The organism is Mesorhizobium sp. WSM4307 (assembly GCF_007003945.1).
GTDB lineage: Bacteria > Pseudomonadota > Alphaproteobacteria > Rhizobiales > Rhizobiaceae > Mesorhizobium.
Genome location: NZ_VFTB01000015.1, coordinates 1 through 56,059 on the forward strand (window position 1 = coordinate 1; position 56,059 = coordinate 56,059).

Annotated in this window: 55 protein-coding genes and 1 pseudogene (1 of these 56 cut by a window edge); 28 read left to right on the top strand and 28 right to left on the bottom strand. The window is 62.1% G+C overall.

Translation table 11 applies throughout. The features are described from left to right. Positions 1–933 precede the first annotated feature (933 nt). Positions 934–1,974 (bottom strand): EscU/YscU/HrcU family type III secretion system export apparatus switch protein, encoded by a 1,041-nt coding sequence (locus tag FJV83_RS30335; RefSeq protein ID WP_095774376.1) that lies wholly within the window; start codon positions 1,972–1,974, stop codon positions 934–936. 85 nt (positions 1,975–2,059) lie between these two features. On the opposite strand from FJV83_RS30335, the gene FJV83_RS30340 reads away from it, so the two are divergent. Continuing rightward, positions 2,060–2,863, top strand: a complete 804-nt coding sequence (locus FJV83_RS30340) for a tetratricopeptide repeat protein (protein WP_142887064.1) — start codon at positions 2,060–2,062, stop codon at positions 2,861–2,863. Positions 2,864–3,048: 185 nt separating this feature from the next. Here the strand turns inward: FJV83_RS30340 and FJV83_RS30345 are convergent, their stop codons facing one another. The 6 genes from FJV83_RS30345 to FJV83_RS30375 form a co-directional block, all read right to left on the bottom strand. Then, positions 3,049–3,444 carry a hypothetical protein gene (locus tag FJV83_RS30345; RefSeq protein ID WP_245318210.1) on the bottom strand — a complete coding sequence of 132 codons (396 nt, stop codon included), beginning with the start codon at positions 3,442–3,444 and terminating at the stop codon, positions 3,049–3,051. Between the two features lie 69 nt (positions 3,445–3,513). Continuing rightward, entirely contained in the window at positions 3,514–4,815 is a 1,302-nt protein-coding gene (locus FJV83_RS30350; protein WP_246691935.1) for a type II and III secretion system protein family protein, read from the bottom strand. 102 nt (positions 4,816–4,917) lie between these two features. Next, entirely contained in the window at positions 4,918–7,080 is a 2,163-nt protein-coding gene (gene sctV, locus FJV83_RS30355) for a type III secretion system export apparatus subunit SctV (RefSeq protein ID WP_142887067.1), read from the bottom strand. A gap of 325 nt (positions 7,081–7,405) precedes the next feature. Beyond that, a complete protein-coding gene (locus tag FJV83_RS30365; RefSeq protein ID WP_246691936.1) occupies positions 7,406–7,783 on the bottom strand; it encodes a hypothetical protein in 378 nt (125 codons plus the stop codon). A gap of 59 nt (positions 7,784–7,842) precedes the next feature. Next, positions 7,843–8,835 (bottom strand): EscD/YscD/HrpQ family type III secretion system periplasmic domain-containing protein, encoded by a 993-nt coding sequence (locus FJV83_RS30370; RefSeq protein WP_142887068.1) that lies wholly within the window; start codon positions 8,833–8,835, stop codon positions 7,843–7,845. A 114-nt stretch (positions 8,836–8,949) separates the two neighbouring features. After that, a complete protein-coding gene (locus FJV83_RS30375) occupies positions 8,950–9,135 on the bottom strand; it encodes a hypothetical protein (protein WP_140541216.1) in 186 nt (61 codons plus the stop codon). Between the two features lie 221 nt (positions 9,136–9,356). On the opposite strand from FJV83_RS30375, the gene FJV83_RS30380 reads away from it, so the two are divergent. Together FJV83_RS30380 and FJV83_RS30385 are read left to right on the top strand one after the other, a co-directional pair. Next, positions 9,357–10,205, top strand: a complete 849-nt coding sequence (locus FJV83_RS30380) for a MurR/RpiR family transcriptional regulator (protein WP_246688916.1) — start codon at positions 9,357–9,359, stop codon at positions 10,203–10,205. A 76-nt stretch (positions 10,206–10,281) separates the two neighbouring features. Next, a complete protein-coding gene (locus FJV83_RS30385) occupies positions 10,282–20,853 on the top strand; it encodes a LysM peptidoglycan-binding domain-containing protein (protein WP_142887070.1) in 10,572 nt (3,523 codons plus the stop codon). Positions 20,854–20,866: 13 nt separating this feature from the next. On the opposite strand, the gene FJV83_RS30390 is transcribed toward FJV83_RS30385, so the two are convergent. Continuing rightward, on the bottom strand, positions 20,867–21,793 hold the full coding sequence (locus FJV83_RS30390) for a LysR family transcriptional regulator (RefSeq protein ID WP_095774384.1): 927 nt from the start codon (positions 21,791–21,793) through the stop codon (positions 20,867–20,869). A 3-nt stretch (positions 21,794–21,796) separates the two neighbouring features. Next, positions 21,797–22,519, bottom strand: coding sequence for a L,D-transpeptidase (locus FJV83_RS30395; protein ID WP_246691937.1), 723 nt, complete (start codon positions 22,517–22,519; stop codon positions 21,797–21,799). Positions 22,520–22,810: 291 nt separating this feature from the next. Here FJV83_RS30395 and FJV83_RS30400 point away from each other — a divergent pair, with 291 nt between their 5' ends. The 12 genes from FJV83_RS30400 (at position 22,811) to FJV83_RS30455 (ending at position 31,817) form a co-directional block, all read left to right on the top strand. Beyond that, positions 22,811–23,392: a type III secretion protein gene (locus FJV83_RS30400; RefSeq protein ID WP_246688915.1), complete on the top strand. Its 582-nt coding sequence runs from the start codon at positions 22,811–22,813 to the stop codon at positions 23,390–23,392. Then, complete coding sequence (locus tag FJV83_RS30405) at positions 23,367–24,032, top strand: hypothetical protein (RefSeq protein ID WP_185976826.1); 666 nt, start codon at positions 23,367–23,369, stop codon at positions 24,030–24,032. The genes FJV83_RS30400 and FJV83_RS30405 overlap by 26 nt, the downstream gene beginning before the upstream one ends. A gap of 79 nt (positions 24,033–24,111) precedes the next feature. Then, positions 24,112–24,879, top strand: coding sequence for a type III secretion inner membrane ring lipoprotein SctJ (gene sctJ, locus FJV83_RS30410; RefSeq protein ID WP_246691938.1), 768 nt, complete (start codon positions 24,112–24,114; stop codon positions 24,877–24,879). Then, positions 24,876–25,493: a SctK family type III secretion system sorting platform protein gene (locus FJV83_RS30415; RefSeq protein WP_142887073.1), complete on the top strand. Its 618-nt coding sequence runs from the start codon at positions 24,876–24,878 to the stop codon at positions 25,491–25,493. The genes sctJ and FJV83_RS30415 overlap by 4 nt, the downstream gene beginning before the upstream one ends. 4 nt (positions 25,494–25,497) lie before the next feature. Next, the gene (sctL, locus tag FJV83_RS30420) at positions 25,498–26,118 is read left to right on the top strand and encodes a type III secretion system stator protein SctL (protein WP_095774388.1); all 621 of its coding nucleotides are present in this window, start codon (positions 25,498–25,500) and stop codon (positions 26,116–26,118) included. Then, complete coding sequence (locus FJV83_RS30425; RefSeq protein ID WP_142887075.1) at positions 26,115–27,473, top strand: FliI/YscN family ATPase; 1,359 nt, start codon at positions 26,115–26,117, stop codon at positions 27,471–27,473. The genes sctL and FJV83_RS30425 overlap by 4 nt, the downstream gene beginning before the upstream one ends. Beyond that, positions 27,460–27,948, top strand: coding sequence for a hypothetical protein (locus FJV83_RS30430; RefSeq protein ID WP_095793050.1), 489 nt, complete (start codon positions 27,460–27,462; stop codon positions 27,946–27,948). Before FJV83_RS30425 ends, FJV83_RS30430 begins: the two co-directional genes overlap by 14 nt. Before the next feature lie 152 nt (positions 27,949–28,100). Continuing rightward, positions 28,101–29,075 carry a type III secretion system cytoplasmic ring protein SctQ gene (gene sctQ / locus FJV83_RS30435; RefSeq protein ID WP_185973467.1) on the top strand — a complete coding sequence of 325 codons (975 nt, stop codon included), beginning with the start codon at positions 28,101–28,103 and terminating at the stop codon, positions 29,073–29,075. Next, the gene (gene sctR, locus FJV83_RS30440; protein ID WP_142887078.1) at positions 29,068–29,721 is read left to right on the top strand and encodes a type III secretion system export apparatus subunit SctR; all 654 of its coding nucleotides are present in this window, start codon (positions 29,068–29,070) and stop codon (positions 29,719–29,721) included. Before sctQ ends, sctR begins: the two co-directional genes overlap by 8 nt. 19 nt (positions 29,722–29,740) lie before the next feature. Then, positions 29,741–30,010 (top strand): flagellar biosynthetic protein FliQ, encoded by a 270-nt coding sequence (locus FJV83_RS30445; RefSeq protein WP_095774393.1) that lies wholly within the window; start codon positions 29,741–29,743, stop codon positions 30,008–30,010. Positions 30,011–30,019: 9 nt separating this feature from the next. Continuing rightward, positions 30,020–30,835, top strand: coding sequence for a type III secretion system export apparatus subunit SctT (gene sctT / locus FJV83_RS30450; protein ID WP_142887080.1), 816 nt, complete (start codon positions 30,020–30,022; stop codon positions 30,833–30,835). Positions 30,836–30,992: 157 nt separating this feature from the next. Next, positions 30,993–31,817 carry a DUF1445 domain-containing protein gene (locus FJV83_RS30455; protein ID WP_095788778.1) on the top strand — a complete coding sequence of 275 codons (825 nt, stop codon included), beginning with the start codon at positions 30,993–30,995 and terminating at the stop codon, positions 31,815–31,817. A 467-nt stretch (positions 31,818–32,284) separates the two neighbouring features. On the opposite strand, the gene FJV83_RS30460 is transcribed toward FJV83_RS30455, so the two are convergent. The 4 genes from FJV83_RS30460 to FJV83_RS30475 form a co-directional block, all read right to left on the bottom strand. Further along, a complete protein-coding gene (locus FJV83_RS30460) occupies positions 32,285–32,740 on the bottom strand; it encodes a MucR family transcriptional regulator (protein ID WP_142887082.1) in 456 nt (151 codons plus the stop codon). Positions 32,741–33,102: 362 nt separating this feature from the next. Next, on the bottom strand, positions 33,103–33,552 hold the full coding sequence (locus FJV83_RS30465; protein WP_142887083.1) for a VOC family protein: 450 nt from the start codon (positions 33,550–33,552) through the stop codon (positions 33,103–33,105). Between the two features lie 42 nt (positions 33,553–33,594). Then, positions 33,595–34,017 carry a BA14K family protein gene (locus tag FJV83_RS30470; RefSeq protein ID WP_095774398.1) on the bottom strand — a complete coding sequence of 141 codons (423 nt, stop codon included), beginning with the start codon at positions 34,015–34,017 and terminating at the stop codon, positions 33,595–33,597. 32 nt (positions 34,018–34,049) lie between these two features. Then, positions 34,050–34,472 carry an EF-hand domain-containing protein gene (locus FJV83_RS30475; RefSeq protein WP_095774399.1) on the bottom strand — a complete coding sequence of 141 codons (423 nt, stop codon included), beginning with the start codon at positions 34,470–34,472 and terminating at the stop codon, positions 34,050–34,052. Positions 34,473–34,705: 233 nt separating this feature from the next. Between FJV83_RS30475 and FJV83_RS30480 the strand changes: the two genes are divergently transcribed. The 5 genes from FJV83_RS30480 to FJV83_RS30500 all read left to right on the top strand — a co-directional run bounded on the left by FJV83_RS30480 (position 34,706) and on the right by FJV83_RS30500 (position 37,078). Continuing rightward, positions 34,706–35,140, top strand: a complete 435-nt coding sequence (locus FJV83_RS30480; protein WP_095793054.1) for an EF-hand domain-containing protein — start codon at positions 34,706–34,708, stop codon at positions 35,138–35,140. A gap of 28 nt (positions 35,141–35,168) precedes the next feature. Beyond that, positions 35,169–35,552, top strand: a complete 384-nt coding sequence (locus FJV83_RS30485) for a hypothetical protein (protein ID WP_095788775.1) — start codon at positions 35,169–35,171, stop codon at positions 35,550–35,552. 91 nt (positions 35,553–35,643) lie between these two features. Further along, entirely contained in the window at positions 35,644–36,240 is a 597-nt protein-coding gene (locus tag FJV83_RS30490) for a sigma-70 family RNA polymerase sigma factor (RefSeq protein ID WP_095774402.1), read from the top strand. Further along, positions 36,237–36,677 carry a hypothetical protein gene (locus tag FJV83_RS30495; RefSeq protein WP_142887085.1) on the top strand — a complete coding sequence of 147 codons (441 nt, stop codon included), beginning with the start codon at positions 36,237–36,239 and terminating at the stop codon, positions 36,675–36,677. Before FJV83_RS30490 ends, FJV83_RS30495 begins: the two co-directional genes overlap by 4 nt. Beyond that, positions 36,674–37,078, top strand: a complete 405-nt coding sequence (locus FJV83_RS30500; protein ID WP_142887087.1) for a periplasmic heavy metal sensor — start codon at positions 36,674–36,676, stop codon at positions 37,076–37,078. Before FJV83_RS30495 ends, FJV83_RS30500 begins: the two co-directional genes overlap by 4 nt. Before the next feature lie 679 nt (positions 37,079–37,757). On the opposite strand, the gene FJV83_RS30505 is transcribed toward FJV83_RS30500, so the two are convergent. Then, entirely contained in the window at positions 37,758–38,723 is a 966-nt protein-coding gene (locus tag FJV83_RS30505; RefSeq protein ID WP_095793056.1) for an MBL fold metallo-hydrolase, read from the bottom strand. 119 nt (positions 38,724–38,842) lie between these two features. Between FJV83_RS30505 and FJV83_RS30510 the strand changes: the two genes are divergently transcribed. Next, the gene (locus FJV83_RS30510) at positions 38,843–39,565 is read left to right on the top strand and encodes a LysR family transcriptional regulator (RefSeq protein WP_142887089.1); all 723 of its coding nucleotides are present in this window, start codon (positions 38,843–38,845) and stop codon (positions 39,563–39,565) included. A gap of 510 nt (positions 39,566–40,075) precedes the next feature. Next, positions 40,076–40,421: pseudogene (locus tag FJV83_RS30520) on the top strand (FAD-binding protein); the annotation flags it as partial. 467 nt (positions 40,422–40,888) lie between these two features. On the opposite strand, the gene FJV83_RS30525 reads toward FJV83_RS30520, so the two are convergent. Further along, positions 40,889–41,950, bottom strand: a complete 1,062-nt coding sequence (locus tag FJV83_RS30525) for a site-specific integrase (protein WP_142887092.1) — start codon at positions 41,948–41,950, stop codon at positions 40,889–40,891. A gap of 115 nt (positions 41,951–42,065) precedes the next feature. Here FJV83_RS30525 and dusA point away from each other — a divergent pair, with 115 nt between their 5' ends. Beyond that, on the top strand, positions 42,066–43,064 hold the full coding sequence (dusA, locus tag FJV83_RS30530) for a tRNA dihydrouridine(20/20a) synthase DusA (protein WP_095774408.1): 999 nt from the start codon (positions 42,066–42,068) through the stop codon (positions 43,062–43,064). Between the two features lie 2 nt (positions 43,065–43,066). Here dusA and FJV83_RS30535 read toward each other — a convergent pair whose 3' ends face one another. Both FJV83_RS30535 and FJV83_RS30540 read right to left on the bottom strand, forming a co-directional pair. Further along, positions 43,067–43,774, bottom strand: a complete 708-nt coding sequence (locus FJV83_RS30535; RefSeq protein WP_142887094.1) for a TIGR02281 family clan AA aspartic protease — start codon at positions 43,772–43,774, stop codon at positions 43,067–43,069. 111 nt (positions 43,775–43,885) lie between these two features. Next, complete coding sequence (locus tag FJV83_RS30540; protein WP_064988667.1) at positions 43,886–44,116, bottom strand: DUF1289 domain-containing protein; 231 nt, start codon at positions 44,114–44,116, stop codon at positions 43,886–43,888. Between the two features lie 197 nt (positions 44,117–44,313). On the opposite strand from FJV83_RS30540, the gene FJV83_RS30545 reads away from it, so the two are divergent. Then, positions 44,314–45,312, top strand: coding sequence for a nicotinate-nucleotide--dimethylbenzimidazole phosphoribosyltransferase (locus FJV83_RS30545; protein ID WP_095774410.1), 999 nt, complete (start codon positions 44,314–44,316; stop codon positions 45,310–45,312). Between the two features lie 19 nt (positions 45,313–45,331). Here the strand turns inward: FJV83_RS30545 and FJV83_RS30550 are convergent, their stop codons facing one another. Next, a complete protein-coding gene (locus tag FJV83_RS30550; protein WP_095774411.1) occupies positions 45,332–45,859 on the bottom strand; it encodes a GNAT family N-acetyltransferase in 528 nt (175 codons plus the stop codon). A 32-nt stretch (positions 45,860–45,891) separates the two neighbouring features. Then, a complete protein-coding gene (locus tag FJV83_RS30555) occupies positions 45,892–47,412 on the bottom strand; it encodes a HAMP domain-containing sensor histidine kinase (RefSeq protein ID WP_142887095.1) in 1,521 nt (506 codons plus the stop codon). 76 nt (positions 47,413–47,488) lie between these two features. Between FJV83_RS30555 and FJV83_RS30560 the strand changes: the two genes are divergently transcribed. The 4 genes from FJV83_RS30560 (at position 47,489) to FJV83_RS30575 (ending at position 49,971) form a co-directional block, all read left to right on the top strand. Further along, positions 47,489–48,112: a thermonuclease family protein gene (locus tag FJV83_RS30560; RefSeq protein ID WP_142887097.1), complete on the top strand. Its 624-nt coding sequence runs from the start codon at positions 47,489–47,491 to the stop codon at positions 48,110–48,112. A gap of 34 nt (positions 48,113–48,146) precedes the next feature. Further along, positions 48,147–48,758: a glutathione S-transferase gene (locus FJV83_RS30565; RefSeq protein ID WP_095774414.1), complete on the top strand. Its 612-nt coding sequence runs from the start codon at positions 48,147–48,149 to the stop codon at positions 48,756–48,758. Beyond that, entirely contained in the window at positions 48,698–49,372 is a 675-nt protein-coding gene (locus tag FJV83_RS30570; protein ID WP_095774415.1) for a uracil-DNA glycosylase family protein, read from the top strand. Before FJV83_RS30565 ends, FJV83_RS30570 begins: the two co-directional genes overlap by 61 nt. A gap of 107 nt (positions 49,373–49,479) precedes the next feature. Next, entirely contained in the window at positions 49,480–49,971 is a 492-nt protein-coding gene (locus FJV83_RS30575) for an Lrp/AsnC family transcriptional regulator (protein WP_006205209.1), read from the top strand. Positions 49,972–49,983: 12 nt separating this feature from the next. Here the strand turns inward: FJV83_RS30575 and FJV83_RS30580 are convergent, their stop codons facing one another. The 9 genes from FJV83_RS30580 to mobA form a co-directional block, all read right to left on the bottom strand. Then, a complete protein-coding gene (locus FJV83_RS30580) occupies positions 49,984–50,550 on the bottom strand; it encodes a DUF3299 domain-containing protein (protein ID WP_142887099.1) in 567 nt (188 codons plus the stop codon). A gap of 44 nt (positions 50,551–50,594) precedes the next feature. Continuing rightward, a complete protein-coding gene (locus FJV83_RS30585; protein ID WP_142887101.1) occupies positions 50,595–51,173 on the bottom strand; it encodes a GNAT family N-acetyltransferase in 579 nt (192 codons plus the stop codon). Beyond that, entirely contained in the window at positions 51,133–51,837 is a 705-nt protein-coding gene (locus tag FJV83_RS30590; protein ID WP_142887102.1) for a DNA alkylation repair protein, read from the bottom strand. The genes FJV83_RS30585 and FJV83_RS30590 overlap by 41 nt, the downstream gene beginning before the upstream one ends. Positions 51,838–51,843: 6 nt before the next feature. Beyond that, positions 51,844–52,713 carry an NAD(P)-dependent oxidoreductase gene (locus tag FJV83_RS30595; RefSeq protein WP_095774419.1) on the bottom strand — a complete coding sequence of 290 codons (870 nt, stop codon included), beginning with the start codon at positions 52,711–52,713 and terminating at the stop codon, positions 51,844–51,846. A gap of 213 nt (positions 52,714–52,926) precedes the next feature. Beyond that, positions 52,927–53,748 (bottom strand): ABC transporter permease, encoded by an 822-nt coding sequence (locus tag FJV83_RS30600; RefSeq protein WP_095788761.1) that lies wholly within the window; start codon positions 53,746–53,748, stop codon positions 52,927–52,929. Beyond that, the gene (locus FJV83_RS30605; protein WP_095774421.1) at positions 53,745–54,464 is read right to left on the bottom strand and encodes an ABC transporter permease; all 720 of its coding nucleotides are present in this window, start codon (positions 54,462–54,464) and stop codon (positions 53,745–53,747) included. Before FJV83_RS30605 ends, FJV83_RS30600 begins: the two co-directional genes overlap by 4 nt. Before the next feature lie 80 nt (positions 54,465–54,544). After that, positions 54,545–55,330, bottom strand: a complete 786-nt coding sequence (locus FJV83_RS30610) for an ABC transporter substrate-binding protein (protein WP_095774422.1) — start codon at positions 55,328–55,330, stop codon at positions 54,545–54,547. Between the two features lie 146 nt (positions 55,331–55,476). Continuing rightward, positions 55,477–55,992: a molybdopterin-guanine dinucleotide biosynthesis protein B gene (gene mobB, locus FJV83_RS30615; protein WP_095774423.1), complete on the bottom strand. Its 516-nt coding sequence runs from the start codon at positions 55,990–55,992 to the stop codon at positions 55,477–55,479. Further along, a protein-coding gene (gene mobA / locus FJV83_RS30620; protein WP_142887104.1) for a molybdenum cofactor guanylyltransferase MobA crosses the window boundary here: on the bottom strand, positions 55,989–56,059 show its final stretch. Its footprint extends 562 nt past the window's final position; 71 of the gene's 633 nt are visible here — the last part of the coding sequence; the start codon falls outside the window, past its right edge; it ends in the stop codon at positions 55,989–55,991. The genes mobB and mobA overlap by 4 nt, the downstream gene beginning before the upstream one ends.

Consider the following 56,059-nt stretch of genomic DNA (forward strand, 5'->3'; position numbering starts at 1 on the left):
TTGAACGCTTCATTCGTCCGTCTCCTCGATCAGACGGACTCTACCAAAAACTGGAGGAGATTCAGGGTCTCAGGTCATTGTTTCTATTCGCATGAGCGGCAGGGCGATGTCGCCTGAACCGAGCTTGCGGAGAAATTTCGGGAGCGTCAGGTGGCAAAGAAATCGCGCCGAACCTCATCGAGCGGAATTATAGCCTTACCGTTGTATTGCGCCATGAACAGAAAAGCGGTGTTGAGTGACATTGGTGGTTACGCTTTGAAAAATAGAATGAAACGAGCCACATATCATAGAGGCCGGCAATGTCAGTCTGCCCAACCTAAATGCAGTTTAAATAATGCTGATAAATGATTGACAAGTATATGAAATTTGCCATTGCGCCTATGATGGACTGGACATATAGATAAATGAAATCAGACGTTCACGGGGCAGCGTGTGCAAAAATCGCACACGAAAGTTCTGCTTCTCTTCTTTTTTCGTTCCCACGACGGGAGCCGCCGGTAGCCCTTTTCTGACGTTCTTCTGCCGACGATATTGATCGCTCCAACGCGAATGTTCGCCGGGATATCCGTGAACATCATTGTCCGCCCCGGCGTTCACTTGGCCTGGGGTTCCTGGAAGCTTTTCGAACTTTCTGGGTCGCGCCTCAGCACGAATTGCGGGTACTCATGGACAAAGCGGGACACTAAATTCGGTTTTTTGGGGCGAGTTTGGCCGGCATCGACTTCCTGGCGCGTTTGCCCTACTGATAACGCCGTCAACAGGAATCCAAATGTGAGTGGCAGCTTTGCGCCTCACGCACGAATCCGTTTCGCGGGAGTGCCGCCTAATATCGATGAGGTCGATGATCGAGTCGATAAAGGCCGTGTGGATCGAGCGCTGCCGGTAGTCAGGTCAAGACTGAGTCGACGTTGAGTTTTGCCGGCGAACCCCGCCTCAAGTGAGGCCATGCCGAACGAGATGGCGAACAACCGGCGGAAACATCTGCTGGCCGATATATGATCCCATGTTCGTGTTCTCGAAGAGTGCTTCGGCAAGGGCGTTATCCTCGACCGCCGGAATACCGGCCTGGCGCGCTTGAGCTGTTATCTCGTTAGCAACGCGCCCCTGACCCTTGGCGACAACCGTCGGCACCGGCGTTTCGCCCCTGATGTAACGCAACGCCACGGCCCGGTCGCCGGATACGAAGACGATAACCGCATTTTTCACGCCCAGCTTCGCCGGCCGTATCACGGCTTCGCGCCGCTGCCGCTGCTGTTCATGGCGTATCAAGGGGTCGCCTTCGAGATCCTTGTGTTCACGCTTATACTCGGTTGTTGTCATGCGCATGTCGCGAAGAAACAGCCAGCGTTGAATAGGGACGTCGATCACGCCGATGACGACGAAAGCCAGGCCGGCGGCGATTCCCAGCGGCGTCAGGACTGCTTGGATCACCGGCCCCAGGCATGACGGACCGCAACCCGGCGCATCGAATAGCGGCTGCAGCCATATGATCAGCACAAAGACGAAGAGGCATGCCAGTAGCACCAGTTTGATCAGGCCCTTGGCAAACTCGATGACGTTGCGGAGCGACAGGATCTTCTGCAAGCCCTTGGCTGGATTTATGTGGTCGAACTGCGGTTTGAGCGGCTCGAACGAGAGGACTGGCCCGAACGTCCCCAGCATGCCGAAGACCGCGGTGAGAACGACAACGATGCTGACCAACGGCAGAGTGGCAAGTATCAGCAGCGAGAAGAATTGATGGATGGCGCGCAGGCTGACATCCCCGAACGAACCGCCGGTCACGGTCACGGTCTGCACCAGTTCCGAAAGGTGCCTGAAGAGCATCGGCCAGGAAAAATAGAGATATGCGAGCGCTGCGAAGAAAGTGAAGCCGGAGATAAGGTCGCGGCTCTGCGGAACCTGGCCTTTGCGGCGCGCGTCGCGCAGCTTCTTGTCGGATGCCGGTAGTTTCTTTTCCTCAGCTTCTTCGGCCATGTTGCAATCTTACCGCACTGTTGTGGTTCCAGTCCGCCCATGCGCTGTGTAAGGTGGCGCCGGGCTTGAATACGGAGAGGTGGATATGCGGTTGCATGTCGTATTCTTGCCTGTGGCCCTGGCCCTGGCGCTGTCCGGTTGCCAGACGGCCAAAACAGGCTCGATCGACGCGAAGGCCCAAGGTCCGTCCTCGCAGTCGGATCGGTTGATCAAGCTTGCCGACGATATCGATGCGCGCGGGGAAAGTGATACCGCGATAGCGCTCTATCAGCGTGCGGCAACGATGCCGGACGCCAACGCGGGCGCGTTCGTCAAAACGGGCGACGCCTATATGCGGGCCGGATATCCGGCCGATGCGGCCAAGGCCTATCAGGCCGCGCTCGCAAAAGCTCCCAACGACGGGAAGGCGATGCTCGGCCTTGGCTCGGCGATGATAGAGGCTGGCGACATCGATGCCGGCATGCGCGCGCTCGCGCAGGCAGCGCCTCTGGTCAACACCAGCGCTGCCTATAACCGTCTGGGCGTGGCGCAGACATTCGCCGGCCAGACCGCCGAAGCGCAGACGACTTTCGCCCAGGCGTTGAAACTCGCTCCCGGCGATCTCGACGTGGAGACCAACATGGTATTGGCGGCAGCCCTTGAAGACAATTCCGCGGCGGCACTGCCGCTGGTGCAGAAGATTGCTGCCGCACCCAATGCGCAATTGCACCAGAAGCGCAATGTCGTGATGGTCTATGGACTTCTTGGCCAAGCCGATCAGGTCAAGGGGTCGCCGCCTATCGGTCTGACGACCAAGGAGGTGGCCATCTTGCTGGCGCGTGCCAGGACCATCCGTTCGAAGGGCAGCACGCAGGCCAAGGCCAAAGCGCTCGGCTCCATCCTGGGGTGAAGCAGTTCCAGGAAAAGTGCGGAGCGGTTTTCGGTCCGGAATTGCGTTGAAACAACGAGATGAAGTGGCTCGCCGTTTCCGTGAAACTGTGACCTGTTCCAACGCGTCGGAGCGTAAGACCTGGGCCGATCTCGCACCAAGCTTGACGCCTGGAGCGTTGCTGCGGGCGAGGAGTTGGCAGAGGCTCACTCGACGGACTGCGTCGTCTGCGGCGTCGCCGGCGCAGTTGTGTTGGCTCCGCCTGTCGGAGCCTCCTCGCCATCGAGGTAACGACGGGCCGCGCGCGCCGTCGGCGCCGCAGGCGCGGCTCCCATGCGCCGGCCTTCGACCAGGTCGCGTTGGCTTTCGGCCATGCGCTGCAGATTATAGGCATTAGCGCAGCCGGACGGCAGGTGGAAGCCGACGCCGGAGACGATCGTCAGATTGGTTCTGGCGGCCGAATTGTCATCATCGGCCGGTTCGGCCAGGCATGCGTTGGGAGCCAGAACGGAGCCGCTGACGCCTTTCTCGGAGTCGTCGGTATCGGTCGAAACATAGCTGTAGCCGGGCGAGTAATCCTGCCGCTGTTGCGGACTGCTCATGCAGCCGGCCAGAAACAACGGCGGAAAAACGGAGCTGAAAGCGATGCGCAATATCATGGTCGTTTCTCGCTACTTGATGATCAGACCGGTCGATGACGCGTCGTTGGCGTGCTTGCGACTGAGACGCTTGGCAGCCGGGCGGTCGAGCGGCGTGGCGAGGCTGTCACGCACCGGTGCCACCAGATAGGGCGTGATCAAGATGACAAGTTCGGTTTCTTCGTGCTGGAACCGCTGCGACTGAAAAAGGGGCCCAAGCACGGGCACATCGCCGAGAACCGGAAATTTCTCCAGGTTGCGCGAGGTTCGCTGCTGGAAAAGGCCGGCGATCGCAAAGGTCTGACCGCTTGCCACCTCCACCGTGGTGTCGGCTCGTCGCACCACGAAGCTCGGCATTGCAAAGCCGTTGGCGCTTACGGAGCCGGAATCCGATAAAGAGCTGACCTCCGGCTGGACGTGCAGCGCGATGCGATTGCGGCCGATGAGCGTTGGGGTGAAACCGAGGGACACGCCGAAAGGCTTGTATTGAATGGTGGTGACGTCGGATCCCTGCGCGATAGGCACGGGAATCTCGCCACCTGCCAGAAAGTTCGCCGTCTGTCCGGTCACCGCGGTCAGGTTCGGCTCGGCCAGTATCTTGACGACGCCATTGCGTTGCAGGGCTTCGATGAGGACATCGAAATTGAGGCCGTGCGCCTGGTTGAGGCTCAGACCAAAATTCCCATCGCTGCCCGAAGGCACGCCATTGTCCTGGAACATGTTGAATTCGAAGCCGCCGCTCTTGTAGCCGACGGACCAGTCGACGCCGTATGACTGCAACTCCGTGCGCGAGACTTCGGCAAAGCGGACCCGGATGTTGACCTGCTGCGAGCCCTGCACGGTCATGTTGTTCAGCGGCGGCTGTTCTGGCGGCGAGAACGTTCTTGCGACATTGTCCAGATCCTTTGCCTCGTCGACGCCTCGTGCTTCGCCTGTGATGGCGATGCGGGTTCCGAAAATGTGCAGATTTGTCGCCGACTTCGGCTGCATTGCGTGCTTGGCCTCATTGGCGGGCGTGATGTCGGGCGTGACGCGGAATTGAGCGGTTGCCTCGATCCGCTCATCGGCCGTGACCGCAATGAGATTGGTGAGGCCGGGTTTGAGGCCAAAGACATAGACCAAACTTGGCGATACGACCTGCAGGTCCGCGATCGTTGTGTCCGCGACCAGCACGGATTCGACCGGCTCATTGAACCGCAGCAAGCGTCCTTGCCCGACCGGCAGATCGAGACTTGGCTTGCTCGACAGCGGCGACGCTTTCTGCGCCGCCGCGCCTGCGATCGTGAACAACAAGGCCAGCAAAACGCCAGCCGTCGCGATCGCGAGCCAGCGCATATCCGTCCGCCCAGCTGCGGATCGGACGCTTGCCGCTGTATCGTGGATCGTCATGCCGTTCCTCTCCTGATTCCCCAGATGTCCTCATTCGTCCGGCCGCCGTCATGAGACTGTCTCCTGCGAGGCTTTCGCCTGAGCCGACGGGAGCGCGTGGGCGCGCCCGCCGGCTCTTCCGCTGCGGCCGGTGATCGTGGCCAGCGGCTGGACGTTGAATTCCTGCGCAAGTTCCTGGAAGGACAGGACCGGAAGCTCGATCGCATTGTGCGCGAGCAGGCTGCGCATGTGACGGCGCACGTCCATGGCTGCAAGGACGACCGGCGAGGCGTCGGTGGAATTGTGCGACAGGGCTCGCTCGACTTCGCTTACCAAGGCCTGCGCATCGTCGTCCGAGAGGTTCAGGAACGTGCCTGACGATGTGCTTTGCACCGCGTTTCGCAGAATATCCTCGGCGGAGCGTTGCAGCACATAGGCTGCGATGATGTTGTTGCGGCCGGCGGAACGGAAGCTGATCTGGCGCTTCAGGGACGTGCGGACATACTCCGTCAACAGGACAACGTCCTGTTCGCGTTGACCCCATTCGATCAGCGCTTCGAGGATGAGGCGCAGATTGCGGATCGGCACGTTTTCGCCGACAAGCCGGCGAAGCACTTCCGCGATTTTCTGCAGCGGCACGATCTCCTGCGCCTGTCGGACAAGATCCGCATAGTCCGGCTCCATGTCCGACAGAAGCCTGCGCGTCTCCTGGATCCCGACGAAATGTCCCGCATACAGCCGGAGTGCATTTGCGGTCCATCTGGCCGCGGTTTCGGCGGGTGTGGCGAAAGCGAAGCCCGCTTCTTTCAGTATCGATATTTGGCTGTCATCGACCCACGCGAACCTGCGCTGGCCGGCGATTGAAGCAGCTTTTTCGTAAGTCAACTCGAGCAGATCGAGATGCGTTGGGTCGGCTTCGACGAGAACACGTCCGGCAGGGATTTCGGCGTCCAGGATGGGCGCGCCTTCCAGATCGATGCGGATGCTTCGCGGGGAGAGCATCTCGTCGGCCTGCATGCCGATGACCGGCACGTCGACACCGAGATCGCCGAAGAGTTCGCGGCGAACGCCGTCGGCAAGCGCAGCAAATTCGGGCTCTGGAACCGCCGCCGCGAGTTCGGCTCCGAAGCGCACGACGACGCGGTAGGAAGCAGTCAGCGTTCCGGTGGAGATTGCTGAAAGCGAAGCCGAACCACCGCGTTGTTCCTGCGCCGCGATCTGGCCGATGTCCTGGGGTTCGGAAACACCGGCGTCGCGGCGATTGATTGCATAGGCGCCCGCGCCGAAGCAGGCGCCAAGGGCCAGGAACACGATAAAGGGGAAACCTGGCACCATGGCAAGGCCAACCATGATCACCGCCGCGAGGGCCAGTGCTCGCGAGTCCCTGAGGAGCTGGCTGGTTATCTGCCGGCCAAGGTCGCCCGTTCCGTCCGCGCTGCCGACGCGAGTCACCATCGTGCCGGCGGCGATCGCGACCAGCAGCGCCGGGATCTGGGCCACCAGCCCGTCGCCCACGGTGAGCAACGAATAGGTCGCGGCCGCGTCCCCCAGCGACATGTCGTGCTGCAGCGTGCCGACGGCGAAACCGCCGATCAGGTTGACCAGGATGATGACTATGCCGGCAATGACATCGCCCTTGACGAATTTCATGGCGCCGTCCATCGCGCCGAACAGCTGGCTCTCGCGCTCCAACTGCTGGCGCAGGCGGCGTGCTTCAGCTTGATCGATATCGCCGTTGCGCAGCTCGGCATCGATGCTCATCTGCTTGCCCGGCAGCGCATCGAGCGTGAAGCGCGCGGCCACTTCGGCGACGCGTTCCGCACCCCGTGCGACCACGATGAACTGCGCGACGGTAATGATGAGGAAGATGACCAGCCCGACCGCGATGCTGCCGCCGACGACGAAGGTGCCGAAGGCGGTGATGATCTCGCCGGCGTCGGCCTGCAGCAGGATCAACCGAGTTGTCGTGATCGTGATCGCCAGCCGGAACAAGGTGGCGATGAGGATGACCGACGGCAACGACGAAAACTGAAGCGGGTGAGAAACGTAAAACGACGCCAGTAGGATGAGCACGCTAATGGCGATATTTGCGGTGATGAGGAAGTCAACGAGAAAGGTCGGCAGGGGAATGAGCATCATCACCACTGCAACCAGCATCAGGACGGCGATGATCAGGTCGCTGCGGCGTGACAGCCTGGCAAGGAATTGCAGAAGTCGCTCCGACGCGGTCATCAGGCAGCCCGATGCGACAGGAAGCTGAGCAACGCGCTGTGCGCCTCGCTTTTGCGCCCGGCAACGAGCAGGGCCCGACTCTTCAGCAGTGCAAGCACCGGGTGGTCCATTCCTTCCAAAGTCTCCAGCCTGGCAATCGTCGAAAGCGCCTTTTCGGCCTCGCCATCCAGTATGAGCAGGTGCGCCAGTGTCCTGAGAACGCCGGCATTTCCCGGCGAGAGCTGCGCGGCGATAAGCAGGTACGCCGCGCCCCGCTTGGCCTGCCCATGACAACCGTGGAGATAGCCCAGGACATGCAGCAGATGGACGGTGTCATGCGGGTCGGTCAGATTTCGATTCCTTCCTGCATGCGGCCAAGCAGGTCGCGATGACGTTCGATTTCATCCTCGATCAGCGTTCTGGCGAGCGTCTTGAGTTGCTCGCCGCCCTCAAGGTCTGGGACCAGGTTCGCTATGAAATGCTGCAGAATAGGCACCGAGCGGCGCAAGATGGCCGGCTCCGGAATGGCGGGCATGACGAAGTTGCTGAGTATTTCATCCAGCGATTCGCCGGCGGCCTCTCCAGAGGCCTGGAATTCCGCCGTCTCAGGCCTCTCGGCGGCAGCGGCCGATTTCGTCCCCGGAGCACCCTTCGCGGCTTTGTCGGCGCCATTCATCCGTCGCCGGCTGATCGTTTGACCGCGCACGCCTTCGGCCTGATGCACGTCGCGGCCGGCAGTCTCCATCCTCGCCGAATCGAGGCGCGGCCCTTCGAGCCGGCGGTTCACGGATATTTCAGCGCGACCGTGGCGCCGCCCTTGGTCAGCAGAAGTTCCGTCTCGCCGATATGTTTGATGGTCCAGCCGTCATCGGTGAATGCGCCTTCGTGATAGCGTGCGCCGTCGGCTGCGATGACGTAGGGCCGGTCGCCATACCAGATCGCCTGCAGCATCAGGCGCGGCGCCTGCACTGCGTTGCCGGTCATGACGTTGGACACGAGAGTAACTTGACCGCCGAAGGTCTGGTCGAACCAGGATTGGGTCTCGGTCCAGACGCCGCTCTTGTCATCTGGGATCACGCCGGAAACCACGAGGCGCCCGGGCGATCGCTGGACGGTGACGGTGCTTATGCCGGACTGATCGAGACGTTGTTTGAGCTGGCTTTCCGCATCGGCGACTGTTTGAATCTGCGCCGGCGATGAATCGTCCAGCACTTCCTGCCCGCGCTCACCGGCGAACGCCATTCTGACCGGTTGATCGTCCCGAGAAGATGCCTGTGAGCCAATGTCTGACTTGGCGAGCGAGAACCCGTTGGCAGCGACAGAAACGGCAAGGAGAACGCTGCCGGCAACCAACATGGAGCGGTTGCCGAGCGACCACCGGCTCGATGGGCGTTCCGGATTGACCAGCCGGATTCGGGCGTCACCGATACCGATGACGAACGGCAACCTGCAGCGACTGCCCTGTCCTTGACGAATGATTTCGCCTGTGAGGAGTGCAACATCGCCGCCGACGGCTTCGATTTCAAACTGGTTGCCCTTGCGCCGCAGCCTGGCGTGGATTGGAGCGATGCCGGCATCCCTGAGGACGATGTCAGATTCGGTGCTGGAGCCGATCGTATACAGCGCCTCAACCAGACTGAGTTCAGCGCCGGCATGAAAACCGTGGGTTACGCTGAGCGCGATGGACTGTGCGGATGACGGCGACGGGGCGATAATCGATCGCAGCCGACGCGCCGGCACAGCGTCCAGATATCTGCCGATAGGACTAGCGGTCATGCCACTTCATCTCCCGCCGATGGCGATTTCAAATGCAGCCGGACGATGGGCTTCCGCCATGCAACTGCGCCGCCGGTTGCTGTCGGCGGCGCATAGATTTGAGCATGCTTCGCGTCAGGCCTTCTCAGCCGACTCGCCGAGCGTCTTGGCGGTGCTCATCAGCATGTCATGCTGTGATTTCGCGATATCTTTCGTGATCTCCAGGTTAAACATGCGTTCCTGTTGCTTGATCATCTTGTCCAGGTTTTGTTCCGGTGACCCTGCAGAACCGGATGTAATGGGAGGGGTGGCAGCCATCATTGTCTCCTTGAGGGGCTGTTCAGGTTGCAAGCCCAGGCTCGTGCATGCGGTCCAGGACCTTGCAGTCGCAATCTAGGGCAGGGCGATCGAAAATGAAAGTCCGTTTGGAATATGTGAGCCATTTTTGTTCCAACTGTTGCGTTCGAGGCGTTCGCGGAGTAGCCTGAGCGATGGGGTGAATGGGGTGATTGGGAATGGAAAAAGGTCCTTTGGCGGAGCTGTTGGCCGAACGGTTTGAGACTATGCCGCCGCAACTGCGGATCGCGGCGCGTTTTGTGCTGGATCATCCCAAGGATGTGGCGCTGATGTCGATGCGCGAGCAGGCCCAGCAGGCCGGTGTTTCGCACAGTACGATGATGCGATTGGCGCGGTGGCTCGGCCTTGAAGGCTATGAGGACATGCGCAGCCTTTATGCGCGCGCGCTGCGCGAGACGACAGGAGGATTGCCGGCACGACAGGGCATCGAACGGGACGGCGGTTCGGGATTCTCGACGGTCGGCGTCGTTGCCGACGCCCTCGCCGCGCAGGTCTCAAGTCTTGGCGAATACGGTAGCGCCATGCAATTCATCGCAGCCGCCGACCTCGTTGCGGGATCGCGCAATCTTTTCGGCCTCGGCCTACGCTCGGCTTATCCGGTCACGAGCCATTTCGTTGACATCATGTCGTTCGCAGATAGCGGCGGCCGCAAGGTGATGCTGGTCGGCGAGATGGCCGGACAAGGTCTGGAGGCCCTTCAGCACGCGGGACGCGGCGACGTGCTCCTTGCCGTCGGCATGTCGCCGTACGAGCGCACGACGATAGAGGTGGCGCGCCAGTCGGCCCGGCAGGGCGTCGGCGTGGTGGCGATCACCGACAGCAGCGTGTCGCCGCTGACCCGGATTGCGCGGGAAGCGATCATCGTCACCTCCAATTCGCAATCATTCTTCCGAAGCATGGCGCCGGCATTCGCCGCCGTCGAAATCCTGGCGGCGCTGACGGCGGCGCGCTCCGGAATGGATGCCGCGGAGCGCGTGAAACAGTCGGAAGAACAGCTTGCTGCTTTCGGCATCTATTGGAAGCCCCCTCGATAATAGCGGAAGACTGCGATCGGGGCGGGTGTGACGGCGGCCGGGCTGCCGGCAACAGTGATTTCCGGAGGTCGTCCAGATGGTTCGCCCGATAACGCTCACCAAGCCGCCCCTCCAGACACAGAAGGTCAATGCCAACGCGGATGCCGCCCAGGTAGCACGGCTGGAGGCGCAGGCGGCGGCACTGCGCGATCAGATCAGGCTCGCCAACAGAATGGGCGAGCGCGATTGGGCGGCACAGGCTCGCCAGGAACTGGCGCATGTAAACACGCAATTGAGTTCCCTTCAGCCGAAGCCGGCAACGGCACCGGCGACACCGGGCGTCAATGTTGCGAACGCCGGCAATGGCACATCCGGCAATGGCACGACGGTGACGCCGGCACTCTACGTGAACACCAATCTCGCGACGCCGGTCGTGACTCTGGTGGACCTCGATGGGAGTCCGACCAGGGACGATCCCGCAGCAGCAAACACCGCCCGCGATATCGTCAACGACGTCACCGGAGGCAAAAGCATCGACCAGATCGCGTCTGACCGCCATATGACACGCGAGCAGGTTATCGCCGCGCTCAGGTCCGGCGGGATGACCGTGTCGGATGGAAGCGCGCCGAACGGCGACACGCAGACGACGAAAATCACGGATGCCAGCGGCCGCACCGTCACGCAATTTTATGATTACCAGCACGACAGCTATTATGCGACCGTCCAGGAACAGCCCGGCGGCGCGACGACCACCTCGCCGGTCCGGGATGGGCTCGGACGCAAGGAAACCACCAGCTACAATTCAGACACCGGCGCCCTAACGACGCGCTATGAGGACGACCTCGGGACCGGAACCGTTACCGAGCGGACGTCGCTGCCCAATGGAGCGTCGGTGGAAACCGTGACGCCGGGCGCCGGTCCTTCTCTTCCCGTGACCACGGTCACAGGTCCGGACGGCCGCAAAACCATATTGGCGCCCGCCCAGGATCCAGGCGGATCCGACACGCCGAACATCAGGCAAGGCCTTGCCGACGGAAAAAGCATCGACCAGATCGCAAAGGAAAATGGCCTCACCGACCAACAGGTGATCGCCGAGATTGAAGGCGCCGGCTATCAGGTCAAGGCCACAGACAGCAGCGACGCGCAGTCGGTCGAGATCGTCGATCCGCGCAGCGGCGACAAGACCGTCTACTCCCACGACTATCAGCACGACGTACGCACCGTCACCACCACGGCTGACGGCAAGCAAACCTCGCAATCCGTCGATGGTAACGGAACCGAGACCAAGACCGTCACCGACAAGGACGGCCGGGTGACGACGACGATCACCGAGAAGATCAATGGCGGCAAGCCTGTCGAATACGAGGTCAAGGCGGGCGACAACCTGACCCTTATCGCGCAGCAATATGGCGTGACGCTGGATGATCTCAGGCGCGCGAATCCGGAGCTTTTCAGCTCGCACCGCGATCCGGACATCATCGACACCGGAGAAAAGGTCACCATCGATAACGGTACGCGCACGACGGTGAAGGTTACCTTCAACGGCTATACCCTGACCACCAAGCCCGATGGCAGCTCGACGTTGCACAACAACACCACCGGCACCGACCTGCAGATCGAGGCAGGAAGCACGGAGGAATCGCTGGCCAAGACACTGCTGGCGGCAAACCCCAACAGCAGCGATGCCAAGGAGGCAAAAGAAAGCCAGGTCGTGAAGACCTTCGTCGAGGGGTTGTTGGCCGGGGAGACCTTGCCCAGCCTGATCGCCGCCGCGCAAAAAGCCGGACATGACAAACAGGACCTGATCGACAAATACCACCTGGGTACGCCCGTCACGCCCAAGCTTGACGGACAGAACAGGGTTGTCGATCCACTCGGCGACCCACCGCAGGGCAACGCGCCCTCCGGCGGAAAGTGGATGCCGATGAAGATGGACGGCGTCTGGACCTGGGTCGATCCCCAGGTTGCTCAGGCCATCATCGACGAGAACATCGCGCTGTCGCGCGTCACCGAGACGCGGGCTCTGGCGGGCCAGGAGCAGGAGCAGCTCAACGTCGATATGCTCGATCCCGCCTACAAGGATGGCGTCGGTGGCGCGCAGACCATCCTGAATAAGACGTTGGCGCCGCACGGCCTGCAATGGAACGCTCAGAAACCGAAAGGCACGCTTGCCGATGCGCGCGAGCGGCTGACCAAGGCCAACACCTTGCTGCAGAACGCGCGGGATGCCCGCGGCGAATATGAGAACGCCGGGCGCGTCCTTAAGGACGCCATCGCCGGGCAGGGTCCGCTAACCCCGCTGGGCGATCCGAACGCGCCGGCAGTCAGCGCGCGGGGCACTCCCGACCTTCATCCGCAACGCGATCAAAGCGTCGCCGACCACTCTGCCGTCGACAAGCTGTTTTCCGAGGTCGGCCTGCATCTGAGCAAGGGCGACAAGCTCACCGTCGACTTCCTGGTAGGGCAGGCCGAGCTCAACGGCGTTCCCAAGGACTCGAAGGAATACAAGGAGCTCACGAGCCTACAGACGACGGCAGGCAGCCAACTCGAACTGGCTCAGGCCTACCAGAACTATTTCGACGCCCATGCCGACGCAACCAAGGTCAATGCGCGGCAGACGGATCTTGAGCAGAAGCTGTCCAACGAGTATCTTGGCGAGCAGAAGTTTAATTTTGACGAGAAGTACAATCGCATCAGCGGCGATTACCTCGGGCACTACAAGAGCTCGACACTGGAGATCCGTGACGGCCAGCTCTGGGTGGTCAACCATTTCGACGAGGGAACCACCGAACAGCAGCTGACCTACAGCCTGACCGACAAGAATGTCCGGGACGAATATCGCGATCGCCAACTCAACAAGGACTGGCAGACGCTTCTGGCCGGCTACGATGCCAACGCAAAAGTCTGCACGGCAAATGGTCTGCAATCGGTAAAGGCCAGCGAGGAACAGGCGGCAAAGAGCCTGAACGACGTCCTCGACAAGCAACTCGGCAACAGCATTGCCGACCTCAAGACCCAACTGCCGACGCTGCAGACCAATTTCGACAATGCGCTGACGAACCACAAACCAGGAACGGTCGATGCTCCCGCGGGCACGCTACCCGATGGCGCGCAGCCGGTCGAGATCGATGTCGGCGGGCAGAAGATCAAGGTGGCGCCCGACGTTGCCCAAAACTACGCCAAGACGGGGATCGATGCGCTGACCAAGGGCGGGAAGGCGGTTTGGATCGATCTTGACACGGAAGATGACGATACCAGCGGTCGCTGGGTCGACCCCGAAGTCGCGGTCGCCAGGCTCAAGCTGGGTGCCGTCAGGCTTCAGATATCGCAGGCCGAGGATCTGCGCAGGGTGGTGCAAGGCTTCAGCGACTATCATGAGCTTCGGCTCAGCGAGCCTTCGCTGCTGGTGGATGACAACACCACGGTCGACAAGACCTATCTGGACAAGCATGAGCCGCAGGCGCTCGACGGCATGTATCAGCCGAGGTTCCAGCAGTTGCTCGCCAACGGCTACGACAACGAGTTCAGGCAACAGCCGGGCGCGGCCCTTGATGAAACGGTCGCCAAGAAGCTCGGCCTGGACAGTTCGACCGATGATGGGCGCGACGCGATAGACAATGTGACGGACGAGATCCGCGATATCGGCGGCAACAATCCGTATGTGCGCAGCGTGCCGATCTTCTATGTCGACGACCAGGTCGGAACGCAGCAGGTTACTCTCTTTGCGGTGCGCGACGGGGACGGCAACACCCGATATGTCGATGCCACTGGCAAGAAGTTCGATGACCTTGGTGATTTCCAGGACAACAACAGTCAGTTTGGCGAGAACGGCAAGCTTGTCGTTCCCAAAAACCTGGAGATGAAGGCCGGCGCCGACGGCAAGATCGCGCTTGAGGTGGTGAAAGCGCGAAACGTCTCGGTCTGGGATAAGGTCGTCGATCCGCTGGTTGGCATCGGTACCGGCATTGCCACCATCCTGTCATTCACGCCAGCGGCGCCGGTCGCCGCGCCGCTGGCCTATACGGGCGCGGCCTATCTCGGAGCCAGAGCCGTTATAAACGAGGCCAACCACCTGGATCACGGTGGCGAGTGGTACGACACCGAATCGCTCACGAATATCGCAAGCGCCGCGACAACAGTTCTGCCCGTGGCCTCCAGCGGCCTGCGCACCATCGGCATGGCGGCGAAGAGCGAGTCATTGCTGGCAGGCCTTGCTGCCAGCCCCCGCGCCTTCGCCGGAAGCATAGGCGCGACACGGTCGAACTGGGCGTTGGCGTCAGAAACCCGCACCTACATGCAATCGACCGCCAAACTGAACAAGACGGCGTGGGGGCTGGACGTCGGCTCGGTGATTGTCGGCACACCTTTGCTGGCGACATCCGCGTACGATCTCGCCGCCAACGGGGACCAGATGAACGGTCTCCAGCTTGCCAACGCGCTGACGGGTCTTGGCACTGGCGTCACCGGCACGGGGCTCGGCATCCACGGTCTGCGCACCATGCGGCCAGGAACGGGAACACAGGCGAGCTCCAACGGCCCCGGCGCCAACCCGCCGCCGGGCAATGGCGGTCCGCATCAGCAGCCGCCCGGTGGCAAGCAACCGCCCGGCGGCAAGGGACCGAGGCAGTCGCCGCCGGCGCTTGGCCCCGGCTCCTCCGGACGCCCGATGAATATCTATGAAATGGGCGCCGATGGCGTTTACCGGCCGACGGGAGAGCAGGTCTTCCATGACCCCAGCCACCCGGTGATCCCGGGAGAAGCGATCAAGGGCGATGACGCCGGCGGCAATGATCCGACGGTACTGACGGGCCGCGATTCTGATGGCTCGACTGCCCAAGGCACACCGCATCCCGCTGATGGCGACCCCATCGTGGTGCCAGGTGAGCCGACAGGAAAAGACGGACCGGTACGCCTGGTCTGGGATCCGCAGACACGCAGCTTTGCCGGCATGCCCGAACGCGACACGAGCGGCTACGTCTACACCAGCGGCAAGGATCCGAAGACGTCCTCGGCCTATCTCGACGGCCTGAGCGCCGAGCAGCTGGTGGCTCGCTACGAGCAGGAGAAAAGCTATTATTCCAGCGCCGAGATGGCCGAGCGCTACGGCCCGGACGGCGTCCAGGTTCCACGCATGCCGCTTCGTGACGTACTGCCGGACTTCCGCGCCGGCCTCACCTTCCGGGTCCGGTTGAACACCGGCGACGCATTCGGGATAGGCTCGCCGACAATTGCGGCCGTTGGCTTCGGTGTCGGAACCAAGACCGATTTCGGCATGATCGGGTGGTCGATCGTCGACAGCGTCAGCCAACGCAGCCTGACGCCGTTCAAGGACGCGCTCGGCACCCAGGGCGTCGTATCCTACCGGGCACGCGAATACAGGAATATCACAAGCCTCCAGGCCGGCGTGTGGCCGGTGTCCAACCAGACGGCCTTCCCGGTTCGCAGCAGCGATCTGTCGGCGGCGGCGAGCAAGGCGATATTCCACGATGCCAGCGGCTATGAGGCCAATCCGGTCGATGCCGCTATCGTCGGGGTGACACCCGACGGCGAAGGCACTGTGATCGAGATGATCTACACGCCTTCGCTGACTGGCAAGGAGGCTACCCTCGCGCCCGGCCAGCATGATTTCTTTGGGGTGCCGGCGGAAAACAGCTCCGGCCATGTCACGCTGCAAGGCGCGCTTCCGTTCGATCGTGTCATGACCGAGACCAAGGCCGGCATGCGCCTGCCGATCGTAGCCAATCACGTCGCGGCGGTGGGCGAGATGCCGCGCGTCGGCTTCGAGAGGCGCCCGGAACTGTCTGTCAAGGACACGTTGCAGCCGGGCGACATAGTGTCGACGCAGGCATTCGACCAGATCCAGTCCGCGCTCGGCTCGACAAGCCTGAAGATCCAGTTCGCGGTCAAGGACCCGGCGAAGGCGTCCGAACTGATCGCAGCCATCGGCCGGGGCGATGGCATCCGCTCGATCCGTGACCTCGTCAAGGCCGGTCAGATCGATCCGTCGAACACGGTTTCTCTGGTCGATGAGCCGACGCTGAGCGGATTGCGTCTTTCGGCAGTGCCGGGCAAGGCGGCCAGGGCAGACATCGTTTTGCTGACCGGCGAGAAGGCTCGCGTTGTAAATCCCGAGGCGATGCTGGTCGACGTCATCTTCAACGATCACAACAACCTGCCGGGCGTGCTGGGTTTCAATCCCGACCGGATGGTCACGTCCGCGACCTACAAGGTGAAATCGACAGTACAATCATGGCTTCCGGCACGCTTCCAACCCGACGGACCGCCTCAGTCCCGGTACATGCCGAGCGCCGGCAACATCTACAAGAACCTCTACGGTTCGCATGGCAGCCCGGCCACGCGCTACACGGTTTCACTGTCGACGCATCCTCTGCCCGCGGGTGCGCTGACTTTCAGCGCCGAGGTGAGGGTCCAGTACAAGTCCAAGGCGGCCAGCATGGCTCCTTCGATCGCCAAGAACGAAACCGCGACACTGACCTTCGATCGCGCCGACGGGCAAACCGAGGAACTGACGGTCCCGGCCTGGCTTGCCCATGCCGTGGAAACCTCGCATGACGGCGCGGCGACAGGCATCCCGAAGGGCGGCAAAGCCTCCCTGGAGCAGTTCCTCGGCGGACTGGAAAAAAACGCAAGACCTGATCAGCGCGCCGCGATCGAGCAGTTCCGGACTGAATTCGGCCCGTCGATCGTCGATGGCGGCTTCATGCGCCAGAACGTTGCCGACGGTGTGCTGACGTTCCTCTCCTCGCAGGTGGGCAGCCGCCGAAACGGCCCGATTCAGATCAGGGACGAGCACGGGCAGTCCGTGACGGCAACCCGTTATGGACCGCTGCCGAAGAGCGCGGAGAATGTCTATGTGCCACCCGCCGACGGACCACCGGCGCGTGGCGACGAACCGGAGTTGATGCACAAGTCGCATATTTTGTTCCGCGATCCGGAGACCGGAGAAGCATACGTCCTGCCATGGATGCGCGGCGCCTCCGAGGACCATGTTCCGGGCAGTCGGCCGGAGGGCGAGGCCGTGCCGCCGGCGGCAACGCCGGTCAGGAAGGCGATCGAGGCGGCGCCTCCAACGACCTATTCGCTGCAACAGGTCCGCAACATGCGGCAGCCCGAGAAATGGAAGGCCGGCGAGATCTATACGCGCGAACTCAATGGGTCGCCTGGAGAAGCGCATTTTCCGGTCGATGCCAACCCGGGTGGAGCCCACCCCGTCTCAGGCGCGGGTGGCCGGTATGTGGATGCGCCCGTCTTCAAGAGCGACGACGTGATCGAAGCCATCGAGGTCAAGACCTACCATCGCTGGACGACGATCAACGGTGTCGCGCAGATGCGCGAAGTGCCGCTCACGCCGAAATTGCAGGAGCAGATCAACAAGGATGTGGCGCTGCGGAATGAGAACCCGGGCTATCAACCGCGCTGGGTTTTCCTTGACGCGCCGCCTTCGCCCGAGTTGCAAGGGGCGCTCGATGATGCCGGGATCGTCGGCAACATCTTCGGACACAACAAACCTGCCGCTGCAACTTCACCATCCCAGTCCGCGGCGACCAAAAGCAGTTCGGGCCGAACTATCCAGCTCGAAGACGAGAGCGGCAAGGTGATCACGGCGGCGATGCTGGGCACCGAGCCAAGGGGACCGGAACGGGTCTATGTTCCGCCTTCCGACGGTCCACGGGCGTGGGGCGACGCCCCGGAGCTAGCGGACAAGACGCACATACTGGTGTACGACCCCAGTACGGGCGAAGCTGTGGTGCTGCCCTGGATACGCGGTGCTTCCGACGAACACGTGCCGGGAAGCCTGGATCGTCCGGAAGAGGGCGATCAGCCCGCTGGTGTAGACGAAGGAGCAAGCAATGCCGACCGACCGTTTCGCGGCAATGTCGGCCCCTATGTTTTCCGCGCCGACACGCGCTCGCCGGGCGAGATCAGGGACGCGGGAGGCTTCTCGCCGCCGCTGCCGACAGGGATCTGGGTGGACAACCCGCAAGGCATCGCGCTGAGCAATTATGTCATGGGCAATACCCATGGCCGTTTCGTTGGCACGAGCCAGTCGGTCTCAGGGGCGAAGGCCTTCGTCTCGGAGGAGTCGCGGGCCGCGCGCCAGCAAGGCTACACCTATCTCTACACATTGAATCCGAGCCGGCCGCGCCTCCACGTACCGACCGAGTTCGAGGAGATGGGCCGGCCTGTCGGCGACAGGATGGCCCGTGTCGACGAGACCGCAGTCGACGGCAGCATACCGTGGGGCGAGGTCCATGGTTGGCGGATGATGGGCCCAGACGGCACCTTCGTCAGCGGATTTACCCGCAACGAGGATGCCGTTGCTCCAGGCGCATCGACGCCGAAACGCCCGCAGATCATCTTGCGGCCAGCCGACGAATTCTGGGATGTCGGCGCTCCGACGGAGGCGCCGGTAACCGAAGCGGTGGTCGACGAGACGCCATCCGTGACGGCCAACGAAACGCCGCAGGTGGTGGACACTTCGGCCGAAACGTCCTCGCCGAGCGTCACTTGGCCGCCCGCGTCCGACGACGGCAGTGCGGTTTTTGACCCGGCAAGCGGAAGGATCGTCAGCCTTGAGCTTCCGGCGAGTTCCGCAGCGCAACCGGGACATGCCCAACCGGTACGGGCGCCGACCGGGCCGGAAGTCAGGGCATTTTCCACCGATCAGATTTCAGGGCTGACCGGCGCGCAGTTGCACGCCATCAAGCCGGAGCACATCGCCAAGCTGACGCCCGAGCAGGTTGCCACACTGAGCCCAGAGCAGATCGGGCAACTGACGATTGATCAACTTGCGGCGCTGCGGCCGAAGCAGTTGCGGGCGCTGAGCAGCGAACAGCTCCAGGCGATCAGGCCAAGCAGATTACAGGCCATCGCGCCTGGCCGCATCAGCGGCTTGCGACCGGATCAGGTTGCCGCCTTCTCGCCCGAGCAGCTCGCTGCCTTGACCTTGGAGCAAGTGCGCAAGCTGACGCCTGACCAGATCGCCAAGCTCAGCGATGAGCAGCGCAACGCCTTTACGTCGGAACAGTTCGCGGCCATGAGACCTGCCCAGTTCGGCCATCTCGATGGGACGCAGTTCGCGGCGTTCAATCCCGACCTTGTCGCGGCACGCAATCCCGCGACAACGGCAAAGCTGTCGCCGGACCATATATCGGCGCTGACGCGTGAGCAGCTAGGGGCCCTGACCGTTCATCAGATCGAGGCGCTGACCAGGCAACAGATCGGCGCCCTGACGCCGAAGCAGCTTGGCGAACTGAGCCCCGGCCAGTTGCGCAAGTTCACGCCCACGCAGTTTACCTGGATGTCGACGGAGCAGACGAATGCGCTTTCCGTGCTGCAGCTGACAACCTTTCGGGCTACCCATAAAAAGGCGCTGACGCCGGATCAGGCGGCCGGCGTCGATCTGGCGCTGAGCCACGCCAGGATGCGCGAAAACGCTCAGGCTCTCGCCACCTTTGGCGGCATGTCGACCACATCCTACGTGCTGTGGAGCTCGTTGCCTCCGACCTGGACCGCCACCGCCGGAGCGGTTGCGTTTGGCGTGCGGGGCTTCGTGTTCGGCACGCAGGCGATCTTTCCCAACGCGACGGCAAGCCACAGGCCGTTCGGGCGGTTCCTCAATGCGCTTGGCGGCGCCACGTTCATTGCCGCGGCGCCAGGGGCCGCGACCGGAATGGTCCAGGGCAAGGATCTTGTCGTCAACAGCACGTTCTCGCTCGGCAACGTCGTCTATGGCACGAAGTCAATGCTGCAGTCGTTCACCGGCAGGCCGGTGATCCGGAACCTGGCCGAGCATCTGGCTGGCCCCGGTTATGTGCTCGGCTGCGCTGTCTATACACTGCACTCCTGGCCGGCGCCGATCGCCACGGTCGCCGGCACCATGTTCATGTTCGGCTGCGCGGAGTTCTGGGCGTCGGCGATAAGGACGGACCGGATGAACCGCCGTTCGGTGCCGCGAACCGATGCCGATATCGCGGCCGCTGCGAAGTCCGACAAGAAATGGGCTGCATGGGATCGCTGGACACTGGGCATCACTTTCGGCATCGGAATGCTTCTCTTCTCACTGGACTCGCTGCTCGCCCAACCTTGGGACCCCAAGACGGTCGTCCCGCCCGATCCGAACAAGCCGGATGGCGATGCGTCCTCCCAGCAGCCCGACGATCACCCGGATGTCCCAGACGAACCGAAGACCCCGCCCGAACATTTCCCGCAACTTGTGGTGTCGGCGGACGATGGCCTGAATTTGCGGAGCCAGCCCGAGGGCGACGCCGCCGTGGTGACGGTGCTGCGACCCGGCTCATTCGTCGAACAGACCGCGAGGCCTTCGACCGACCCGTCGGGAAAGGCCTGGATAGCCGTCGAAGGTTTCGGAACGGATGGCAAAATGCACAGCGGCTGGGCTTCCGGCAATTATGTCGAGGTTCATCCCGAAGGCAGCAGCAATCCGCAGGGCCGCACGAACCCGACACTGGAGCAGGACGGCTATCAGTGGGTCGAGGTCAGGAACGGTGACAGCATCCGCCTGATCGCCAAGGCGCATTCAGCCGATGTTGCCGATACGATGGTGCTGAACATGGATCATATTCTAAGCCCGGATATGATTTTCTCCGGCGACCGCATCTACCTGCCGATTGCGGCGGTTGGCTGAGACGGCGCGGGTTCTAATCGGCAGGTTGGGCCTTGCCGATTCTTGCGGCGAATGCATGTGCGATGCAGCCGGCCAGCTTTGCCGCACGCTCCGCTATCGGATTGGACGGTTCGGAGGAGTATGAAGCGGTGAACCGCAGGTCGGAGGGATGCCATTCGCAATCGACGATGCGCAGCGAGCCGCTGGCAGTATGATCCTGAACGACTTCCCTGGGGAGGGAGGCGATACCGATCCCGTTCAGCGTCATCGTGATGGAGGCGGCCAGCGAATTGGCCGGAAAGATACGCGGCGTCGCTTCAAGCTCACCGGTCAGCTTGCGGTAAAGTTCGCTGTAGGGTCTCGTCGTGCGCGCATAGCTGATAATCGGAAATTGCATCAGGTCGCTTAGCGTCAGCTTGCCTCGATTGGGCAATTTCAAGGACGGCGAGCAGACCCATACGAGCGGAAAGGAGGGCAGCTCCATATTCTCGATGCTGTATTCCTGAATGGGGCCCATCAGCACCGCAAGATCAAGCCGGTGGGACATGAGCTCATTGCGCAGCGTCGTCGTCGTGTCGACGACGATGTCGGTATCGACGAGCGGATAGTTCGCCTGCAATTCCTTAAGGAAATCCGCCAGCCAGGTGTGCACGATGGTCTCGGCAACCCCGAGCCTGAGCACGCCCGCTGTTTCCGAAAGGGAGCTTGCGGTCAATTGCAGCCGTTCGGCGACACGCAGGACCCGCTGCGCCGGCGGCAGCAGCCTTTGTCCCTCGGCGGTCAGCCTTACGGTGCTGCTCTGCCTTTCGAACAGCTTGGCGCCGAGCGCTTCTTCCAGACTGGCTATCCGGGTCGATACCGCCGGCTGCGTTGTGTTCAAGCGTTCCGCAGCCTTTCGGAAGCTTCCGAAAGTTGCCACCAGGAGAAAGGTTTCAAGCTGCTTGATGTTGAAAGGGATCACGATTCAATGCCGGACAATAATCTGGGCGCCGATCTTCACTCGGTCATATAGGTCGATAACGTCTTCATTGGTCATTCGAATGCAACCGGAGGAATTGGCCTGCCCGACGGTCCATGGCTGATTGGTGCCATGAACGCGATAAAGCGTGTTGCCGATGTAGAGCGCGCGTGCGCCCAGCGGGTTGTTCGGTCCTCCTGCGACGCGCGCCGGCAGCAAATGGCCCTTCGATGCTTCCCTGAACCGCATGTCGGCCGGTGGTCGCCAATCCGGCCAGTCCTTCTTGCTCGAAATCGTGTCGCGACCGGACCATTCCAGACCCTCCTTGCCGACGCCGACCGCATATCGCAGCGCCTTGCCGTTTCCCAATATGTAATAGAGGCGCCGCTCCCTGGTGTTGATCACGATTGATTCCTTCGGTTGCGTCTCAGCGAAATCGACGATCTCCCTCGGTATTGCCGACCATGCCGGCCGTATTTCGCCATCCGAGGCCTGGCCGGGGGCGGATGGCGAGACAAGCACATTTCGGGCTTGATCGTAGCTCCAGCTTCTCGGGTCGTAGCCGCTGTTCGATTGACCTTGCGCCGGCGCCATCGCGGCAGTCAACGTGGCAGCGACCAGAACCGATTCACCCAAGCCCTTGCCGAGCCGCTCCCCGATCAGGGGCCATTGCCAAGCAATGCCGGTCGGACCATTCAGGCTCAAGAGCAGGTTCTTGCGTGCCGCCACCTGGGCTGATCCCTTCAAATCCGAGCAACAAACCGGCGACCGCGAGCCTTCGCTGCCCGATTCCAGCCCGCACCATATCGCTTTGCTCACTGACCGCAACATTTGGAACTAACTACGTGAGTTCAATCCAATTGGACTTCCATTTTAGCGACGCACGCGATAGGGTGAAATTGGCGGGTAACCCATGAGACGGGCGACGCGGGCTAGCTCCGCGCGTCCGTGATAGGATCAATTTTGACGGGTCGCGTTACCTGCCTCGTGGACCGGTTATCGGGAGCCAACGCTGCCTTCATGGCTGGTGTGATCCTGCTGTTCACGCTTGCTGCTTCGCAGGCGAACGCCGCCGAGCCGCGCTGGCCCGCGGGCCCCTACAAATATATCACCATCGACCAGTCGGTGACGGATGCGCTCGCCGAGCTTGGCCGCAACATGCGGGTGCCGATGCGCGTCAGCAAGCTCGTTAAGGGACGTTTGAGCGCCGGTATGCAAGTTGGAACGGCGCGCGAATTTCTGGAAGATATTTGCAATCGATACGGTCTGGTCTGGCATTTCGACGGAATCGTCATGAACGTCGCCACCGAAGCTGAAATCCAGACCGAACTGATCCCGCTCGATGCCAACACGGCCGCCGGCGCGGAAGATCGGCTTTCGCGGCTGGGCGTCATCGATCCGAGGTTTCCGACCAAGGTCTCCAGGCAAGATGACGTCGTCTCGGTGTCGGGGCCGCCCTCCTACATCGAACTGGTCAGGAAAACGCTCGGAGTTCCTGCGGCGACGGGCACCAAGCAAGAGCCGGGCAAAGTTGTTTCGGTCCGCGTTTTCCGCGGAACGCAGGCGGAGGTGTATAATGTCCCCTCCGCCCAACCGAACTAGGAAAGAGGAGGGCAGGTCCATGCAAATCGCGCCGATTGGAGCTCTGGAAGCTACGCTTGCAAACTTGACCACCAGCATAAGCTCACAACAGCAGATCACCGCCGGCGCTGCAGCGCAGCCTGGCAACGGAATTGTCGGAGCCAAGCAGGAAAAGCACGCCGCCGCGAAGGTCAACACGCCTGAGCGCGGTGATGTCGCCACACGTGCGGGTCAGCAGGTGGCACAGGCATCGTCCGGCGCCAGTCCGGCAGCGGCTGGACAGTCCTCAAAACCGGGAAGGACGGAGCCGATCGTTGAGCGCAAACTCTTCGACTATCTGGCCGAGGTGGAAAAGACCGGAGGGGGCCCGGCCACGGATCCCTCGGCCTTGTTCGGCTCCGCTGTCCAGTCGCTGGAAGGAACCATGCAGCAGGTCCAAAAGGCCCTTGGCAAGGCGAACATCCCGGCGCAAGCCGAAACCGCCGCCACGCCGGATGCCGCCGCGGCAGGCAAGGAAGCCGAAAATGCGCCGGCAAAGAATGCCCAGCACCTGCTCGAGCGATCCATTTCGGTGATGTGGGCAGCAGCCAATCTGGAAGTCGTGACCAGCAGCGTGAAGGCCGTGACGTCGTCCACCAGCACGTTGATCAAGCAACAGTAGGCGCCGCGGAATGCTCGTGCCCGAATTGTTCCAGTCGCGACGGTCGGCGCTGTTCAATCGATGTGCCGCACGGTGCCGCGTGGCGCTTGTCGTCGCCGGCATGCTGATGCTCCAGGCCTGTTCGGTGGAACTCTATTCCAACCTCGATCAGCGGCAGGCCAACGAAATCGTGGCCACGCTAATGCGTCACGGGATTTTGGCCCAGCGCGAGGCCGGCAAGGACGGCAAGATGACGGTTTCGGTGCAGAAGGGCCGCTTTGCCGAGGCAATGGCCCTTCTCGACGAAAGCGGTCTACCCAAACAGGAATTCCAGACGCTCGGCGACGTATTCAAGAGAGGCGGGCTCGTATCCTCGCCGGTGGAAGAGCGGGCAACGATGATCTATGGCCTGAGCCAGGAGCTGTCGCAGACAATCTCCGAAATCGACGGCGTGCTTTCCGCGCGGGTTCACCTGGTCCTGCCCGAGAATGATCCGCTGAGGCAGCAGTTGGTGCCGTCGTCCGCGTCGGTATTCATCAGGCATCGCGCATCGGTGCCGATGAACGAGCTGATCCCGCAGGTCAAGATGCTGGTGGCCAAGGGCATCGCCGGGCTGACCTACGACAATGTCTCCGTCACGCTCATTTCGGTCGCCGCGACCGCCCCGGAGCAGGAATCCGAGCCAGGGTTCATAACTTTCCTTGGTCTCTGGCTGCATCCGGACAGCGTGGCGGCGGCGATGTGGCTGTTCTACGGCATGGCGGCCGCGATACTCGCGCTGGCCGCCCGGTTGGCGTACCTGCAGTGGTATCGACGGCCTAATGTCTACGCCCTTGAAGCTTCCGCAGTCCCCGCGAGGAAGGCATGACCGGGGCCGGCTCGGAGCAAGCGGCCAGCCCGGAATGGCAGGCCTTCATCTCTAGCCTCGCATCCTATGCGGACGCGGCCCGACTCGCCGAATGCTTTGACGATGCGATCAGCGAAGCTGCGTGCCAGCGCATGTTGCAGTCGCAACGCCTGCATGAGCGGTTGTCGAAGCTTCTGCTCGATCACTACCGGCTCTCTTGCGCGGCCGATGAGCCGTCGGACGACGTGGATCGGGCGATTGCCTTGTCGTCGGGCGAGGAATTGGAGGACCTAGCTCTTCGCTCGGGTGCGATCTACTGGGCCGGCAATCTTGCCGCCGCCATTGACGGGCGCGAAGCCGATGCGTTGCAGACTGCGCTGGGCGCGGATCTCTGCACTTTTGCGGTTGCCAATCGCGATCTGGCCGGTCCAACGCGGCCGTTGCACCCGCTTGAGGATATCCGCGGTCGTGTCTATGCCGATGGTTTGAGCTGCCTTGGCGGATGGTGCCAGGCGATGCCCGGCGAGACAGGTGCGCGCGTCCGCATCAAGCTCATGCCGCACGAATTCGTCGACCGGACCGCCAAGCCGTTCATCGAGGCCGGTCCGGCAATTGTGCGGCGAGCGATGGGTTAGCGCGATGGCCGAAGCGGACACCGCGACCGTTGAAATACCAAGGCGCCCCTATGCCCGCATCCTGCGCGCCGCTGAAGCGCGGGCCTGGCAGGATGGATATGCATTTCTCGATGCCGCGAGGCGTGATGCCCAGCAAATGCGCGAAGCCGCCCGGCGCGCCTACGCAGCCGAATACGCTCAGGGTTATGAGGACGGCAAGGCGCAAGGCGACGCGGATGCCAGCCGGCTGATAAGCGAAACGGCAGTCAAGGTGGATCGCTATCTGGGCGGGCTCGAAGCCGAAGTCACCGGGCTCGCCCTCGAGGTCGTCAGGCGAATTCTGGGGGAGTTCGACGTCGGCACGCTTGTCGCGAGGGCTGCTGGACAGGCCGTGACCGAAATTCGCCGTGCCAGATATCTGAAAATCCGTGTCCATCCCGCTTCCGTGGACCGGGTCCGCGAGGAGCTGGACACGGTCTTGCGCAACAGCGATCTGGGCATGATGGTTGAAATCGATGCGGATGATGCGCTGGCGCCGGCGGCCTGCATCCTCTCGACCGATATCGCCGTCATTGACGCCAGCATCGACGCCCAGCTCGATGCCGTCGCCGCCGCAATCCGGTCAAGGGCCGAGGCGCCGGCATGACAGGTCCCGCCATCGATATCGAAAGCCGTCTGGCGTCCATCATTCCAAACCTCCGTTCTGGCCTTCGCGACGATTCGAGCCGTCCCCGCAAAGGACGTGTCCGACGGGTCACCGGAACGGTCATTCATGCGACCGTCGAAGAAGCCAGGATCGGTGAGATATGCGAGCTGGTCGACCCCAGAACCGGCCGGACGACCAAGGCGGAAGTCGTAGGCCTCATGGATGAGATGGCGGTCCTTGTTCCACTGGGCGATCTGACCGGGCTTTCAAGCCTAACCGAAGTCGTTGCGACCGGGAAGGACCAGCTGGTGCCCGTCGGCCCCGGCCTTCTGGGCCGGGTGATCAGCGCGTTCGGCGAACCTTTGGATGGCAAGCCGCTTTCGCCGGACGGCATTGTCGGCAGCTATCCGGTCAATGCCTATCCGCCATCCCCGCTGGAGCGCAGTCTGATTTCCGAGCCGATCCAGCTCGGAATCCGCGCCCTCGACGGGCTGCTCACCTGCGCACGCGGGCAGCGCGTCGGTATCTTCGGCGAGCCAGGCGTCGGCAAGTCCATCCTGCTTTCCGATATCGTCAGCGGCACCGACGCCGATGTCGCCGTGGTCGCCCTGGTTGGCGAGCGCGGGCGCGAGGTGCGTGAATTCCTCGAACATCAGCTTGGATCGGAAGGGCGCGAGCGGGCGATCGTCGTCGTCGCGACTTCGGACCGGCCCGCCATCGAGCGTGTCAAGGCCGCCTATGTGGCGACAACCATAGCCGAATTTTTTCGGGACCAGGGCAAGCATGTGCTGCTTGCGATGGACAACATAACGCGGTTTGCGCGTGCGCAGCGCGAGATCGGCCTGGCCTCGGGCGAGCCGCCGACGCGCCGTGGTTTCCCGTCTTCGCTGTTTGCGGTCCTGCCGCGTCTGCTCGAGCGCTCGGGCCCCGGTCGAGTCGGGTCCATCACAAGCCTCTACAGCGTTCTCCTGGAAGGCGACGGCACGCTGGATCCGGTCGCCGAGGAAATCCAGGCGCTGCTCGACGGCCACGTCTTCCTGTCGAACGAGCTTGCGCAACGCAACCATTTTCCCGCCATCGACGTCCTGCGCAGCCGAAGCCGCCTGATGGATGCCGTCGTGCCGCCGGCACATCGGGCTGACGCCGGCCGCTTGCGCGAACTGCTCGCCCGCTATGCCGACATCGAACTGCTCCTGCGCGTCGGCGAGTACGAAAAGGGCAGCGATGCCGTGGCGGACGAGGCGGTAGCGAAGATCGATGCCATCAACGCCTTCCTGCGCCAGCCGTCCGCAACATATGAGACCATCGACGGGACACGCCAGCGCATGCGGGAGATCGTCAATGAAGGAGCCTGACATGATCGCTCGACTGCGCGACCTCAGACGCCGCCGCCAGGAGCGCGCACAGGAAGAGGTGATCATAAGGCGCGCCGCCGCCAACCAGGCCGCGAGGGAAGTTCAGGAGGCGGCCGCGGCCGTCACGGAACACCTCCTGCGCACTGCTAACGCCGAGGATGCGGCCTTCGATGCGCTGGTCGGGCAGCCGGTGAATGCCGCCAGCCTCCACCGGCTGCAGGGACGGTTCGAGGTCGCCGCCAGGAAAACCGGGCAGTTGCGTGAAGGCGAGAAAATGGCCGGCGTCGTCGAGAAGCGACGGAAAGTCGAGCTGTCGGCAGCCCGCAACGACCACCGTGCGAGCATCAAGGCTGTGACCAAGCTGGACAGGCTGTCGGAGCAATTGGCCAAACGCAACGCGCGTCGCCGCCAGGCCCTCGCCGAGCTTTCCGAGGAAGAGGAGCGCGGCCAGCCGCGCTTGTCCACAGAACGATAGCCCAATCCGTGATTGATATGGATGTGATGCCTCAAGACTTCGCGCCGGCAAGAACGAAAGCGCGGGCAAAACCGGCGAAACGCGCGGCGGTACAGTCGAGCAGCGGAGAGCCACTGACTTTAGTAACCGTAGCGACCGCGGATGTCGGGGCGTTGAACGCCTTCTACCGTCGCCGCGCTGCCGCGGAGATCACGATTGCCGGGAAGGCCATGGCGATCGCGGCCGCCTGGCCGGGGCTGAATTCCGCGAACCAGCCGCTATGCGCTGTTGGCTTCACTGTCGGGGACATGGCCGGGCAATTGCGCCTGCCGCTTTCTGTTGTCGAGCGAGGTCTCGCCAGGGTCGACGGGGCGGTCGATATGAAACGGCTTGCGCCGGCCCACGCCGCGCTCCTGTTGGAGGCCACGTTCGAAGACGATCTCGAATATATCGAGGCCAGACTGGGCGAGAAGATCGCGATCACCTCGCTGGCACCGGCAGATGCCGTTTCGGGGGAAACTCCATTCGCTTTCGCCCTGACCGACAAGGATGACACCATAGGCTGCGTCCTGACGACGAATGACACCGGTCTGCCGGTACGGATCGGCCGCCTTCTCGACGAGCTCGGCAAAACCACGCCGCCGATCCCGGCCGAATTTCCGCTGTCGGTCCGTCTTTGGCGCGGTCCGCTTGCGATCACCATTGGCGAGCTTCAAAGCCTGCAGGCTGACGATGTGGTGCTGTTCGACGACACGGCGGAAGAGGGCGTGGCGACGCTCATCATTGCCGAGCGCCTTTTCGCGCCTGTGGGCCTGACCGCCGGCGGCCCGCAATTGCTTGCCGCACCGACCGCAATCACTGGATCGAACTGGGAGTGGGCTATGAACCAGAATACGCCGCCGCCGGACACCTTGGAAGAATCGACTTTGGACGAATTGCCGGTAGTCCTTGCCTTCGAGGTCGGCCGCACGGCAATGCCTCTTGGAGATGTAAGGCAGCTTGCGCCCGGCGCCATCATTCCGCTCGTCGAGGTAACCGAGGCGACTGTCGACATCCTTGCCAATGGCAGGCGTGTCGGCCGCGGCGAGATCGCGCGGATCGGAGAAAGCCTGGGCGTGCGGGTCCTGCGCATGTTCGACAATGCTTGATAACTCGCCCAACCTGCTTGGAATCCTTATCGCCGTCGGTGTGGTTGGGTTGCTGCCTCTGGCAGTCGTCACGATGACGGGCTTCCTGAAGATATCGGTCGTGCTGTTCCTCATCCGCAACGCGCTCGGCGTTCAGCAGATGCCGCCCAATCTGGTGCTCTATGGCATAGCGCTCGTGCTGACGGTCTATGTCACCACGCCATTGCTGAGCGAAATGTCGAGCCGGCTTCAGGAAGGGCAGGTGCAGTTCCAGACGACGGATGACCTTGCCAGGGCAGCACAACTCGTCAGGGAGCCGTTGCAGCGCCACCTCATGAAGTTCACCCAGCCACAGGAGCGGCAATTCTTTCTCGACGGAACGAACCACCTTTGGCCGGAACAGGCGCGGCAAAACCTCAAGGACGACGACCTGTCAATCCTTGTCCCTGCCTTTGTCGCATCCGAGCTTACCCGTGCCTTCGAGATCGGCTTCCTACTTTATCTGCCTTTCCTGATCATCGATATCGTCGTTGCGAACGTGCTGATGACGCTCGGCATGATCATGGTTTCGCCGGTCCTGATTTCGATCCCGCTGAAACTGTTCCTTTTCGTCGCGATAGACGGCTGGTCGCGGCTGATGCATGGCCTCATCCTGAGCTACTCATGACGCCGCCGGGGGTTTTCGCATGAGCAATGATTTTATTCTGGCGAAGGTCCAAGGCGCGCTTCTCACGGTTTTGCTGGCCTCCAGCCCGGCCATCGTCGCGGCACTGGCCGTCGGCGTGCTCGTCGGCCTTGCCCAGGCACTGACACAGATTCAAGATCAGTCGCTGCCGCAGACGATAAAGCTCGTCGTCATCCTTCTGGTTATCATCGTCTTTGGTCCATTGCTCGCGCAGCAGATTGCGCAACAGGCGTCGACCGCGCTGGACGAGTTTCCCATCGTCACCCGCTGAGATACGAGGATGCCGGTCGAACCGCTCTTCACCTCGGTCAAGGAGCTCCAGTTCTATCTTCTGGCAGGTGCTTTCGCGCTCGCGCGCATGACCGGGTTCATGCTGCTCATGCCGCTTTTTTCGCGTGTGCCCCTGTCAGGACTTCTGCGCAATGGCGTTGCGTTGGCGCTGGCGGTTCCGGTCTTTCCGATGATCGTGAGCAAGCTGACGACCACCGATCTGCCGATGACGATGATCGTGCTGTACATGCTCAAGGAGGTCGTGGTCGGGGTGACACTCGGGCTGGCGATGGGCATACCGTTCTGGGCGGCGGAAGCGGCGGGCGATATACTGGATCTGCAGCGCGGCTCCTCGATGGGTGCGCTGATCGATCCGATGATGACCCATGAGACAGGGGCCACGGGCACCTTGCTCGCCATCATCATGGTCACGATCTACCTTGCAGCCGGCGGCCTGCAGCTTTCGTTGACAGGCCTCTACGACAGCTATGGTCTTTGGCCGATCGATCATCTTCTGCCTGTGTTCAGCAAGGGCGCGGCTGGAATCTTTCTCGATCTCATGAACCGCATCCTGGTGATGGCGCTGACCCTCGTTTTCCCGCTCATCATCAGCATGCTCTTGTCTGATATTGTGCTGGCCTTCCTGGCGCGTGCCTCACCGCACCTGAATGTTTTTGCGCTTTCGCTGGTCGTCAAGACATTGGTCTTCAGCCTCGTCTTCGTCCTCTACGCGGCTTTCCTTCTCTCTTACATGAATCGCGATCTCGCCTTTCTGCACGAAGCGGGCCGGCAGATCGAAGCGATCGGCTGCCGCGATTGTCAGTGAGAGTCAGTATGTCTATGCAAAACTGCTAATAACTTAGACTTTGCCATCTAAGCAATAAATACAATTTATCGACGAGGAAAGATTCTGTTGATTTGACAATCCGCTAGGTCGCCATGATCCTACACTCTTTCCTGAAACGTGTGTATTTTCGGAAACCATGCCTCGCCAAGTCACTTCATTGTTCTATGACAATTTGCGGCTAGTCGATGCAGACAAACTGCGGACACTGGTCAGGACGGGCGAATATGAAGGGCGCACAGGAGGGCTTGCAAGAGGCAAGCTTCAAGCCAACGTCGTGATTGTGCCCCGTCGCTTTGCAAGCGATTTCCATCAGTTTTGCGTCCGCAACCCTAAAGCCTGCCCCTTGGTCGCGGTAAGCCGCGCCGGCAGCCCATTGCTTCCAGCGCTAGGCGATATCGATATCCGCACCGATGCTCCGCAATACAATATCTATCACTTTGGGGAGGTGATCCGTCAGAGGACAGATATCATCGACCTTTGGCGGGACGATTTTGCCGCCTTCGCGCTCGGCAGTGCGCTTACCGTCGAAGCGGCCCTCGTGGAAAAGGGCGTCAAGCTCCGCAGCATCGGCCACGGCAAAGCCCTCCCAAAGTTTCGGACCAAGATCATGACGCGCGGCGCGGGACCTTTTGGTGGCGAGATGGTCGTGTCCATGCGTCCCATGAGACGCTGCGATGTCGACAAGGTTCGCGCCCTCACCGCACGCTTCCCGCTTGCCCACGGTTCTCCCATCCATGTCGGAGATCCATCGATTATCGGAGTAAGAGATCTGACCGCTCCCGATTGGGGCGATGCGGTCGAAATCCTGGAAGGGGAGGTCCCAGTGTTCTGGGCCAGCAGCCTGACCGCGCAAGATGCACTTGCTCGCGCCGAACTCGCGATCTCGATCACGGTATCGCCAGGGCATATGTTGATTACCGACGTCGACGCCAAAGCGGATGCGGGCACTTTCAAGGTGTGATAGCAGCGGTTCTGGCATCCAGCGATACCGTTGTCCTCATGTTCGGAAGTTGACGACCGAGACATGTTGGGAGCATCCGTCGGCTTTTCAGGTCTAGCCCCGAACCCGTCAGTCCGCTTGCGACCCCAAAAGCGGTTCTGCAATTTGGGGGTTCCTGGAAGCTTTTCGAACTTTCTGCGTTGCGCCTCCAGGTGAATTGCGCTCGCTTGTGATGGAAGTTCGATGTCTCTATCCGCAGCTATGCGAACTTGAGCAATACGAATTCTGGGGTTCGAGTCGGTAGAGCGCTACACAGCGAGACCCACTATCGAGGAAGCACTCTTCTACTATCGGCGATGCTCAGTCGAGAATTTAAACGTCGAAGAGCGCCTGGTATAAGGTGGTGCGCCCCCGGCATGTCGCCGGTGGGTCGTTTTGGTCGAAAAACCAGAGCGCCCGAGGTGGGACGCTCCAGAAGCTTGTCTCTACTAGGCCCTGGACTTGCGCTTGGCAGGGACTTTTTTAGCAGAGACCGGCTGCGGTTTGCGTCCTAGCCCCGCCGCCTTCGCAAGTGTTGATCTTTGAGCCGCGTAATTCGGCGCAACCATAGGGTAATCCGGCTTCAATCCCCATTTCTCGCGATATTCATCCGGAGAGAGTCCGTAGTGTACCGAGAGATGCCGTTTTAGCGATTTGAATTTCTTCCCGTCTTCGAGGCAGATGATGTAGTCCGGCGCTACCGACCGTTTCGGATTGATGGCTGGCTCCTGTTTCGGCAGCTCGGCCACATTCGGCTGGCCAAGGCCTGTCAGTGACGAATGGATCGACGCGATGAGATCTGACAACGCAGCAACGGGTAGTGGATTTTGGCTTACATAGGCAGAGACAATGTCTGCAGTCAGCCCGACGAGATCGGCCGTCTGGGCTTCGTTTTGATCGCTCAAGTATCAGCTCCTACGATAGGGATAAAGCTCGCCCCACGCATCTGTCGTATACCGCAATTTTGAGCGATGCCGAGAGAAATTCCACCAGCGGATACTGTTAGATGGATGTCACGGAGACCAAGCCACAGAGCGCTTCCAATTCGCCTGGGGTTCTTGGAAGCTTTTCGAACTTTCTGGATCGCGCCGCAGCCCGAGTTGCAGTTGCTTATGGACAAGGTCGGTCAGTAGATTCGATTTTCGGATAAGAGGTGTCGACCTCTGGCACGTGTGCCTTGCTGATAGCGCGCGTCAGCACGAGCGCCTAAGTATTCCCAACGATAGCTTTGCGCCCATGCAGGCAGCGGCATACGTCAAAACAACGCTTAAAGCGTGTCGTCTGAATCCGTTGAGACGTGACGCTCGGTTCTGCCGCCCCATTCCTCGGGCGCGACATCGGCGATCGTCTGCGAGAAAGTCCAGGCGTGGCCGGCGAGATCGCGGCAGGAATATTGCCGTTCGCCATAGGGGTAGCTCGTCGGCGCGGTCAGCGCCATGGCGCCGCGGCGCATCGCGCGGCGGTGGTGCGCATCGACATCCTCGACACGCACCATCACCGAGAATCTCTCGTCGCCGGGCGACAGCGCGGATCCGCCGCTCTTCAGGGTCGTGACCACGACGCCCCCGTCGCCGAAGCCGAGCTGGACGCGATGATTGCCGATCGTCAGCCGCAATTCGAATCCGAAGGCTTCGCAGAGCCAACGACTCGCCGCTTCCACATCTGGGTAGGCAAGCACCGGTATGACCGTATTGGCAGGCATGGAGCGGTTCTGCATGGGCGAGCCTCCTTCCGGGGTCGATGACGGCAGCGCCGCGTTTCAATTATAGGGCGACCGGCATTGCTGTAGAGGGCCGTCATAGGGCTGGTAGCTGTTATCCCAGGCGCGGTAGGAGCGGTAGTGGTCAAAGCACCAGCGCACATGGGCGGCCGCCAGGCGCGCCGCGGGGGGCGGGGGTGGCGCTACCGTGGCGGCCGCCACGCCGGCCGCGAAGGCGGCGGCCGGGAACCAGTAGCCGTTGTAGTAGCGGTAGCCGGGCCGTACACGCCAATAACCCCGGTAACCATTGTAGTAATAGGCGCCGCCGACAACGTAGAAACCGCGCCGGTACCAGACCGGCGTTGCCTGGCTGGTCACGGACGCCGGAACTGCCGGCGCCGCAAGCGGCATGGCCTCGGCCGGCGAGGCCAAGATCACGGCGCCGAGCATCAGGCCGCAGAAAGCAGTGATCATTCTCTTCATCGATAGTCTCCTCTGATTTGGTTTGGCATGGATCACGGGCGCTTCAGCGCCCGCAGTTCGGAAATCGAAAGCGCGCCGTCGCCGTCGGTGTCTGCCTGCAGCAGCCGGTCGGGAATGGCGGCCGTGAATTCGTCGCGCGAGATTTTGCCGTCGCCGTTGCGGTCCATGCGCCCCGCCTCGGCCTGCAGCCCCGTGAACCGTGCGGCCTGCACGTCGCGCTTCGCCTTGACCTGTGCCATGGCCGCCTGCACCTCGTCGGGGTCGAGCACGCCATTGTGGTTGGCGTCCAGCCGGTCGAACATCAGCGCCCGCGCTGCCTGGATCTCGCTGAATTCGAGCTTTCGGTCGCCATTGGTGTCGATGCGCCGGAACGCCTCCCTGGCGCCTTGGTCGGCTGCGAATGCGCTGCAGCCGCACAGAAGCAGCCCCGCAAAGGCGGTCACGATCTTGGTCATCTGGGTCTCCGCTGAAATCGACGGCCCGCCGCGGACCGTCCTTGCAGCGTCTCCTACGCAAGAGTTCGCCGGCTCCTACGCGCCGTCTTCGAATTTTTCGGAAGGTCGATGCACGGGGCACCGCGGTATGGCGGCCGCCAAAAAAATCCGGACGTCGGCGTAGGAGCACGAACCGGGCTGCGTATTGGCCGACAGTCGCTCCCCCGCGACGTCACAATCGAAAGGAACCACCCATGAAACGCTCAGCGATCCTTGCGGGCCTGCTTCTAGGCCTCACGCCGATCTGCGCCGCCGCGGCGCAGGACATGCCCGGCCAGCGCATCCTCCAGCGCCTCGACACCAATGGCGACGGGGCGATATCGAAGGACGAGATCCTTGGCGCCCGTGAACGTCTCTTCAAAAGGCTCGACCGCAATGGCGACGGCGTCATCGACGAGAACGAGATCGAGACCGCCCGCCAGGCCATCGATGACCGCGCCCTGGCAGCCGAGGCCCGCCTCGGCAATCGCTGGCGGCGCATGGACAGGAATGGCGACGGCAAGGTCACCGAGAGCGAGTTCCAGGCCAGCACGCCGCTCTTCGATCTCGCCGACCGCAATGGCGACGGCAGGCTCTCCGCCGACGAGATCGCGGCGATCCGCAAGATCGTGGCTGCTCACGCCAACTGACCAACCTGCCTGCCAGAAAGGAAATGACATGCTTTCAAGACTCAAACTTCCGCTGCTTTGCCTTGGCGCGATGGTCGTCTGGTCGGCCGCTTCCCCGGCCTCCGCCGAGGAGTGGACGCGCAAGACCGCGCATGGCGGCGAACTGAGCCGCAGCGTCGACCGGGACGGCAATATCTACACCGGCTCGACCACGCGCACCGGACCGAACGGCGGCACCTACACGTCCAATTCAACCTGCAAGGCCGGCGTTGTTGACCGCTGCTCCAGGAGCTATTCTGCCACCGGGCCGAACGGCAAGACCGTTTCAGGTCAGCGCTACAGCGCGGCCGGACCGTTTGGCGGCCGTTCTGTCGGCAGCTTCACGGGCCCGAACGGCAACACGGTTCACGGCTTCCGCCGTTGGCGCCGCTGATATCTGGTGGTGGACTTGACGTCGGAATTCGTTCTTCTCCCGAGCCGGATCGTCGCAGACTTCTCCCTCGCCGCCGGGGGCTCCTCGACCGGTGCCCGCCGCCGTGCGGGATGAAGCCTCCAATGGCGACGAGGAGCTTCTGGCCCGCATCGCCGCGGGCAGCCAGGCGGCTTTGTCCGCGCTCATGGCCCGTCACGGCCGTGGGCTGCGGACATTCGCCACGCGTTATCTCGGCCATGCGGCCGATGCCGAGGACGTGGTGCAGGAGGTGTTCGTGACCGTCTGGAAACAAGCCGCGCGCTTCGATCCCGGCAGGGCGCGCGCCTCGACATGGCTCTACCGGATCACGGCCAACCGGTGCATCGACCAGCGCCGGCGCCGCGCGCTGCGCAATTTCTTCGGCCTGGACGACATCGGCGAGGAGCCGGCCGCGCTGGAAGCGAATGCCGAGACTGCGACGGCGGCAAGGCAGGAGCTGGCGATCGTGCGCGATGGCCTGTCGCGCCTGCCGGAGCGCCAGCGGATGGCGCTGCTTCTGCGGGCGGTGGGCGAGCTTGACATCGCGGCGATAGCCGAGGTGATGGGCGCCAGCGCGGGCTCGGTCGAGCAGTTGCTCGTGCGCGGACGCCGCGCGCTCAGGGATCATTTGGCAGATGCGGCCGGGGGCCGCGAAAGGAAGTCCTCATGACACGCGAGGAATTCGAGAACAACCGGCGCCGCTTCGGCGACGACATCGACGCCTGGCCGGCGTCCTTGAAAGGCCCGGCCCTGGCATTCATGGCGCTGGAAGGCGATGCCGGCGCCGACACGGCGCTCGACAGGCTCGTGCGGCAGGCCGCGCTGGTCGAGAGCGACGACCGCGCTTTGGCGCGCAAGGTGATGGCGCGCATCGATCGCGGCGCGGCGCGTCCTTCGCTGGTGCCGCGCTTCCTCTTTGCGCCGACGGGCCTCGCCGCTTGCGCCGCCGCCTTGCTTGTCACTGCGACAATCGCCGGCTACCAGGTGGCGCGCTTTCAGGACCAGTCCCAGGATTCCGAACTTCTGGCGCTCGCTGCGGGCGCCAGGCTTGCAGATGACGGAGGGTCGGCGATCACGGCCGATCCGGGCGAGGGGGATCCGCTATGACCAGGCGCTCATGGACCTGGGCGGCCGTGCTGGTTGTGCTCGCGCTGTCGCTTGCCCTCAACTTCTTCTTCATTGGCTATGCCACGCATGGCCTGCGCCAGGCGGCCGTTGCGCGCGGGCTGCTGGCGGAGGTCGCGGGCGCCTATTCACCTGAGGTGCGCAAGGAGTTCCGTGCGGTCATGCGCGACAACCGCGCCCGCACGTTCGAAGCGCTGCGGCAGCTGCGCGCGGCGCGCGCCGACCTTGCGGCGGCCGAGCGGGCCCGACCCTTCGACGAAGCGGCGGTCAGGCAGGCGATGGTCGCGGTGCGCGCCGCCACGACCAATCTTCAGGCAACGGTCCAGGATTATCTGCTTGCCGCCATGAAGAACGTCAATGCGAAGCCGGCCGGCGGCGGATGAGCGGTCGCCGCACTCGCGGCACAGTTGCCGTGACCTATTTCAACATCGGAAACATGCTGACGGACCAATGCGGCACGACAGGCTTGTCCTGATATTGCTCTGGCGAGAGCTGGTCGCCGGCCTGCGCGCGGTGCGACGCCGCGATCTTGCCTGGATTGCGTTCGGCGGCGGCGGGCTGCTCGTTTATGCACCTTTAAAGGCGGGTTAGTCGCGCGTCGTACACCGCGCACATGGTTGGTTCATCCAAAAAGGGAACGGACGCGTGACGGAGGCCGCTCGATGAATCGGGTCAAGTATCTGAAATGGGCCGAAAGTTGCAGCAGCAACCGACGCCAGGCCCGCCCCCTTTTTACTGTTTCTGCAAGCCGGACGCCCCCAGCAGAGACTAGACTAGACGCCTCACCTAGCGCCATGACGCATCGCGTCGGCAGTCTGGCCGTCGACGACATTGCCGCCGTCGCAGCGAAATAGCTTCCCGGGCTGCTTCTTCGAAACAATCCTGACCGCTGACTCGTCTGACGGGTAGGTTCTCGTGCCTCAGTCCGTGGCTTCGACAATGACAGCTAACCTCAACGTGCCAGGCGAGGCGCAATGTTAGCGGTCTGGCGGATGGAACTCGCGTAGAATCCGCCAGAACTCGCGTAGATTTCGCCAGCGATCCGTCCAACTTGGGTTGCAGCTACAGCGCGTACGGCCATTCGGCGGCCACGAAACGGTAGCTGCCATTTTCGGAAGCGATGTGGCCAAAACCGGGAAACGGCATGTGCATCCCCGCTAGAAGGATGCGATCGTAAGCTGCCTGGTCAAACGCGCGCTTGCGGGACGCTGCAGCTTGGTTTCCATCAACGTCAAAGGCAGGACCCCATTCGGGATGGGCGAACTGAAATGCGGCATGGTGTACAATATCGGCCCAAATGAAGAGGGCATCGTCTCCGGAACGGACCATAACGCCGGTGTGGCCGGGTGTATGGCCGGGGAGCGGCACGGTCCTTAGCTCGCCGAATACCTCGGTTTCATCGGAAAACTGTGTCAGACGCTTTTGGTAAGCTTTGGCGACGGCGCGAGCTCCAGAGAAAAATGGCTTGAATGCTGCTGGAGCCTGGCCAAGAGCGCCCTCGTCGTGCCAGTAGCGAAAGTCAGCTCCCGAAACAATCAGCTCCGCGTTTGAATACACGGCCTTCCCATGCGGATCGATGGCGCCGCCAACGTGATCCGGATGCATATGGGTGAGCAGGACCGCATCAATCTGCTCGGGTTTGACCCCGACCGCGGCAAGTGCTTGCGACACCTTTCCGAGCGTTGGACCGAAGAGATCAGCTGCCCCTGTGTCGATCAGCACAAGGCGGTCGCCCAGGTTGATTAGATAGGCGTTGACCGGGCTCAAGCGCGGCGAGGGCGGCTGGAATTGTTCGCGGGCGAGGCGGGCAGCTTCTTCCTCCGGTGCTTTGAATAGGGTGGCGGGCATTTCCATATAACCGTCAAGAAGAGCGGTCACCTCGATCTTTCCGACCTTCCGGCGGATCACGCCGGGCACCGGGGTTGCGGCAGGGGGAACCGCGGCAAGAGCGGCAGGGGAGCCGGGGAGAACGGCGAGCGAAGCGAGGCCGGCAGAGACGGCGAAAAGGTTTCGACGTGAGATAGACATGTGAGCTCCTGGAAGTTTCGGACGATTGGCTGAAGTGCTATATCGCGATTATCGCCGCTGATTAATTCCGCCAAACTTGATAACATTTATCTCGGCTACTTATAAATGGGACCGCCACCTTGGATCGTCTTTCGATGTTGTCGTGTTTCGTGCGCGTCGCAGAAAGCGGCAGCTTTTCGGCTGCGGCTCGTGATCTTCAGCGCGCGCAGTCTGCCGTAAGCCAGCAAATCCGGGCTTTAGAAACCCAGCTGCAGACTCGGTTATTCGATCGAACAACGCGAAAAGTTGCTTTGACGGAGGCGGGTGCTCTTTATCTGCAGCATGTCAGAGGCGTACTGGAGCGCATGGAGGAAGCCGACCAGATCGTCAGTGATCTAGACGCAGGAATCACGGGTCGATTGGCCGTTAGCGCGCCTGTTAGCTTTGGGACCCAAATTCTGGGCGCATACCTTTTTCAGTTCAGGGAAGAGCACCCGGGCATCGATTTGGACGTCTCACTCTCCGATCGCTTCGTTGATCTGGCCGCCGACGGCCTCGATCTCGCGGTTCGGATGGGACCGGTTACGGAAAGTCAGCTGATCGTGCGAAAGATAGGGCTACTGAATCGCAGTCTCGCGGCGACGCCTCAGTATCTTGATGGGCATGGACGGCCGAGCCATCCTGCGGATCTGAAGCATCACGATTACGTCGTACGCTCGTATCTAGAAGGCGCCGAACAGATCCGTCTGACGCGATCCGCAGAGGTCACGGAAGTTCTCGTAAAGCCAGTACTCAGATCTGACAATTCACATCTTATATGCGAGGCGATCGTCGCAGGCATGGGGTATTGGACTCGTCCATGACGTCCTTCTGGATCCGATGATTGCGTCGGGCACACTTGAACGCGTGCTTCCCGATTGGCGGCACGAGCCACAGGTCATTCAGGCCGTCTATCTTTCGAATCGCTATGTTCCTAGAAAGGTGCGCGCCTTCGTCGAGGGTCTGGCAAGATTTCTGCGGACACGTGGAGCGCTCGCAGAATGAGGGCACAAGCCGATCTTAGCGACAAGGTCGTCGCGGATAAGATCGATTCCGCGATTTTGATGGAGACGCATCCAGCCGTGCCAGCGACAGATTTCGTTCTTGCCGCTTCTGACCAGAAAATGATTCTCTCGCAGTCGCTTTGGCCGACGATGCCTGGCGCCGGTCGTCTTTCTCTTGGCGCTCGTCTTGGTTCTTGCAGAGCTGGTGCTGAGCCGGACTTGGTTCGGCCGGGCGCTTTATGCCGTCTGAGGTAACCGGACGGCTGACTCCGGATTTCGGAATTCCGGATCTGGGTCGCTGCCTATGCTGCCAGCGGCGGCATTTCGGCAGCGGTGAAGATCATCGTCTCCAGCGGCCGGGCGCTTGGCTCGCCGGAAAAGTTTGCCGAAGTGACCGCCGGCAGGCTCAGCGCCGCCGTCGGCGTCTCGAGCCGCGGTAGACGCGGGCTACGCGCCGAAAGACTTGCAAGTCGGCCAGACCGGAAAGATAGTCGCCCCGGACCTTTACATCGCCTGAGTGATTTCCGGCGCCGTACAGCATTTGGCCGGCATGAAGGATTCTAGGGTGATCGTGGCGATTAACACCGACGCCAACGCGCCAATCTTCCAAGTCGCCGATTACGGAATCGTTGCCGATCTTTTCGAGATCTTGCCCGAGCTCCAACAAACCCTCTGACGACAAGACGGACGACCGCAGCAGGGACCGTATCCAGCCGAGCACCGGGTCGCCATCTCTTTGCGCGAGCCACATCATATTGGCTGTGAAGCCAGCAACAGGCAGCGGCAGCTCGCGCAGTCCTAGCGGCCAATGTGCCGCCGCCATCTTGCTGAAGCGCCGGCCGAGAGCGATGACGAGCCCTGTTTCGGCGACGATCTGCGGAGCGTGGAGGAAGTTCGGAACCGTGAGAAGGACTCGGCGCATTAGCCCCAAGGGCCGAAGTGCATCGTCGACCTGTCCGACCGGACCCCAGAAGAGGAAACCAAGGCCCACTCGAAGCCCGTCATGTCGCGCGGCGCGAGGGTTTCCGCAGCCAGGATCGGATGGCCCTGATGCGCGACGATGACAAAGTCGTCCTCAAACAGCTGCTCGGTCCATGGAGCGCTCAACGCGGTCCCGACTGATGCTGCCACCCCTCACCACCATCATGCAGCCTTTGTCGCGTGGATGGTATGAAGCATCTCCGGCTTTAGATGAGTGTATCGCCGTAGCATCTTCCAATCTTTGTGCCCTGTGACCAGCGCGACCTGTTCAATTGTGAACCCAGCTTCAAACAGACGGCTCGTTCCTTCGTGCCGCAAGTCGTGAAAATGAAGGTCCTGGATGCCAAGGTCAGCGCATCCTCGGCGGAAAGCGGTGCCGATTGACCTATGATTGAACGGGAAAATGCGATCATCGTCATTGCTGCGCCTTGCACGTTCCTCCTCGATAATAGCCCACGCATCGTAGCCGGTTGCGGCGAATAGCGGTATGCGCTGATTGTTCCCGTTCTTGTTCCTAGGATCTTTTCGGTCGCGGATGAGTAGCATCCGCGTGCGAGAATCGACGTCAGACCAACGCGCCTTGCAAATCTCCTCCTGCCGCATGGCCGTAGCGATGGCAAAGCGTATGATCCGACCGACAGGCGCTATCTGCAGAGGGTTTGAATTGAAGTGGGCGATGAGCCTATCGATCTCATCTTGGGTGGGACGTCTGTCTCGCTCGTTCCCTTTACCCACAAGGCCAAGCCTTGTCAGAGCGATACGCGCCAGATCAACCGGTTCGACCTTGACTGGCAGACCGTGAACCGCCGCAGCATGAGAGAGGACAAGTTTTACAAAGCCGATGTCGATACCAAGAGTCATCGGCCCGGCGCCCTGGACGGCCCGCTCTCGGCCGAAACGAATGATCCGTTCGCGATCGAGAGCCGCTATGTTGCACTTCCCCAGATGTCTTCGCAGCATATTGAGGGCTGCGGCCTTGGAGCGGCGAGGGGACTTGCCTACATCGCTCATGTCGCCGATATGAAGGTCGATGAGGTCGCCGAAAGTTTTCAGGCGCGCTATGCGGGACTTGGTCGGCGTCTCACCGCGATCGACCTGGCGCTCTGTCTCGGTCGCCCAGCGCCGTGCGTCGTCTCGGCGAAGGAAGGTCTCGCTGACGTAGCGTCCTTTGCGACGGACCTGGACACGCCAGGAACCGGACGAGAGCTTTGTGTAGGTGGCCATTTTTTCGTGTGCGCTCCGTGTGCACTGAGAGATCGAAACGTGGCGAAAAGGGTCGTATTCTGGCGTAAATTCGGGTTGGGCCGCTAGGACCTAAGAATTTGATGTTAAAGAAAAAATGCTGAAAAATCAAGATCATAGAGTCGCCGTGGCCCCGATGATGGACTGGACGGACCGGCATTGCCGGTTCTTCCATCGCCAGCTGACGAGCCATGCGCTGCTCTACACCGAAATGGTGGTGGCCGACGCGGTCATACAGGGCGCGCGCGAGAGGCTGCTCGGTTTCGATGCGGTGGAACATCCGGTCGCGCTGCAGCTCGGCGGCTCGGATCCGGCGAAACTTGCCGAGGCGGCGCGCATTGGCGAAGCCTTCGGCTATGACGAGATCAACCTCAATGTCGGCTGCCCGTCCGACCGCGTTCAGTCGGGCACGTTCGGCGCCTGCCTGATGAAGGTGCCCGACCTCGTCGCCGACTGCGTCGCGGCAATGAAGGCGACCGTGACAATCCCCGTCACCGTCAAGTGCCGAATCGGCGTCGACGAACAGGATCCGGAGCTGGCGCTGGATGCGTTGGCGAACGGGGTTTTCGCGGCCGGCGCCGACACCCTGTGGGTGCATGCGCGCAAGGCGTGGCTGGAAGGGCTGAGCCCCAAGGAAAACCGCGACATCCCGCCGCTCGACTATGACAGGGTCTATCGCCTGAAGGCCAAAAAGCCGAACGAATTCATTGGGATCAACGGCGGAATTCAGTCGCTTGAAGAGGCGCGCGCGCATCTCGATCATGTCGACGGCGCCATGCTCGGCCGCGCCGCCTACCACACGCCAGGCATATTGGCCGGCGTCGACGCAGCCTTCTACGGCGCAAGGCCCGAGGCGTTCGATTTCGCTGGGCTGATCGATGCCATGGCGGACTATTCGGCGCGCCACATCGAACGGGGCGGGCGGCTCGGCCATGTTACCCGCCATATGGTCGGGCTGTTCCATGGGCTGCCCGGTGCACGCCGCTACCGCCAGATCCTGTCGACCGACGCAAACCGGCCCGGTGCCGGGCCCGACGTGCTGAAGACGGCTTTCGCGGCCGTCGAATTCGGTGGAAGGGCCGCCAAGGCGGCCTGAGCTCAGTCCCTGAGGATCATGCGGTCGCCACGCACGTCGAAGCCCGACAGCGAGCCAATGAAATTCATGCCGAGCAGACTTTGGCTCAGCATGCCGGGTGCCGCGACCATCACCGGCATGTCCTTGCGCACGATGCCGCCGATCGCCACCGCGTCGGTCTTCACCGCGGCGGCGCGCGCCATGCCGTTGGCTGTCGAAACCGGTATCGTGTAGTTGAGCGCCGCCGGATTGAAGCCGGCGGCCTGCGCATCTTCCGACGTCAGCACAGTGCTGGTCGCGCCTGTGTCGACAACGGCCCGGATCGGGTTGCCGTTGACCAGGATGCGCGCTTCGAAATGGCCATTGTCGGCCTTGTCGAGGGTCACCGTGGCGTGGCCGTCTTCGACACCAAGCGCCAGCGGGCTGCCGGGAACGAGGCCCGCGGTCACCCGGCTGGCGACGTCTTGCAGTTCGTAGCGGTACTGGTAGCCGGCGATCAGCGCCAGCACGATTGCCGCCCAGGCGCCGAAATTCCGTGCCATGTCGCCCAACGGGCGGCCCGATCGCAGCAGGCCGGTGGCGATCAGGGCGCCGAAGGCGCCAAGCCATATCAGCCTGCCAAAATCGTAGTTCTCGACGCCAAGCGTGCTGCCGGCGGAATCATTGAGCACGAGCAGGGCCGCTCCAACGCCGATCACCGCCATCAGAATCCAGAACAGTCGGCTGCTCATCCGTGCCTCGCTAGAGCAATTCCAGGAAAAGTGTGAAAACGGTATTCCATAGGAATTGCGTTAAAACAAAGAGTTGGAGCGGTTCGCCGCTTCCGTGAAACGGTGAAGGCTCTAGAGTACGTCGCGTTCGCGCGCCATGCGGGTGCGGCGCGTTTCGCGGCGCGGCCGGCGCTCGACCGTTTCCAGTCGGGCCGGCAGTTCGGCCATCACATTGCGGCGTGATTCGGGCGTCATCCCCATCCAGGCGCCGATTTCCTCGCGCGTGCGGCCGCAACCGAAGCAGAAGCCGGTTTTCATGTCGATCGAGCAGACCAGGATGCAGGGGGATTCGATGGCCGTCATGACTTTCTCTCGAGGGATCCGTGCGGACTCCGCTCTTCCACCTCCACATGGTGCAACGGCAAAGCCAATGCAAGCCCTCGCGATCGCGCCTTCCCGGGCCATCTTTGCGGCAATCAAGGCTGATGTTTGGGAGAGGTTGTGCCGATCACGCAACGCGGCTATGCCGCTCACCAAATCCAGGAATGATTGCTCACGACATGACCAGCGCTCTGCCTTTCGACGATTTTCGCAACCTGCTCGACAATCTGCCGGCAGCCGACCTGAAAGCCGAAGCGCGCGTGCGCGCGCTGTTTGCCAAGGCCGACAAGCCAGCGCATTCACTCGGCCGCATCGAGGACATCGCGGCGTGGCTTGCCGCCTCGAGCGGCCGGGCTCCGCCCGCGGTGACACGGCCGCTGATGGCAATCTTTGCCGGCAATCACGGCGTGACCCGTCATGGTATTTCGCCGCGTCCGGTGGCGGCAACCGCCAACGCGGTCGAGCTTTGCGCGGCAGGCGGTGCGGCGATCAACCAGATCTGCATTGCCTATGATCTCGGATTGAAGGTGTTCGATCTTGCCCTGCATATCCCGACCGGCGACATCGCAGAGGATGCCGCGCTCGACGAGCGCGGCTGCGCGGCGACCATGGCCTTCGGCATGGAAGCGATCGCGGGCGGCACCGACCTGCTTTGCCTCGGCGATCTCGGCGTCGGCAATTCCACCGTCGCCGCCGCCCTGCTCGCCGCCCTGTTCGAGGGAAGGGGTGCCGACTGGGTCGGTCCGGGATCCGGCGCCGACGCGGCGATGCAGGTCCGCAAGGCCGATGTGGTCGATGCGGCGCTGGCTTTTCACCACGGCCATCTCGACGACCCGCTGGAAGTGCTGCGCCGGGTCGGCGGCCGCGAGTTCGCCGCGATAGCCGGCGCCATTCTCGCCGCGCGGATGCAGAAGATACCCGTGCTGCTCGACGGTTTTGCCGCAACGGCTGCCGCGGCTGTGCTTTATGTCGCAAACCCCGCTGCGCTCAAGCATTGCCTTCTCGCCAGCCTGTCGCCGGAGCCCGCGCATGCAAGGGCCGCCGAACTGCTTGGCTTGCGCCCACTGCTAGACCTCGGCATAAGCAATGGCGAGGGGGCGGGGGCGGCACTTGGCGCGGGCCTGGTCAAGGCGGCGGCGCTGACCAGTTCAGGCATGGCGGCGGCGGTTCGGATCTAGAGGCTTCCCGCCCGGCGCATCACCGCCTGGGATTGGGGAGACGATAGACGACCGAGGTGTATTTCGGATTGGAGCGGGTCTCGACGATCGAGCCGCCGAGGCTTTCCGCGATTCTTCGGCTCGCCATATTCTCTTCGGCGACAGGATATTCGAAGCCATCCGGATCGAGTTCCTCGGACGCCCATGCCACCACGGCGGCGACGGCCTCCCGGCCGATGCCGTTTCCATGGACGTCCTCCCTTATCCAAATTCCGATTTCGGGACAGGCCGTCTTCGCCGCATGCAGGCCGACAAGACCCATACAGCGATCGTCCGCCAGCGAGCGCACAACAAAATGCAGATCCGATCCGTCGAGGATCGGCGCCAACCAGGATCGCCATACCTCGGCAAAGGCCGTTGATGATCGAGGTGGTTCCCACTGCATGAAACGGGTGATTGCGGGCGTGATGGCGGCAAAGACCTCGTCAGCATCAACGGCCGCAAACAACTTGAGGCGAAGTCGGTGCGATTTGATTTCGACGCTGCCGGCATCCCAGTCTGCGGTCATTGCGGTCCGCGTTCCCCTTTGAGGCCGGTCGCCTAACGCCGTCGCGCCGCCACCGCCGCGGTTGGCAACGCCGGCAGTTCTTCCATCACCCGGCTCAGCGGGAAGATGGCAATCGCCTCCGTGCCTTCACGCAGCTTGGAATGCAGCTCGAATTCGCCGCCATGCATGGCAAGCAGGCCTTGCACGATCGGCAGACCGAGCCCGGTGCCTTGTTCGGCGCTCTTGATGGCGATCGAGCCCTGGCCGAAAGCCGAGAGCACGACCGGGATCTCGTCCTCGGGAATCCCCGGGCCATTGTCCTTGACGGAGATGTATTGCCCGCCGCCCGCCGTCCAGCCGACGCGGACGCGGATCTCGCCGCCGGTGGCGGTAAATTTGATGGCGTTGGAGAGAAGGTTGAGCGTGATCTGGCGCACGGCACGCTCGTCGGCGAACAGCCGCGGCAATGTCTGTTCGAAATCCTGGATGACGCGGATATCCTTGTTGCGCGCCTTCAACTCCATCATGTGGCAGCAATCCTCGACGATGTTGAGCAGCATCACCGGCTCTTCGTTGAGCTGGTAGCGACCGGCCTCGATGCGCGACAGGTCGAGGATCTCGTTGATCAGGTCGAGCAGGTGCTGGCCGGAATCATGCACGTCATGGGCATAATCGCGATAGGTGGGATTGCTCATCGGCCCCAGCACCTCGTTCGCCATCACCTCGGAAAAGCCGAGAATGGCGTTGAGCGGCGTGCGCAATTCATGGCTCATCGAAGCGAGGAACCGCGACTTTGCCAGATTGGCATCCTCGGCCCGCCGCCGCGCCTCATCCGACATGGATTTCGCTGTCTCCAGTTCGGCGATCAACGCATCCTTTTCGGAGCGGAACGACAACAGCATCAGCGAGGCGCGGTTGAGCTGACGGGCGACATAGACGAAGAAAGGCAGCGACAGGACAAGCAGCCCGGCCATGACCGCCTCGACCGGCATCCACAGCCTGGTGCCGACATAGGCGTAGAGCGCCACCGGCACGGCAAAAGTCGCCAGCAGCGCGCCGCTCAGCGATGAAGCCATGAGCGCCGTCCCGGCCATGGCAAAAAGCAGCACCACCGCCTTGACCACCTGAAACTGGTCGACAGCGCAGGCGCCGCAGCCGAGCACGACGAACCAGCCCCAGCCGAGGCCGCAAAGAAAATGGCCGACCAGAAATTCCCGTCGCGTTTGCAAGGGGTTAAGCTCGGAGGCTTCCGTGCGCTCGATGCGCCGTGCCATGAAGGCGACGATCGTATAGCAGATGAGCGTGAACAACGCCCAGAGCCCGATCTCATTACCGACGCCGGCGAGCCAGCCGCCAGCGGCGATCGCCAGGACGAACAGCGGGATCGCCACGGCGCCGCTTGTCATGGCGCCGGCGTGGAGTTTCAACAATTCGCGGTCGAAATCGGGATTGCCGGCTTGCTGCGAAAGACGGTCGCGCGTCTTGCGCACCGCACGCGCGACATCGCTGTTGCGATGCCGTTTCCTGCGGTCCACAATGAACTTGTCCGCTGTGTTCGAGCGTTGCAAGGGCATCAAAAACTTCGATTTATGCGTGCAGCGGTTCCAAGGTGTTAAGCTACGTTCGAATGATTAACCAACCGTTTGCCATATGAGCCGTTCCTGGTCGCCAAGATCGCGCCGGCGGTACACGACGCCGCGCCCGAGAAGCCTGTGGCGCAAGGTGGTGGACTATGGGCTGGCCATCATCATTCTGGGGCTGCTGATCCTGTTGGCGGCGCGCCTCGATCGGGTGGAGACGCGCCAGACTCAAGGCGCTGCCATCATCAATGATGGCGACTCGATCACGCTCGGCACCGAGCGCATCCGCATGCGCGGCATCGACGCCCCGGAATACACGCAGACCTGCCGCAGGAACGGCAGCGACTATGCCTGCGGCACGCTTGCGCGCCAGTCCCTGGTGCGCCTGATCGCCGGCAGGCCCGTTACCTGCAGCGGCTGGCAGCGGGATCGCTATGGCCGGTTGCTTGGCGACTGCAAGGCCGGCGGCACCGACCTCAACCGCGCTCAGGTCGAGGCGGGTTGGGCGGTTGCCTTTGGCGACTTCGAAAGTGAGGAGGCAACCGCCCGGGCCGCCAAGGTCGGTATCTGGGCTGGTACGTTCGATCAACCGCAGGACTGGCGCGACAGCCATCACGGCGAAGTGGTGGAGCGAAAACACGGCACGCTGGCGTCGATCGGCGACGCCGTGCGGGAGATTTTTCGCTTCTGGTGAGGCGTATCGGCTTGGAAGGAAAGGGAGGATCGAAATGAAGCTCTTCGACGGTGGCCGGGCGCCCAATCCGCGGCGGGTACGCGTCTTTCTCGCCGAAAAGGGGATCGCTGTTCCGCTGGTGTCCGTCGACATGGGCGCGCTGGAGCACAAGGGCCAAACGGTGAGCTCTCGCAACCCTTTGCAGCGCCTGCCGGTGCTGGAGCTTGACGATGGCACCGTCATCACCGAATCCGTCGCCATCTGCCGGTATTTCGAGGAGTTGCATCCGGAGCCGGCCCTGTTCGGACGCGGCGCGCTCGGCAAGGCACAGGTCGAGATGTGGCAGAGACGGATGGAGTTCAACCTGCTCAGCTGCGTCGCGCAGGCGTTTCGCCACATTCATCCGGCCATGAAGGAATGGGAAATCCCACAAATCCCCGAATGGGGCGAGGCCAACAAGCCGAAGGCGTTGGAGTTCCTGAAAATCCTCGACGGCGAGTTGGCGAAGCGGGAATTCGCCGCCGGCGACAGCTATTCGATCGCCGATATCACCGGCCTGATCGCCATCGACTTCATGAAGCCGGCGCGCATCAACGTACCGGAGGAATGCACCAATGTCCTGCGTTGGCATCAGGCGATCTCCAGCCGGCCGAGTGCCGCCGCTTGACCCTGGAACTGGACAATTTTGCCGCAGAAGTCCGGGCCTGCCGCATCTGCGTCGAAAACCCCGCCGGCAGGCCGCTGCCGCATGAGCCGCGGCCGGTGCTGCGGCCTTCGTCCAGTGCCCGCATCCTGATTGCCAGCCAGGCGCCGGGAACCAAGGTTCACCTGTCGGGCATGCCGTTCACCGATGCTTCGGGCGACCGCCTGCGCAACTGGCTCGGCGTGACCAGCGACGAATTCTACGACATCGAGAAATTCGCCATCGTGCCGATGGGCTTCTGCTTTCCCGGCCAGGATGCCAAGGGTGGTGACCTGCCGCCAAGGCGCGAATGCGCGCCGGCCTGGCGCACGCCCTTGATGGCGCTGATGCCGCGGATCGACCTGGTGCTGACTATCGGCATCTACGCGCAGTCCTGGCATATGGGCGCCGCGCGCCGGCCCTCGCTGACGGAGACGGTTAAGGACTGGCGTGCCATCTGGGAGAATTCCGTCGGCGCAAAGGTGCTGCCGCTGCCGCACCCGTCCTGGCGCAACAGCGGCTGGCTGAAGCAGAATCCGTGGTTTGAAATGGATTTGCTGCCTTTCCTGCGCTCGGAAATCCGCTATCGCCTCGGCTAGGCATTCAGCAAGAAATCACTCGCTTTCATAGCGATTGGCAGAATTTCTTTCTTGTGAAAGCCCGAAATAAAGGGGAATATAGCCAAACTATTCCTCAGGAGCCTCTAATGGACCGCCTTGACCGAAAAATTCTCCGCCTCCTGCAGGAGGACGCGACACTCGCGGTGGCCGATGTCGCCAAGAAAGTCGGCCTGTCGACCACGCCCTGCTGGCGCCGCATCCAGAAGCTCGAGGAGGAAGGCGTCATCAAGCGTCGCGTCGCCATTCTCGACCATGAGAAGGTCAATGTGCGGGTCACCGTCTTCGTCTCCATCCGCACGAATTCGCACAGCCACGAATGGCTGCGCCGCTTTTCCGAGGTCATCCAGGAGTTTCCCGAGGTGGTCGAGTTCTACCGCATGAGCGGCGACGTCGACTATCTCTTGCGCGTCGTGGTGCCTGACATCGCCGCCTACGACGCCTTCTACAAGCGGCTGATCGCCAAGATCGAGATCCGTGACGTGTCGTCATCCTTCGCCATGGAGCAGATCAAGTACACCACTGAAATCCCGCTCGATTACATGGTGCTGGACAAGGAATCGGGCGCCAACGCCGCCTGAGCGCAAGCCCGATTAGTTCTTCTTTTTGTTCAGGAACGTCCAGGGCGAGTTCACCGGCAGGGTGACGGCATCAGGCACGGTGTCGACCCCAACCACCTGTGCTCTGCGCACGCTATAGCCCGACTGGATGACGCTGACGCCATCCAGAATGAACAGCTGGCTTTTCTCCATGTCCGGCTTCAGGGCGCCGGTGACGGCGACCGACTGGTAGGCTTGCGACATCTTGTAGGGATGGGCTGGCGTCACCAGCACGATCTGATTGGCTGGTGGCGTCGGCATGTGGCTGCACGCGCCGGTCCATGGCACCAGCAGGAACTGATAGACGAGGTCGCCGTCGCGATCGACCGGCAACGCGTAGCCGGCTAATTGTACCGTCTTGTCCTGCAAGCCGAGCGACAGCGTCTCGCCATGATCGGGTAGTTTAGCCGCAATCATCGGCAGGCCGGTGTCTTCGGCGACGGCCTGGCTCGCCGGGCGCAAATCCTTCCAAAAGATGTGCATGGTTTCGGCCGAAGCGCCGGCAGCGCACAGGGACAGCGCGGTCGCGAGCGCCAGGACTGATTTGAAATGAATGCTCATGCCGCTTCCTTTGCGGCCGAGTAAAGACGCCGCGGCCAATGACGTCAATGCGCGAGCCGCATCACATGTCGGCGAGAACCAGCCATGCCGGCTTCATGGAAGCCGCGCGACGCGAACATGTCGCGAAAGCCCATGAAACGGTAGCTCGGCGACGCCTCCGCCACGGGATAGGCCTCGATGATGCGCGCGCCCTTGGCGAAAGCATGATCGATGGCTGCATCAAGCAAGGCCGAAGCTAGGCCGCCGCCGCGCAAGGCCCTCGGCACATAGAAGCAGGCGATCGACCATACGCCCGTCTCGCTGTCGTCCTGCCGCCTTGAAAGCCTGCGATAGGTCTCGCGCGGAGCGACCGAACACCAGGCAATGGTGTTGCCGTCGATCTCGGCGAGGATGCCGACCGGGGTGCCGGCATCGATGAGCGCCATCATCTGACGCTTCTTTTCATCGTTCTTGATGTGCTCGCGGTCAGAGTTCCGCCAGGCCATGCACCAGCAATATTTTGGCGCACCCGGCTGCTCGAACAGGGTCTCAAAGCTGCCGCGTGTTGCCGGCGTCACCTCGGTGAAGCGGATGTTGGCGAGGTCAAACGTTTCTGCCGGCGAGGCGTTCGAGCGTTTTGGCATCCGACAGTTCCTTCACGGCATCCTTGCCGATCCAGCGCGCGGTCTTGTCTGGGGAGTCGGCGAGTTTCTGTGCCAGGGTCAGGGCAGGGGCGTGCAGGCTCATCGATCGCTTGCCGATCTGCCGCAGCGCCCAGTTGACGGCTTTCCTGACGAAGTTGCGCTGATCGCCGGCATGGACTTCGATCAAGGGCAGATAGGACAGGAAAGTCGCGTCCGGCTCCTTTTTCAAATGCACGGCCGCCCATGCCAACATGGCAAAGGCCGTGCGGCGGACGAATTCGCGCTCGTCGACCGCAAACTCCTCGATCAGCGTGCGCCAGAACGGCGTATCGACGAACAGGTCGGAGACGGTATCGACGACTTCCCAGGAATCGAAATCGTCGGCCCAGCTACGGCATTCCTCAATGGTGATCTTCTTCGGTTCGCCGGTGAAAGCCGCCAGCATCCGCGCTTCGCGAATGCCGCTGGTCCACAGCGCCAGGGATCGTTCGTGGTTGCGCTTCAGCTTGCGCGCCAAGGGCCGCAAATCCGTGTTGCCGACACCGAGCGCGGTCGCGATGTTGATGCCGAACCGCGCCATGCCGGCGCGGTTTTCCTCGGTGCCGATCGAGCGCAGATGCGCGACGATGTCCTGCGCGGTCCAGTCTGGAGCGGGCAGGGACATGATCGCCTACTTCTCCAGGCGCGCCAGCAGCGAGGAGGTGTCCCAGCGCTTGCCACCCATGGCCTGCACATCCTTGTAGAACTGGTCGACAAGCGCGGTCACCGGCAGCTTGGCGCCGTTGCGGTCGGCCTCCGCCAGGCAGATGCCAAGATCCTTGCGCATCCAGTCGACGGCAAAGCCGAAATCATACTTGCCGGCACTCATTGTCTTGTGGCGGTTTTCCATCTGCCAGGAACCGGCGGCTCCCTTGGAAATCACCTCGATCACCTTCTCGATATCGAGCCCGGCCTTCTTGCCGAAATGGATACCTTCCGACAGTCCCTGCACGAGCCCGGCGATGCAGATCTGGTTGATCATCTTGGTGAGCTGGCCGGCGCCAGCCGAGCCCATCAGCCCGACCATGCGGGCAAAAGCGTCGATAACGGGCCTCGCTCTGTCGAAGGCAGCCTGATCGCCGCCGACCATGACGGTCAGCACGCCGTTCTCGGCGCCGGCCTGGCCACCGGAGACCGGCGCGTCGAGAAATGAAAATCCACCTGCCTCCGCTGCTGCCGCCAGTTCGCGCGCGACTTCCGCCGAAGCCGTGGTGTTGTCGATGAAGACCGAGCCTTTCTTCATCGATTTGAAGGCGCCTTCGGGACCTGTCGTCACCGAGCGCAGATCGTCGTCATTGCCGACGCAGGAAAAGACGAAGTCCTTGTCCTTGGCTGCCTCTGCCGGCGTCACTGCAAGGCCGCCGCCATGCTGGCCAACCCATTGCTCGGCCTTGGCCTTGGTGCGGTTGTAGACGGTGATGTCGTGACCACCCTTGTTCTTCAAGTGGCCGGCCATGGGATAGCCCATCACGCCAAGACCGAGAAATGCCACAGATGCCATGAACTTGCCCTTCAGACGGAAGCGAAATTGCTGCGGAAGCTCTAGAGCAATTCCAGGAAAAGTGTGAAGCGGTTTTCCCTCCGGAATTGCATCAAAACAAAGAGATAGAGCGGTTCGGCGTTTCTGCGAAACGGTGAACCGTTCTAGGCCCTGCGCTCAATTCGTCAAGACGCCTGCGGACTGATCGACTGGTGCAGGCAATATGGAAATCCGTCAACGCTTCAGGTGGATGGTGATCCGGCGCTCGATCCATTCGATCGCATGGCGCAACAACTCGACCATCACCAGGTACACCAGGGCGACCCAGATATAGGCCTGGATGTCGAAGGAATTGGCAAAGGCGAGTTTTGCATTACCCATCAGGTCGTACACGGTGATGATGGCGACGATGGCGGACGCCTTGACCATCAGGATCAGCTCATTGCCGTAGGGCCGCAAGGCGACGATCAGAGCTTGCGGCAGGATGATCTTGCGCAGCGTCTGCAATTTGTGCAGGCCGAGGGAGGCGGCGCCTTCCCATTGGCCCCTGGGCACGCTTTCGACGGCGCCGCGCAGGATTTCGGCCTGGTAGGCAGCGGTGTTGAGCGCAAAGGCGAAGACGCCGCAGTTGAAGGCGTCCTTGAAGAAATCCCAAAGCCCGATCATCTGGAGTTCCGGCCTGAACGACCCCAGCCCGTAATAGACCAGAAAGGTCTGAACCAGCAGCGGCGTGCCCCGGAAAAAATAGACGTAACAGTAGGCAAGACCGGCCAGGATCCGGTTCCTGGACATACGCCCGTAAGCAACCGGCATCGACAGGACGGCGCCAAGCACCATCGAAATGGCGACCAGCGACAAGGTAACGCCCAGCCCGCTCAGATAGGCCGGCGCATATTTGGCGAAGAAGGCCGGGTTCCAGGCAAAAAACAGATAGCCGACGATGCCGAGGCCAAAGGCGATCCACAGGCAGACCAGCGCGTAGCCGACGATGCGCGGTCGCGGCCAGCCGCGGGTCCGCGGTGGCGGCCGCTCGACCATGGCGGCTGTGGCGCTCATCGTTGTGCCTCCCGTTTGCCAAGCGAGCGCAAAATGGCGCTGGTGGCGAAGGATGACACGACGGCCAGACCCAGAAAGACCAGAGCCGCAATGCTGTAAAACAGGAACGAATGCTTGGTGACGCGAGCCGCCACACCGGCGTTGCGCAGCGTCTCGGCAAGACCGACGACCGAGACCAGCGACGTGTCCTTGAGAAGGCTAAGCCAGCAATTCTCGAGACCGGGGAAGGCAATGCGCAGCAGCTGCGGCAGGATCACCAAGCGCATTGTCTGCCATCTGGACAAACCAATGGAATAGCCACCCTCATACTGCCCCTTCGGGATGGCGCGGAAGGCCGAGAGGAAAACCTCGCTGGCATAGGACGAGAAGATCAGCGAGAGCACGATCATGCCGGCCACGAAACTGTTGACGTCGATGGTCGCTTCGGGGCGAAAATACCGGATGAGATGTTGCAGCAGGATCGGCATGCCGAAGAAGAACAGGAAAAGCGTCACCAGTTCCGGCAGGCCGCGAAAGACCGTGGTGTAGATATTGGCGGCGAGGCGCAGCGACGGCTCCTCGGATTGCTTGCCCAGCGCAATGAAAAAACCGATCGTCAACCCAATGGGGAGCGTCGCCAGCGCAAGCAGAACCGTTACAATGACGCCATAGGCAATGTCGTCACTCCAGCCATCAGGTCCCCAACTGAGAAGTGTCCATATGCTTTGGGCTGGCATTGACAGGTGTTATCCCCACGACGTTCCCAGGATGAATAGAAAGACGGCGGGGAATTTCCCCGCCGTCTTGATCCTGTCTATCAGGACTCGGCGCCGAAGACGTCGAACTTGAAGTACTTGTCGTTGATTTCCTTGTATTTTCCATTGGCGCGGATGGCGTCGATGGCCTCATTGAGCTTGTTGACCAAATCGGTCTCGCCCTTGCGCACGGCAATGCCGGCGCCCGGTCCGAAGATCTCGACCGGCTGCGGCGAGGGCTGGCCGAGAATCTTGCAGCAGGCACCATCTGGCGTGTCCAGCCATTGCTGCAGCACCACGATATCGTCCTCGATGGCGTCGAGGCGGCCGTTGGCCAGATCTGCCTGCTCCTCGGGGCTGCTCGGATAACCCTTCACGGTGCTGTCGGTGTAGGTCTTCGAGGCATAGTTGAAATGGGTGGTCGTCGTGGCGACGCCGATGGTCTTGCCGGCGAGATCTTCCTTGGTCACACCCTTCAGCGTGCTGTCTTTCGGCACTGCGAGAGCCGAGGGGGTGTTGTAGTATTTGTGGGTGAAGTCGACCTTCTCCTTGCGCTCCGGCGTGATCGACATCGAGGCGACGATAGCGTCGAACTTGCCGGCCTGAAGTGCCGGGATGATGCCGTCCCAATCCTGGGCGACGAAGGTGCACTTGACCTTCATCTGATCGCAAAGCGCCTGGGCGATGTCGATGTCGAAGCCGACGAGCTTGCCGTCGGAGGTGAGGTTGTTGAACGGGGGATAGGCGCCTTCGGTGCCGATCCGCAGGGTCTTTTCCTGGGCCTGGGCTACGCCGAGCGTCAGCAGCGCAGCCGATGCGGCGAGCGCGATACGCAGTGCAATACGCATGATAGTCCTCTCTTTATGGTCCCGGCCGTCGTTCCGAAACGGCTCTATGGGGCGGTGCTTTTGACCGCCCGCTGAGGCGATACTCCCACTCTTTCCAAGAAAAAAGCAACTGCAAAACCACCGAAATCGGCAATGGGGTTCTGCCGTTACGTTACATCCCAAGCAACGAGGCCGGTGATGCGCTCGATGAAGTCGACTATCGATTTTACGTCGTCGAGGTCGAATACCGGCAGGCTCTCGTCCGTGACGGCGAAATCGGCGGCGATGGCGACAATATTGGGATCGCCTGCCGAAAGCGGCGCCCGGTCCCTCGCTTCCAGGCGCCGCGTTTCGATCTTGCGGTGTGATTCGCGCTTGTAGCCTTCGACCAGCACGATGTCGCATGGGGCGAGTCGCGAGAGGATGCTCTCCAGTGGCGGCTCATCCTCGCCACGCAATTCATGCATCAGCGCCCAGCGGTTGCCCGACACGATCGCGACCTCGGTGGCGCCGGCCTGCCGATGGCGGAAGCTGTCGGCGCCCGGCTTGTCGATGTCGAAATCATGATGGGCGTGTTTGACCGTCGAGACCTTCCAGCCGCGCCGCACAAGCTCGGCGACCAGCTTTTCTGTGAGGGTGGTCTTGCCGGAGTTTTTCCAGCCGGTGATGCCGAAGACGTTCATGATGTCATGCTCTGCAACAGGCGCGCGGCCTGGGCAAGATCGTCCGGCACATTGATGTTGAAGAAAG

Excerpts from the sequence above, each read along its gene's own strand:
- FJV83_RS30335 (WP_095774376.1), bottom strand. The coding sequence starts at position 1,974 with ATGGCCGAAGAAGCTGAGGAAAAGAAACTACCGGCATCCGACAAGAAG.
- FJV83_RS30385 (WP_142887070.1), top strand. The coding sequence starts at position 10,282 with ATGGTTCGCCCGATAACGCTCACCAAGCCGCCCCTCCAGACACAGAAG.
- FJV83_RS30570 (WP_095774415.1), top strand. The coding sequence starts at position 48,698 with ATGCACCAATGTCCTGCGTTGGCATCAGGCGATCTCCAGCCGGCCGAG.
- FJV83_RS30500 (WP_142887087.1), top strand. The coding sequence starts at position 36,674 with ATGACCAGGCGCTCATGGACCTGGGCGGCCGTGCTGGTTGTGCTCGCG.
- FJV83_RS30350 (WP_246691935.1), bottom strand. The coding sequence starts at position 4,815 with ATGCGCTGGCTCGCGATCGCGACGGCTGGCGTTTTGCTGGCCTTGTTG.
- FJV83_RS30590 (WP_142887102.1), bottom strand. The coding sequence starts at position 51,837 with ATGTCCCTGCCCGCTCCAGACTGGACCGCGCAGGACATCGTCGCGCAT.
- FJV83_RS30400 (WP_246688915.1), top strand. The coding sequence starts at position 22,811 with ATGGCTGGTGTGATCCTGCTGTTCACGCTTGCTGCTTCGCAGGCGAAC.
- sctR (WP_142887078.1), top strand. The coding sequence starts at position 29,068 with ATGCTTGATAACTCGCCCAACCTGCTTGGAATCCTTATCGCCGTCGGT.
- FJV83_RS30525 (WP_142887092.1), bottom strand. The coding sequence starts at position 41,950 with ATGGCCACCTACACAAAGCTCTCGTCCGGTTCCTGGCGTGTCCAGGTC.
- FJV83_RS30580 (WP_142887099.1), bottom strand. The coding sequence starts at position 50,550 with ATGAGCATTCATTTCAAATCAGTCCTGGCGCTCGCGACCGCGCTGTCC.
- FJV83_RS30370 (WP_142887068.1), bottom strand. The coding sequence starts at position 8,835 with ATGACCGCTAGTCCTATCGGCAGATATCTGGACGCTGTGCCGGCGCGT.
- FJV83_RS30415 (WP_142887073.1), top strand. The coding sequence starts at position 24,876 with ATGACCGGGGCCGGCTCGGAGCAAGCGGCCAGCCCGGAATGGCAGGCC.
- FJV83_RS30565 (WP_095774414.1), top strand. The coding sequence starts at position 48,147 with ATGAAGCTCTTCGACGGTGGCCGGGCGCCCAATCCGCGGCGGGTACGC.
- FJV83_RS30475 (WP_095774399.1), bottom strand. The coding sequence starts at position 34,472 with ATGACCAAGATCGTGACCGCCTTTGCGGGGCTGCTTCTGTGCGGCTGC.
- FJV83_RS30495 (WP_142887085.1), top strand. The coding sequence starts at position 36,237 with ATGACACGCGAGGAATTCGAGAACAACCGGCGCCGCTTCGGCGACGAC.
- FJV83_RS30545 (WP_095774410.1), top strand. The coding sequence starts at position 44,314 with ATGACCAGCGCTCTGCCTTTCGACGATTTTCGCAACCTGCTCGACAAT.
- FJV83_RS30610 (WP_095774422.1), bottom strand. The coding sequence starts at position 55,330 with ATGCGTATTGCACTGCGTATCGCGCTCGCCGCATCGGCTGCGCTGCTG.
- FJV83_RS30375 (WP_140541216.1), bottom strand. The coding sequence starts at position 9,135 with ATGATGGCTGCCACCCCTCCCATTACATCCGGTTCTGCAGGGTCACCG.
- FJV83_RS30550 (WP_095774411.1), bottom strand. The coding sequence starts at position 45,859 with ATGACCGCAGACTGGGATGCCGGCAGCGTCGAAATCAAATCGCACCGA.
- FJV83_RS30425 (WP_142887075.1), top strand. The coding sequence starts at position 26,115 with ATGACAGGTCCCGCCATCGATATCGAAAGCCGTCTGGCGTCCATCATT.
- FJV83_RS30575 (WP_006205209.1), top strand. The coding sequence starts at position 49,480 with ATGGACCGCCTTGACCGAAAAATTCTCCGCCTCCTGCAGGAGGACGCG.
- FJV83_RS30465 (WP_142887083.1), bottom strand. The coding sequence starts at position 33,552 with ATGCAGAACCGCTCCATGCCTGCCAATACGGTCATACCGGTGCTTGCC.
- FJV83_RS30540 (WP_064988667.1), bottom strand. The coding sequence starts at position 44,116 with ATGACGGCCATCGAATCCCCCTGCATCCTGGTCTGCTCGATCGACATG.
- FJV83_RS30560 (WP_142887097.1), top strand. The coding sequence starts at position 47,489 with ATGAGCCGTTCCTGGTCGCCAAGATCGCGCCGGCGGTACACGACGCCG.
- FJV83_RS30345 (WP_245318210.1), bottom strand. The coding sequence starts at position 3,444 with ATGAGCAGTCCGCAACAGCGGCAGGATTACTCGCCCGGCTACAGCTAT.
- FJV83_RS30595 (WP_095774419.1), bottom strand. The coding sequence starts at position 52,713 with ATGGCATCTGTGGCATTTCTCGGTCTTGGCGTGATGGGCTATCCCATG.
- dusA (WP_095774408.1), top strand. The coding sequence starts at position 42,066 with ATGCTGAAAAATCAAGATCATAGAGTCGCCGTGGCCCCGATGATGGAC.
- FJV83_RS30340 (WP_142887064.1), top strand. The coding sequence starts at position 2,060 with ATGCGGTTGCATGTCGTATTCTTGCCTGTGGCCCTGGCCCTGGCGCTG.
- FJV83_RS30535 (WP_142887094.1), bottom strand. The coding sequence starts at position 43,774 with ATGAGCAGCCGACTGTTCTGGATTCTGATGGCGGTGATCGGCGTTGGA.
- sctV (WP_142887067.1), bottom strand. The coding sequence starts at position 7,080 with ATGACCGCGTCGGAGCGACTTCTGCAATTCCTTGCCAGGCTGTCACGC.
- sctL (WP_095774388.1), top strand. The coding sequence starts at position 25,498 with ATGGCCGAAGCGGACACCGCGACCGTTGAAATACCAAGGCGCCCCTAT.
- FJV83_RS30585 (WP_142887101.1), bottom strand. The coding sequence starts at position 51,173 with ATGCCAAAACGCTCGAACGCCTCGCCGGCAGAAACGTTTGACCTCGCC.
- mobB (WP_095774423.1), bottom strand. The coding sequence starts at position 55,992 with ATGAACGTCTTCGGCATCACCGGCTGGAAAAACTCCGGCAAGACCACC.
- FJV83_RS30600 (WP_095788761.1), bottom strand. The coding sequence starts at position 53,748 with ATGAGCGCCACAGCCGCCATGGTCGAGCGGCCGCCACCGCGGACCCGC.
- FJV83_RS30430 (WP_095793050.1), top strand. The coding sequence starts at position 27,460 with ATGAAGGAGCCTGACATGATCGCTCGACTGCGCGACCTCAGACGCCGC.
- FJV83_RS30605 (WP_095774421.1), bottom strand. The coding sequence starts at position 54,464 with ATGCCAGCCCAAAGCATATGGACACTTCTCAGTTGGGGACCTGATGGC.
- FJV83_RS30445 (WP_095774393.1), top strand. The coding sequence starts at position 29,741 with ATGAGCAATGATTTTATTCTGGCGAAGGTCCAAGGCGCGCTTCTCACG.
- FJV83_RS30505 (WP_095793056.1), bottom strand. The coding sequence starts at position 38,723 with ATGTCTATCTCACGTCGAAACCTTTTCGCCGTCTCTGCCGGCCTCGCT.
- FJV83_RS30405 (WP_185976826.1), top strand. The coding sequence starts at position 23,367 with ATGTCCCCTCCGCCCAACCGAACTAGGAAAGAGGAGGGCAGGTCCATG.
- FJV83_RS30455 (WP_095788778.1), top strand. The coding sequence starts at position 30,993 with ATGCCTCGCCAAGTCACTTCATTGTTCTATGACAATTTGCGGCTAGTC.
- sctT (WP_142887080.1), top strand. The coding sequence starts at position 30,020 with ATGCCGGTCGAACCGCTCTTCACCTCGGTCAAGGAGCTCCAGTTCTAT.
- FJV83_RS30480 (WP_095793054.1), top strand. The coding sequence starts at position 34,706 with ATGAAACGCTCAGCGATCCTTGCGGGCCTGCTTCTAGGCCTCACGCCG.
- FJV83_RS30485 (WP_095788775.1), top strand. The coding sequence starts at position 35,169 with ATGCTTTCAAGACTCAAACTTCCGCTGCTTTGCCTTGGCGCGATGGTC.
- FJV83_RS30470 (WP_095774398.1), bottom strand. The coding sequence starts at position 34,017 with ATGAAGAGAATGATCACTGCTTTCTGCGGCCTGATGCTCGGCGCCGTG.
- FJV83_RS30555 (WP_142887095.1), bottom strand. The coding sequence starts at position 47,412 with ATGCCCTTGCAACGCTCGAACACAGCGGACAAGTTCATTGTGGACCGC.